Source organism: Halogeometricum pallidum JCM 14848 (assembly GCF_000337095.1).
GTDB lineage: Archaea > Halobacteriota > Halobacteria > Halobacteriales > Haloferacaceae > Halogeometricum > Halogeometricum pallidum.
The window spans coordinates 1-57,671 of the sequence record NZ_AOIV01000021.1 but is presented as its reverse complement, the minus strand read 5'-3'; the positions used below and the strand labels follow the sequence as shown (position 1 = coordinate 57,671).

General features: G+C 64.1%; 48 protein-coding genes and 3 pseudogenes (1 of these 51 running past the window's edge). 27 read left to right on the top strand and 24 right to left on the bottom strand.

The window, feature by feature from the left end; translation table 11 throughout:
• A protein-coding gene (locus tag C474_RS08435) for a HEPN domain-containing protein (protein ID WP_160166823.1) crosses the window boundary here: on the bottom strand, positions 1–2,081 show its 5' portion. Its footprint begins 64 nt before the window's first position; 2,081 of the gene's 2,145 nt are visible here — the first part of the coding sequence; its start codon is at positions 2,079–2,081; the stop codon falls past the left edge of the window.
• An 85-nt stretch (positions 2,082–2,166) separates the two neighbouring features.
• Here C474_RS08435 and C474_RS08430 point away from each other — a divergent pair, with 85 nt between their 5' ends.
• Positions 2,167–3,582, top strand: a complete 1,416-nt coding sequence (locus tag C474_RS08430; RefSeq protein ID WP_008385839.1) for a DUF58 domain-containing protein — start codon at positions 2,167–2,169, stop codon at positions 3,580–3,582.
• A gap of 215 nt (positions 3,583–3,797) precedes the next feature.
• On the opposite strand, the gene C474_RS08425 is transcribed toward C474_RS08430, so the two are convergent.
• Positions 3,798–5,033 carry an RNA-guided endonuclease TnpB family protein gene (locus tag C474_RS08425; RefSeq protein ID WP_008385837.1) on the bottom strand — a complete coding sequence of 412 codons (1,236 nt, stop codon included), beginning with the start codon at positions 5,031–5,033 and terminating at the stop codon, positions 3,798–3,800.
• Between the two features lie 54 nt (positions 5,034–5,087).
• Here C474_RS08425 and C474_RS22575 point away from each other — a divergent pair, with 54 nt between their 5' ends.
• The 3 genes from C474_RS22575 to C474_RS08415 all read left to right on the top strand — a co-directional run bounded on the left by C474_RS22575 (position 5,088) and on the right by C474_RS08415 (position 6,658).
• Positions 5,088–5,228 (top strand): hypothetical protein, encoded by a 141-nt coding sequence (locus C474_RS22575; RefSeq protein WP_008385835.1) that lies wholly within the window; start codon positions 5,088–5,090, stop codon positions 5,226–5,228.
• Between the two features lie 66 nt (positions 5,229–5,294).
• A complete protein-coding gene (locus C474_RS08420; protein WP_008385833.1) occupies positions 5,295–5,774 on the top strand; it encodes a hypothetical protein in 480 nt (159 codons plus the stop codon).
• A complete protein-coding gene (locus tag C474_RS08415) occupies positions 5,771–6,658 on the top strand; it encodes a hypothetical protein (protein ID WP_008385832.1) in 888 nt (295 codons plus the stop codon). Before C474_RS08420 ends, C474_RS08415 begins: the two co-directional genes overlap by 4 nt.
• A 138-nt stretch (positions 6,659–6,796) precedes the next feature.
• Here the strand turns inward: C474_RS08415 and C474_RS08410 are convergent, their stop codons facing one another.
• From C474_RS08410 to C474_RS08380, 7 genes are all read right to left on the bottom strand, one after another.
• Positions 6,797–7,765 (bottom strand): AAA family ATPase, encoded by a 969-nt coding sequence (locus tag C474_RS08410; RefSeq protein ID WP_008385831.1) that lies wholly within the window; start codon positions 7,763–7,765, stop codon positions 6,797–6,799.
• A 792-nt stretch (positions 7,766–8,557) separates the two neighbouring features.
• Positions 8,558–9,487, bottom strand: coding sequence for a DUF4350 domain-containing protein (locus C474_RS08405; RefSeq protein WP_008385829.1), 930 nt, complete (start codon positions 9,485–9,487; stop codon positions 8,558–8,560).
• Positions 9,488–9,763 (bottom strand): hypothetical protein, encoded by a 276-nt coding sequence (locus C474_RS08400; protein WP_008385827.1) that lies wholly within the window; start codon positions 9,761–9,763, stop codon positions 9,488–9,490.
• 490 nt (positions 9,764–10,253) lie between these two features.
• The gene (locus C474_RS08395; RefSeq protein ID WP_008385825.1) at positions 10,254–12,206 is read right to left on the bottom strand and encodes a hypothetical protein; all 1,953 of its coding nucleotides are present in this window, start codon (positions 12,204–12,206) and stop codon (positions 10,254–10,256) included.
• Positions 12,207–12,962: 756 nt separating this feature from the next.
• A complete protein-coding gene (locus tag C474_RS08390) occupies positions 12,963–14,120 on the bottom strand; it encodes a tyrosine-type recombinase/integrase (protein ID WP_008385823.1) in 1,158 nt (385 codons plus the stop codon).
• Positions 14,121–14,489: 369 nt separating this feature from the next.
• The gene (locus C474_RS08385; protein ID WP_049916848.1) at positions 14,490–15,422 is read right to left on the bottom strand and encodes a UDP-glucuronic acid decarboxylase family protein; all 933 of its coding nucleotides are present in this window, start codon (positions 15,420–15,422) and stop codon (positions 14,490–14,492) included.
• Between the two features lie 224 nt (positions 15,423–15,646).
• Positions 15,647–16,564 (bottom strand): glycosyltransferase family 2 protein, encoded by a 918-nt coding sequence (locus tag C474_RS08380; protein WP_083861983.1) that lies wholly within the window; start codon positions 16,562–16,564, stop codon positions 15,647–15,649.
• Positions 16,565–16,868: 304 nt separating this feature from the next.
• On the opposite strand from C474_RS08380, the gene C474_RS08375 reads away from it, so the two are divergent.
• The 4 genes from C474_RS08375 to C474_RS08360 all read left to right on the top strand — a co-directional run bounded on the left by C474_RS08375 (position 16,869) and on the right by C474_RS08360 (position 22,192).
• Positions 16,869–17,990, top strand: coding sequence for a glycosyltransferase family 4 protein (locus C474_RS08375; protein WP_008385818.1), 1,122 nt, complete (start codon positions 16,869–16,871; stop codon positions 17,988–17,990).
• A gap of 84 nt (positions 17,991–18,074) precedes the next feature.
• Positions 18,075–19,226, top strand: coding sequence for a glycosyltransferase family 4 protein (locus C474_RS08370; RefSeq protein ID WP_083861982.1), 1,152 nt, complete (start codon positions 18,075–18,077; stop codon positions 19,224–19,226).
• 49 nt (positions 19,227–19,275) lie between these two features.
• A complete protein-coding gene (locus C474_RS08365; protein WP_008385814.1) occupies positions 19,276–20,451 on the top strand; it encodes a glycosyltransferase family 4 protein in 1,176 nt (391 codons plus the stop codon).
• Positions 20,452–20,656: 205 nt separating this feature from the next.
• On the top strand, positions 20,657–22,192 hold the full coding sequence (locus C474_RS08360; protein ID WP_152421626.1) for a hypothetical protein: 1,536 nt from the start codon (positions 20,657–20,659) through the stop codon (positions 22,190–22,192).
• Positions 22,193–22,236: 44 nt separating this feature from the next.
• Here the strand turns inward: C474_RS08360 and C474_RS08355 are convergent, their stop codons facing one another.
• Positions 22,237–23,514 (bottom strand): right-handed parallel beta-helix repeat-containing protein, encoded by a 1,278-nt coding sequence (locus C474_RS08355; protein ID WP_152421625.1) that lies wholly within the window; start codon positions 23,512–23,514, stop codon positions 22,237–22,239.
• A gap of 581 nt (positions 23,515–24,095) precedes the next feature.
• On the opposite strand from C474_RS08355, the gene C474_RS08350 reads away from it, so the two are divergent.
• Positions 24,096–25,565, top strand: coding sequence for a flippase (locus C474_RS08350; protein ID WP_049916847.1), 1,470 nt, complete (start codon positions 24,096–24,098; stop codon positions 25,563–25,565).
• 77 nt (positions 25,566–25,642) lie between these two features.
• On the opposite strand, the gene C474_RS22570 is transcribed toward C474_RS08350, so the two are convergent.
• From C474_RS22570 to C474_RS23305, 3 genes are all read right to left on the bottom strand, one after another.
• Complete coding sequence (locus C474_RS22570; protein WP_008385808.1) at positions 25,643–26,863, bottom strand: carbohydrate-binding protein; 1,221 nt, start codon at positions 26,861–26,863, stop codon at positions 25,643–25,645.
• Positions 26,864–27,228: 365 nt separating this feature from the next.
• Positions 27,229–27,834, bottom strand: coding sequence for a nucleotidyltransferase family protein (locus tag C474_RS08340; protein ID WP_008385806.1), 606 nt, complete (start codon positions 27,832–27,834; stop codon positions 27,229–27,231).
• A 267-nt stretch (positions 27,835–28,101) separates the two neighbouring features.
• Positions 28,102–28,233: a hypothetical protein gene (locus tag C474_RS23305; protein ID WP_275039808.1), complete on the bottom strand. Its 132-nt coding sequence runs from the start codon at positions 28,231–28,233 to the stop codon at positions 28,102–28,104.
• 323 nt (positions 28,234–28,556) lie between these two features.
• On the opposite strand from C474_RS23305, the gene C474_RS08335 reads away from it, so the two are divergent.
• The 5 genes and pseudogenes from C474_RS08335 (at position 28,557) to C474_RS23070 (ending at position 30,840) form a co-directional block, all read left to right on the top strand.
• On the top strand, positions 28,557–29,075 hold the full coding sequence (locus C474_RS08335) for a DUF7342 family protein (protein WP_008385804.1): 519 nt from the start codon (positions 28,557–28,559) through the stop codon (positions 29,073–29,075).
• A complete protein-coding gene (locus C474_RS08330; protein ID WP_008385802.1) occupies positions 29,072–29,512 on the top strand; it encodes a hypothetical protein in 441 nt (146 codons plus the stop codon). The genes C474_RS08335 and C474_RS08330 overlap by 4 nt, the downstream gene beginning before the upstream one ends.
• 370 nt (positions 29,513–29,882) lie before the next feature.
• Positions 29,883–30,107 (top strand): NAD-dependent epimerase/dehydratase family protein, encoded by a 225-nt coding sequence (locus C474_RS23300; RefSeq protein WP_204366078.1) that lies wholly within the window; start codon positions 29,883–29,885, stop codon positions 30,105–30,107.
• A pseudogene (locus C474_RS23520) lies at positions 30,011–30,313 on the top strand (hypothetical protein); the annotation flags it as partial. The gene C474_RS23300 and the pseudogene C474_RS23520, both read left to right, overlap by 97 nt.
• Before the next feature lie 89 nt (positions 30,314–30,402).
• Positions 30,403–30,840 carry an NAD-dependent epimerase/dehydratase family protein gene (locus tag C474_RS23070; protein ID WP_239640404.1) on the top strand — a complete coding sequence of 146 codons (438 nt, stop codon included), beginning with the start codon at positions 30,403–30,405 and terminating at the stop codon, positions 30,838–30,840.
• A 376-nt stretch (positions 30,841–31,216) separates the two neighbouring features.
• On the opposite strand, the gene C474_RS08320 is transcribed toward C474_RS23070, so the two are convergent.
• From C474_RS08320 to C474_RS23295, 4 genes are all read right to left on the bottom strand, one after another.
• Complete coding sequence (locus C474_RS08320; RefSeq protein WP_008385800.1) at positions 31,217–32,245, bottom strand: 2-hydroxyacid dehydrogenase; 1,029 nt, start codon at positions 32,243–32,245, stop codon at positions 31,217–31,219.
• A gap of 4 nt (positions 32,246–32,249) precedes the next feature.
• Positions 32,250–33,758: an FGGY-family carbohydrate kinase gene (locus C474_RS08315; protein WP_008385799.1), complete on the bottom strand. Its 1,509-nt coding sequence runs from the start codon at positions 33,756–33,758 to the stop codon at positions 32,250–32,252.
• Entirely contained in the window at positions 33,755–34,759 is a 1,005-nt protein-coding gene (fba, locus tag C474_RS08310) for a class II fructose-bisphosphate aldolase (RefSeq protein WP_008385798.1), read from the bottom strand. The genes C474_RS08315 and fba overlap by 4 nt, the downstream gene beginning before the upstream one ends.
• Before the next feature lie 112 nt (positions 34,760–34,871).
• Positions 34,872–35,006, bottom strand: a complete 135-nt coding sequence (locus tag C474_RS23295) for a hypothetical protein (RefSeq protein WP_008385796.1) — start codon at positions 35,004–35,006, stop codon at positions 34,872–34,874.
• A gap of 53 nt (positions 35,007–35,059) precedes the next feature.
• On the opposite strand from C474_RS23295, the pseudogene C474_RS08305 reads away from it, so the two are divergent.
• The 7 genes and pseudogenes from C474_RS08305 (at position 35,060) to pdxA (ending at position 43,094) form a co-directional block, all read left to right on the top strand.
• Positions 35,060–36,343, top strand: a pseudogene (locus C474_RS08305) (RNA-guided endonuclease InsQ/TnpB family protein).
• Positions 36,344–36,514: 171 nt separating this feature from the next.
• On the top strand, positions 36,515–36,976 hold the full coding sequence (locus C474_RS08300; RefSeq protein WP_008385795.1) for a universal stress protein: 462 nt from the start codon (positions 36,515–36,517) through the stop codon (positions 36,974–36,976).
• 52 nt (positions 36,977–37,028) lie between these two features.
• Positions 37,029–38,390 carry a GntP family permease gene (locus tag C474_RS08295; protein WP_008385793.1) on the top strand — a complete coding sequence of 454 codons (1,362 nt, stop codon included), beginning with the start codon at positions 37,029–37,031 and terminating at the stop codon, positions 38,388–38,390.
• Between the two features lie 468 nt (positions 38,391–38,858).
• The gene (gene glpR, locus C474_RS08290) at positions 38,859–39,620 is read left to right on the top strand and encodes an HTH-type transcriptional regulator GlpR (protein WP_008385791.1); all 762 of its coding nucleotides are present in this window, start codon (positions 38,859–38,861) and stop codon (positions 39,618–39,620) included.
• A gap of 127 nt (positions 39,621–39,747) precedes the next feature.
• Positions 39,748–40,545: an IclR family transcriptional regulator gene (locus tag C474_RS08285; RefSeq protein ID WP_008385790.1), complete on the top strand. Its 798-nt coding sequence runs from the start codon at positions 39,748–39,750 to the stop codon at positions 40,543–40,545.
• A 292-nt stretch (positions 40,546–40,837) separates the two neighbouring features.
• Positions 40,838–42,100: a four-carbon acid sugar kinase family protein gene (locus C474_RS08280; protein WP_049916846.1), complete on the top strand. Its 1,263-nt coding sequence runs from the start codon at positions 40,838–40,840 to the stop codon at positions 42,098–42,100.
• Positions 42,093–43,094 (top strand): 4-hydroxythreonine-4-phosphate dehydrogenase PdxA, encoded by a 1,002-nt coding sequence (gene pdxA / locus C474_RS08275; protein ID WP_049916845.1) that lies wholly within the window; start codon positions 42,093–42,095, stop codon positions 43,092–43,094. The genes C474_RS08280 and pdxA overlap by 8 nt, the downstream gene beginning before the upstream one ends.
• 354 nt (positions 43,095–43,448) lie before the next feature.
• Here the strand turns inward: pdxA and C474_RS08270 are convergent, their stop codons facing one another.
• The 4 genes from C474_RS08270 to C474_RS08255 form a co-directional block, all read right to left on the bottom strand.
• On the bottom strand, positions 43,449–43,964 hold the full coding sequence (locus C474_RS08270) for a gamma carbonic anhydrase family protein (protein WP_008385785.1): 516 nt from the start codon (positions 43,962–43,964) through the stop codon (positions 43,449–43,451).
• 30 nt (positions 43,965–43,994) lie between these two features.
• Positions 43,995–45,332 carry a CoA-binding protein gene (locus tag C474_RS08265; RefSeq protein ID WP_008385783.1) on the bottom strand — a complete coding sequence of 446 codons (1,338 nt, stop codon included), beginning with the start codon at positions 45,330–45,332 and terminating at the stop codon, positions 43,995–43,997.
• Between the two features lie 63 nt (positions 45,333–45,395).
• Entirely contained in the window at positions 45,396–45,941 is a 546-nt protein-coding gene (locus C474_RS08260; RefSeq protein WP_008385781.1) for a hypothetical protein, read from the bottom strand.
• Between the two features lie 71 nt (positions 45,942–46,012).
• On the bottom strand, positions 46,013–49,177 hold the full coding sequence (locus tag C474_RS08255; RefSeq protein WP_008385778.1) for an FAD-binding and (Fe-S)-binding domain-containing protein: 3,165 nt from the start codon (positions 49,175–49,177) through the stop codon (positions 46,013–46,015).
• 225 nt (positions 49,178–49,402) lie between these two features.
• On the opposite strand from C474_RS08255, the gene C474_RS08250 reads away from it, so the two are divergent.
• Positions 49,403–49,795 (top strand): universal stress protein, encoded by a 393-nt coding sequence (locus tag C474_RS08250; protein ID WP_049916879.1) that lies wholly within the window; start codon positions 49,403–49,405, stop codon positions 49,793–49,795.
• A gap of 54 nt (positions 49,796–49,849) precedes the next feature.
• On the opposite strand, the gene C474_RS08245 is transcribed toward C474_RS08250, so the two are convergent.
• Positions 49,850–51,310, bottom strand: a complete 1,461-nt coding sequence (locus C474_RS08245; protein ID WP_008385775.1) for a YjiH family protein — start codon at positions 51,308–51,310, stop codon at positions 49,850–49,852.
• Positions 51,311–51,637: 327 nt separating this feature from the next.
• On the opposite strand from C474_RS08245, the gene C474_RS08240 reads away from it, so the two are divergent.
• Complete coding sequence (locus C474_RS08240) at positions 51,638–52,867, top strand: FAD-dependent monooxygenase (RefSeq protein WP_008385773.1); 1,230 nt, start codon at positions 51,638–51,640, stop codon at positions 52,865–52,867.
• A 99-nt stretch (positions 52,868–52,966) separates the two neighbouring features.
• Here C474_RS08240 and C474_RS08235 read toward each other — a convergent pair whose 3' ends face one another.
• Entirely contained in the window at positions 52,967–53,287 is a 321-nt protein-coding gene (locus C474_RS08235) for a hypothetical protein (RefSeq protein WP_008385772.1), read from the bottom strand.
• A gap of 149 nt (positions 53,288–53,436) precedes the next feature.
• Here C474_RS08235 and C474_RS08230 point away from each other — a divergent pair, with 149 nt between their 5' ends.
• A complete protein-coding gene (locus C474_RS08230) occupies positions 53,437–54,315 on the top strand; it encodes a fumarylacetoacetate hydrolase family protein (RefSeq protein ID WP_008385770.1) in 879 nt (292 codons plus the stop codon).
• 25 nt (positions 54,316–54,340) lie between these two features.
• Here C474_RS08230 and C474_RS08225 read toward each other — a convergent pair whose 3' ends face one another.
• Positions 54,341–54,850, bottom strand: coding sequence for an acyl-CoA thioesterase (locus tag C474_RS08225; protein ID WP_008385768.1), 510 nt, complete (start codon positions 54,848–54,850; stop codon positions 54,341–54,343).
• 737 nt (positions 54,851–55,587) lie between these two features.
• Between C474_RS08225 and C474_RS08220 the strand changes: the two genes are divergently transcribed.
• From C474_RS08220 to C474_RS23415, 3 genes and pseudogenes are all read left to right on the top strand, one after another.
• On the top strand, positions 55,588–56,148 hold the full coding sequence (locus C474_RS08220) for a hypothetical protein (protein WP_008385766.1): 561 nt from the start codon (positions 55,588–55,590) through the stop codon (positions 56,146–56,148).
• 84 nt (positions 56,149–56,232) lie between these two features.
• Positions 56,233–57,426 carry an MFS transporter gene (locus tag C474_RS08215; protein ID WP_008385764.1) on the top strand — a complete coding sequence of 398 codons (1,194 nt, stop codon included), beginning with the start codon at positions 56,233–56,235 and terminating at the stop codon, positions 57,424–57,426.
• 70 nt (positions 57,427–57,496) lie between these two features.
• Positions 57,497–57,671 (top strand): annotated as a pseudogene (locus C474_RS23415) (MaoC family dehydratase); the annotation flags it as partial.

Genomic DNA, 57,671 nt, shown 5'->3' with positions numbered 1-57,671 from the left:
GCCTCGTCGAGCGAGAGCTCCCGGTCGCTGTACACGGCTCGCTCGTACGCGTCGTTGAGCACGCGCAGCGCGTCCATCGGCACGGCGCCGGTCCGTTGACACGCTCGGAAGAACTCGCGGTGCGTCTTCGGCGTCTCGTCGAGCGACGGCGCGAGCGCCCGCTGGACGGACTGATAGGCTGCGAGGAGCGCCGCCTGCATCTGTCCTTGGGCGAGCAGTGCGACCGGCGACGGGATGGGCTCGGCGTCGTCGTCCTCAGTGGTACCGTCCGTTTCGGCTTCGTTTACCGATGCGGATCCGCTCGAACCCAGCCACCGCCGGACGGCGTACCACCCGGCCGCAAGGATGAGCACGGCCGCGGCGGCGCCGAACGCGATGCGCTCCGTCGACGGACCGTCTTGGCCGGTTGCGGGAGCGACGATCGAGCCGTCCGACCCGCCAACACCGCCGATTCCAGGAACGCCACTTCCGACCGAACCGACCCCGAAGACGGGATTGCCGGCTCCGCCCGCCCCGCCGCCGCGAGTCATGGTCGCCGACGCCGACTCCAGGTTCGTCTCCGACCCGTCGAATCGAACGGTGACGGTGGCGTCCTCGTGCAGTAGTCTGCTGTCGAACCGTACCTGATATCGACCGTCGTCGCCGGTCATCGTCTCCGTCACCACGTCACCGTCGACAGAGAGTGCGATCTGTCGGTCGGAGACGCCCGCGCCGTCGGCGGTAAGCCGTCCGCTCGCCACGACGGTCCCGCCGTCGGGCGTCAGCGTGAGCGTGAGGTTCGTCGGCGTCGCGGTGACGGTGACCGGTTCCGTTGCATTGACGACGACGGCGCTGTCGGCGCCGGAGGCGACGCGAAGGCGCTGTTCGCCGTCGGGGACGTCGACCGGGAGCGTCCGGTTCATCGAGAAGCGGCCGTCGGCGTCCGTCGCGCCATTGCCGACTGATTGCTGCCCGATCGTCGCGTTAACCGGGAGATTCGAGACGGGACGGTCGTCGACGACGACCTGTCCGGTGACTGCGACCGAGTCGTTGAAGCCGACTTCATCGGGCACCGACTCGAACTCAACACTCCCGTTGACCTGTTCGACCGCGATGGGAACGCTCGCGTTCGACCCGATGTACACCGAGGTGGTCTGCGGGAGGTACCGGACGGTGACCTGCGATGCGTCGACCGAGAGGCTGGCCGGGCGGTAGTCGAGTTCGAACCGCCCGTCAGCGTCGGTCTTGAGGGTGTACAGTCGCTCGCCGACGCGGAGCGTGATTGATCGGTCGGCGACCGGCGACTCGTCCCCCGCGAGCAGGCGGCCCTCGATCCGTAGCGGATCGACGAACGACGCCGTCTCTCCCGTCGCGTCGACCGTGAGCGTCGTCGCGCTCAGTTCGGCGTCTCGAATCTGCGCGGTCGAGGCCGCGGTGTCCCGCTGGACGGTTCGAATCCGCTCTCGAGCCCCGCTGAAGTCGATGGAGGTTCGATTACCCAACTGCGCGTACGTCTCGTCCAGTTCGGTCGACTGGCGGTCGATATCCTCACCGATGCGGACGAGTTCGCGGGCGAGTCGCCGCGCCTCTCCTTCGTTACCCGCCGATTTGGCTTCCTGGTAGGCCCGCTCGGTCTCGCGGTACTCGGCAAGTGAGTCCGAGAGGTTTCGCTGCGTCTCGCCCGCCCGCTCGAAGTCGTCTGCGGTCTCCTCCTCGCCGTTCTCGTCGGCGACGTCGGCGTATTTCCCCAGCGTGTCGACGTACTCCTCACCGAGCAGTCCCTTCGCGCGGTTGTACTGTCCCTCGCTGATCTGTACGCTGCTGTTTCCGAGCCGGTCGGCCAGCCGGGCGGTGAGTTGCGCTCTGAGCGCGTCCTCCGTGTTCTCGGACTCCGCCTCCTCGGGGTTGGCGTGCCGGACGCTGGTGTTGTTCGTCGCCGTGGTCGGCGTCGTCTGTTGTGCTCGGATGTCGGTACCGCCGCGTTCGATATCGGCGCTGCCGGCGTCGCTCGCACCGACGACCGGCGGGACGGCCGCAACCGCAGTCACGAGGGCGAGAACGGCGAGAGTGGTCCAGACGGACCGCGCCACGGAGACGTTCACAAAGAGTACCACCCGCTGGAGACGCATATTTCCTTCCGTCGGCGCGACCAGAATCTTCAAACATCGGTCCGACGATTATCTTTCAATGAGACTGACGCGACGGGGCTACGGCGTCGCCGCGGTCGCCGCGACGCTCCTCGTCGTCGGCGCGGCCGCCGAACGACCGCTCGCGCTCGTCGGGGCGGGAACGCTGTGCGCGTGGGTTCTAGTCGCACTGTTCCGCGCGGGGCGGCAGTTCGCGACGACCGATGACTCGCTCGCGCTCGCTATCACGGCCGACCGGCGGCGTATCCAGCCGAACCGCGAGACGGAGTTCCGCCTCTCGGTCGATAGTTCGGACGCGACTCACCCAATCGCGGTGCAGATCGAGTGGCCGGCCGGCGTCGACGGCGAATCGAAGACCGTCGCGATCGACCCGCAGTGGTCGGTGACCGAGGAGACGGTCGTCTGTACGGTCCCAGTCGCGGGGACGTACGACCTCCCGCGGCTGTCCTGTGCGTACCGCAGCGCCGACGGCCTCTTCTCGCAGGACGTCGCGCGCGAGGAGTCCATCGAACTCACCGTCACCGCACCCTCCCCCGACGATATCCACATCGGCGCGGGCGGCGACCCGCTCGTCGGGACGTACGGCGAGCACACGAGCGGTCAGAGCGGGACGGGAACGAACTTCATCGACATCCGGCGGTACGTCCCCGGCGACTCGGTGAGCCGTATCGACTGGAACGCGACGGCGCGGTTCCGCGAGCCGTACGTCCGCGAGTTCGAGAACGAGACGATACAGCAGACCCGTCTGTTCGTCGACAACCGCGCCTGTATGTGGGAGGGCCCACAAGGGCGAACGAAAGCCGACTACCTCCGGGAAGCCCTCCTCGGCGTCCTGACGCAGGTCGAGGAGGCGAACGACCCCGTCGGCCTCACCGTCATCGACGACGACGGTCTCCGGACGGACCTCGACTATGCAGACTCAACGCTGCAGTATCGCGACTGTCGGCGCACCCTCGCAGGGCTCTCGAAACCCGCAGGCAGCGTCGCCTCCGAGTCGCTGACCACCGTCGGCCCCGAGACGGCGCAGCGGACCGCGGGACTGCTCGCTGCCCGCACCGACGCGTTCGCGCAAACGCTCCGCCCGTACTTCCAGACGCCGGAGAGCTACGTGCTCCGCCTCGAATCCAAACCGCTGTTCGAGACTATCCGACGGAAGGCGGTCGTCGAGAAGCTCCGCGGCTGGTCGGTGCTCTGCACGGACGACACCCACCCCCAAGAGACGCGCGAAGCGGTGAAGCAACTGGTCGAGAACGGCGGGCGCGTGACGGTGTTTCTCGCGCCGAGCGCGCTGTTCGAGTCCGAGTCGACCGACGACACGCTCCGCGCGTACGACCGCTTGGTGGACTTCGAGTCGTTCCGTAAGTCGATCGACGTCATCCCGAACGTCCGAGCCTACGAGGTCGCCCCGAGTACGCGACTGAACGCGGTGCTCGACGCGGGACAGCGACGACGCTGAGCCGCACGAGACCCGAACAACTAATATTCTCATCTACGACTACACACGACAGACGAGTGACATCCGTCCCGCCGTGAACGGCGGGGCTTCCCACACGGTGGGAATCCGTTAGGCAGGTTTCAGTCCGAATACGCCGAGAGCGTCATCTGCGAGGATGTCTCGCTCGTCTCCCGGTGGACTGTGGCGGTGTCACGACCGCTCCCGTCCTGTGGNTTTCAGTCCGAATACGCCGAGAGCGTCATCTGCGAGGATGTCTCGCTCGTCTCCCGGTGGACTGTGGCGGTGTCACGACCGCTCCCGTCCTGTGGTGAGTCATCGCCTGCCGGTTTCCAAGGCAGGCTCTCTCCCCACGGGTTAGCGCGACCGGCGATGTTCGCCGCCGCGTTAATATCCGCTTGAAACTCCGTTACGTGGCAGTCGTCGTGCGGACACACGAACTCCGCTTGTTGATTCCGGCGACCGAGACGCCCACAGGCGTGGCACGTTTGGGAGGTGTACGCTGCGTTGACGTACTCGACGCGGATGCCTGCCTCGGTCGCTTTGTCTTTGATTCGACCCTGTAGCCGGGCGAACGCCCATGCGTGAAGCCGCCGGTTCATGAACTTGCCATAGTCCAACCGTTCGCGGATGTACGACAAGTCTTCAAGAACGATTACCGGCTTCTCGAAGGAACAGGCGTACTCGACGGCTTGCCGAGACGCTTTCTCGACAATATTCGTGAGCCCGTTCTGGTAGTGGTCGAATCGTTCGTCCGCGCGCCACTCGGCGGCGTCTCGTGATTGTAGCCGCCGGAGCGTCGTGAACATCTCTTTGTGGAGGTGTCGCGCTCGACTGCCGCTGACGAGCATCGGTTTCCGTGGTACGTCGCATTTGAGGGCACAGCCCGTTATCAACGCGCTCTCACCTACGTCGAAACCGATGTACGTCGGGTCGTCCGGGTCGGTCGGTTCTTCGATCGAGTATTCGACGGTGACGTGCAACTCCCACGACGTGCGGTGTCGCTGTAGCCGCAACTCGCCTGCCTTCGCGTCTTCGGAAAGCAGGTCGAACCACTGCGATTCCTGTTCGGGGTTGATACGGAGTGGAATCCAGAAGTTCGTCCCGCGTCCGGGCTGCGGGGCCTGCCACACGAAGCCATGTTCGCGCTCATCGGAGTAGTCGAACTTCGCGGCCCGATTGACGAGTCGGACCGGGTGCTCGTCGTCTAACTCCTCGGCGTTGTACGTGTCGCGGAGTTTCGGGACATAGGATTTGAGCGCGTCTTTGGCTTGGTACGGCAGGTCGTAGGGCGTCACAACGTCGTTGACTGCAGACATTGTGTTGGCCCTGTTGTCGAAGGCGTCGTGGAGTGCGGTTCGGTAGGTGTCCAAGAGTCGCTGGAGGCGGTGCTCTTTGCCCGTAGTGGGCGCGGCGAGCGTAGCCTGTAGCGTCTTCGTCACCGTCTCGGACACAGTATTGGGTAGCCGACCGACACACATAAACATAACTCTGGTGTAACGCTGGACATGAAGTACGTCAAGATAGATTTTGAGGACGAATGCCAGTACGAGAGCCTGAAAGAGACGAAAAAGCGTCACGGACTAACGTGGAAGGGGATGCTGCTCCACGCACAACGAGAGTTGGATTCCGGCCCGACCACCGAGTAGCGGTTGGTCAGCACCATGTCGCATTCACTCCCGGCCTGAAGGCCGGGATTCCCTGCTTGAATTAAGATGGCAACCGCCCAGCCCACCACCTCCTCTGACTCCCGGTTCGGGTCCGTCTCTCTCGTCGCAGGAACGGTACTCGTCGCCGCATCGCTGTGGCTGCTCGGCGGCGGCCTCACCGGCGTCATCGTCGGCGTCGCCGTCGGTTTCGCCGCCGCCGCCAGCGCGAGTTACTACGGCGTCGGTCTCGCCCACCTCGCCGCCCTCTTGACGACGTCGTCCCCGGGCCTCGTGGGCGTGGTGTTCCTCGAACTCGCCTCGGTCACCTACCTCTCTGCGGAGCTAGCGCCGGCATCGAGACGCCGCGATGCGGGGCTGCTCGCCGGACTGTCCGGCGTCGCCCTCGCGGCCGTGACGGCGCTCGCGACGGTGTACGACGCAGCCGCCGCCGCGGCGGCGCTCGTCTTCGCAACGGCGCTCGTCGGCTACGCGCTCTATCGCTACGGGCTGTGGAAACTGGGCGTCCTCTCGGAGGATCCGGCGTGAGTCGAAACGAATCGGGGAGCGCCCGAATTACCGATTCGGACGACGAGCCCGTACGCGATGGAAATCCCGAAAACGGCGCTCCCTCGACGGACTCCGACCAAGCGGCCCAGGCGGAACGAGAGCGACTGCGAGAGGAGAACGAGCGTCTCCGCGCGCGCTACGACAACTCGCGCCGCAGCGGGCAGGAACGAACCGCGGTCGGATTGGCCGTCGTCGGCCTGTTCGCCGGCGCGTTCGCCGTCGTCGCCCCGATGGTTCGGGAACCGCTTCTCGGTATCGCGGCCATCGGGTTGTTCTCGGCCGTCGTGACGTGGTATCTCACCCCCGAGCAGTTCATCCCCATAGACGTCGGGCGGTCCACGTTCGCCCCCCTCTCGCGAAACGAGGCGGCGCTCGTCGACCAACTCGGCCTCTCCGGCGAGCGTCTCTACCTCGAAACCGCCGACGGGTCGTTCCGACTGTTCGTCCCGCAGACCGCAGACAGCCGACCGCCCCGTGATTCGACGTTCGAGCATCCGCTGGTCGTCTCGGAGACCGCCGCGGACTCGGGAGTGGCGTTCGAGCCCAGCGGCGTGATGCTGTACCGCGAGCACGCCGCCACGCGGTCGGGGGAGCCCGATTCGGTCGCGGACGTGGTCGTCGAGGCCGGCGAGTCGCTCCGGGAGAACTTCGAGTTGCTCCTCTCGGTCGACGCCGAGGTGGACGCGGAGAACGCCCGCGCCACCATCGACGTCGACACCCCGGCGTACGGCGGTCTCGACGCCTTCGACCATCCGGTCGTGTCGATGTTCGGCGTCGCCCTCGCCGCCTACCTGGACGAACCGGTGCGCACCGAGGTATCGGAACTGGAATCGGGTCTGTGGTCGATCACCTACCGCTGGTGACACTTACTCCTCGGTAACCGCGATTCGACGCCGGTCGGGTTCAAAATCGACTCAATCGACCGAACCGATTCTCGAGTTATCTCGATAGGACAGTAATCCAACTATTTTCGATACCGAACGGAGGGTGTGACCCGGTCGTCACTCCGGCGAGGAGGCGGGTGACTTCGCTTCGGGGGTGTCGACCTCTTCGAGAATCTCCTCGATGATCTCGTCGACGTCTCGGTCGCTCAGTTGGGCGTCGGAGCTCAGCACGAGGCGGTGGGTCAACGCCGGACCGACGAGCGTCAGGACGTCGTCGGGGAGGACGTAGTTGCGTCCGTGGATGGCCGCGCGCGCCTTCGAGGCGGTGAGGAGCGACAGCGACGCACGCGTCGACGCCCCGTGTTCGATGTCCGGCGAGTTCCGCGTCGCCGTGACGATATCGAGGAGGAACTCGCGGACGGCGTCGGAGACGAACACCTTCGTGACGGCCTCGCGAGCCTCGATCAAGTCGTCCACGTCGACGACCCGTTCGACGGTTTCGGGACCGAGGCCGGGATTGTCGTGGAAGCGGTTGAGGAACTCGCGTTCGTCCTCGCGTTCGAGGAGGTCCATCTTGTACTTCAGTTGGAAGCGGTCGCGCTGGGCCTCCGGCAGTTCGTAGGTCCCCTCCATCTCGATGGGGTTCTGCGTCGCGACGACCATGAAGGGGTCCGCGAGCGTCAGCGTCTGCCCCCCGATGGTGACGTGTCGTTCCTGCATCGCCTCGAGGAGAGCGCTCTGGGCCTTCGGCGTCCCGCGATTGATCTCGTCGGCGACCACCAGGTTCGCGAACACGGGGCCGCGGTGAATCTCGAACTCGCCGCGTTGCTCGCGGTACACCTCCGTGCCGGTGATGTCGGCGGGGAGGATGTCGGGCGTCATCTGGATGCGGCGGAAGTCCAGACCCGACACGCGAGCGAACAGGTTCGCGGTCGTCGTCTTCGCCGTCCCCGGCACCCCTTCGATGAGGAGGTGCCCCTTCGTGAGAAGCGAGATCGTGAGACCTTCCACGACGTCGCGGTTCCCGATCAGGACGTTCCCGATCTCCGATTGGATGGCGTCGTAGAGGGCGGCTGGATTGCTCATGCTGTGTTCGACTATCTCCCGTGACACTTAAAATACGCCTCATATAATCGAGAGCAGCACCCCGCTCTGAGTCGTGAGACTGGGCGTTAACTGCAGCCATCTCTGGCGGCTGTACATGTTTTCGTTAGCCTTGCTGAACCCTCAAACGACGATAGGTTCCGATAGACGTGTCTGAATACAATGCGCAAATCGGTCGCCGACACAGTACCCACTCTGAGAGAATCGAATCACTCAGAACAGCGGGTATACGTACGCTTTGTAGCTTGGATGGTGATGCTCTACTCCGACTCGGGTAGGGGGCTTGCTTCTGGTGGCTCATAGTCAACGCTTCGGATCGTATGTCCTGTTTCCTCAAAATGGGCTGTTGCCTGCTTGTTAGTCTCGTGTAGTGATTGCCCGTCTTTACCACCAGTCGACCAATCGCATTCTTCACATTCCATCATCATAGTTTACAAATATTCTAGAGTGCACATAACATTGATGGAGAGAAAGCCGTTATTCCCTCTTTCAGTACGCACATCCATACCGAACAGCGGTCTCACAATCAAAAGATGCGAAACGAACCGCAATTGTGTGCTGAACGCACTCTCTGTATTCAGGACGTCACTCCGACCAGACTCCGAGGAGTTCAACAGAGTCGTCTGAAGATATCTCTCTTAGTCGAGTTCTCCTGTTCACGTGCAAAAGTGGTGGTCTGTGCCATCGGCTCCTCCGGGAGTCGTGCGATGGAAACGGTAGTTCACCGACCGCCTGCACGGCAGAATACAGTTGAGCAGTACCGAAGAAAAGAGATTATTCATCCGACCGTCGGGACCAACTTGGCCTGCCCTCTCGCGCGAGCACCCCGGCGAGGAAGAGACCGACCAGTCCGACGCCGACTTGCACGAGCGGCGAGCCGCGAAGGAGGATGAGCGCCGACCGTATCGGCGGCTGTGAGTCCGCGTGCGAGTAGTCCAAGACGACGGTGTCGTGCCCGCTCACCAACTGCTCGGTGAACGCGCGGTTGTCGGCGCGGTCCTGCATCGCGTTGATGAACACGCTCGGGTCGCTGACGGTGACGACTCGCCCCTCGCCGACGTTTTCGGCGACGACCACGGGGTACGACCGGAACGGTTCGTCGTCGTTGGGTTGACCGTCGTCGTTGACGTCGAGATAGGAGTACTCCGAGGTGGAAACGAGCGTGGTGGCGTTCGACTCGTTCGGCACCTCGACCACGGTACCGTGATTGAGCATCACCGCGTTGACGCCCGTCGCCGAGAACTGCTCTGAGACGTTCGTCGCCGTCGGCATCGCCGTCGTCGGGCCGTGATAGCGCATATCCCGTACCAGACGCCCGTCGAAGCGCGCGTCGGCGCCGACGCCCGCGAGCAGTTCGTCGCCTCGCGGTGTGAAGTCCTCCGCGACGACGAGCGTTCCGCCCGCTTGGACGAACTGTCGCATGCGGCCGAGTTCGGCGTCGGTGTACGTTTCGCTCGGCGCGATGACGAACGCGACCGTCTCGTTCGGGTCCTGTTCGTCGTACGCCGTCGTCTCCAGCGCGACGGTGGGTTCCGCACCGACCGTCTCCGCCGCCGCTCGAACGGACGACGCCCCGTCCCACTGGCCGTTGAACGCGCCGAACGCCGAGGTGGACGTTGCGCCGGCGACGACCAGCGTCAGCAGACAGACGGCGACGAGGGCGGCCAACAGCGCTCGCGGCGACAGGAAGTCGTCGAGTCGCATCTAGAGGCCTCCCCCGGGGAGGATTGCGAGGATGCGCTGTACGACCACGTACGCGAACCCGATCAGACCGAGCAGGATGAGCCACTTGAGCCGCCGGCGCCAGCGTGGACTCACGCCGAACGGCGCGGTGAGTTCGACGACGACGAGAAAGCCGATGAGCGAGACGACAAACAGCAACTCGAGGGAGAACGCACCGAGCACTGTCAACAGGAGGAACGTCGCCAGCATCCACGCGAGGTGGGCGTGCACGAACCGCTCTCGCCGAGTCGAGACCATCTATCCGTAACTACACGGCCGGCTATACGTAGCTTTCGGGGACGATTTCGATTGGCCGATCACTCGGTGAGAATATAGATTCTGAGAATCAGGTTTGCGAAGAAATGAAATATAATCATGAGAAAACTGTACAGTTTCTAAAAATTCTAAAAAGTGTGACGATTTTATTCTAATAGACATACAAAACAAGAATGTAAATAAAAATACTCGGGCGCATCTAATAACACATATTATATATTCGTCTACCTGACCTCTTTCGGAGATAGGTAGCAAACTGGTCCGTCTACGTCTGCTCTCGAGCGCCACGTCTGATATTTAAATTTGAGAACTACCAAGTGCTCGGCATCTGTTCGTCTCTGTGTGACTGGGTACCCATGGACAAAAGGATGACCAACTTCCACGCCGGTTCCTTGGAGCGTCCCATCCTCCTCACGAGAGAGACGATGCCGACGAATGGCACCGTCCTCAAAAGAGGAGGAGAGAACGCTCCTCAGTCCGCTTGCATCGTCCCGCCGGTTGGAAGCGCCTCGACGGCCTGTTCGACCGCGGCGAGACGCGACTCCAGTTCGTCGATTCGCGCTTCCTTGCGTTCGGTCTCGGCTTCGAGGTCGTCGATACGTTCGTCTTTCCGATCGAGCGTCGATTCGAGCGCCGCGATTCGGTCGGCGTCCGACCGGGCCGCGGACGCGTCCTCGTTCGGCGCACCGTCGACGCTGGCGTTGACGAACGCATCGACCGACTCCTCGTCTTCGGATGCGGACGTGAGCGCCCGTCCGACTACGGGAGCAGCAGGGGTACCGTCGGCGACACGAGCACGGCCGTCCGCCGCGTCGGTCGCGACGAGGAGGTCGCCCGCATCCACCGTTTCGGCGACGTCGACGGGGACCTGTCCGAGCATCGCGACCGCGACGCGGTCCTCGGTGTCCTCGGCGTTGTTACCGAGAACGATGGGTCGGTCGGTGACGACGAACGCGGTGTCGGCGTCCGCGGTCGTCCGCGTTATCTCGCCGCCGCGGAGTCCGACCACCTCGCCGGGTGCAAACGTCGCATCGGGATCGGCCTTCGGGAAGTACTCGCCGAAGTCGCCGCCGGCGCCGGTGTAGGTGACGCCGCCGGAGCCGTTGCCCTCGATAGTGCCGATGGCGTCGTCGCGTCCGTTCAGGAACGTGACGAAGTCGTTGTCCGGGCCGGGCATCTCGGTGTTCACCTTCAGTGCGAGCACGTCCGCGGACGCGTCCTGACTCTCGTTCTCGACGTACGCGATACTACTCGCGGGGTCGCGAGCCGATCCAGCCGCTGCACCCCGTACGTCCAGCACGTCGGCCTCGGGAGCCTCGTGACCCAGTCCGACACCACCGGCGGCGTCCACGAGGAACTGGTGCGCACCAGTGGACCCGAACGCCGCGTCCTCGCCGTCGGACCAGACGAACGCGCCACGGTGGGCCGCCGCGGCACGGCGACCCGCGGCGAGGCTGTACTCACCGGCGGCAACATTCGAACGTCCGCCAGGAACGGTCGCACAATCGTTCTCGGCGACGTTCGCACGTCCGCCGCCGACAGTCGAGTACGGCGCGCTGGTCTCGTCCTCGTTGTCGCTGCCGGCGACGTTGTCCGCGCCGCCGGCCACCGTCGCGAACTCGTCGAACGCGCGGTTGCCCTCGGTACTGTCGCTCGGGGGTTCGAGGAACATCGTTCCCAGCACCCCGCCGACTGACACCAGTACGTCCGTCGACCCGCCGCCGCCCACTGTCGCGCCGAGCGCGCTCGTCTCGTTCAGGAATCCGCCGCTGACGGTGGACGCCTTCCCCACAGCCTCGTTTTGCAACCCGCCGCCGACAACTGACCCGCCTCCGAACGCGCTGTTCTCGCGTCCGGCGCCGACGGTGGCGGTGTTACCGGCCTCGTTCCCCATCCCGCCGAGTACCGCAGCCGCCGGGTCGCCCGCCTCGTTGCTCGTCCCGCCGGCGATGACGGTCCACGCATCCGTCGCCTCGTTCCCCGTTCCGCCGCCGACGAACGCACCGGGGAGCAGCTTGGTCAAACTGCCCGCTCGGTTCGCTGCACCCCCGCAGACCGCGGTGTGGAGGGCTGTTGCACGATTCCCCCGGTCGCCCTCTTCGCCGCCACCGCCGCCGACGAACGAGTACTCCCCGGACGCCTCGTTGTGCCGTCCACCCGTAATCGCGGCCATCGTCGCGTTCTCCGGAATCGTGTTGTCCCGGCCGCCGGCGATGACCTGCGTCGCCTGGGGGGCGGTGTTGTCGACGCCCGAGAGTACCTCCGCGGACGCCCGTCCCGTACCGAGGTAGCCGAGCAACCCGGCAGCGCCGAGCGCCGTCAGCGCACCTCGCCGTGTGACAGCCGTCGAGGTCCCGGATTCCGCATCGTTCGAGGAGTTCTGCGCCTCTCGTCCGTCGTCGTCAGTCTCCGTATTCTCTGTCATGGCGTACCGCCACCCGTCGCCCGCCGAGTGACAGTCCGAGCGTCTTCACGACGGACGATAGTTGTCAGCATGTGATCAGCACGAACAGTATCACCTGTAGACGAACGAATAGAGACGTGATTTTGCCGACCAGTTTCTATATTTAACGGCTCGACTCACGAATTTCCTCCGTGTTTCCACGGTCGGACCGACTGAAATCGAGTAGTAGATGCTACCGAGTTCACACTCGAACGCACCCGTAGCTGGCCGGTTTCGATAGCAAGACAGTACCCTTCCGCCTCGAATCCGGCGGCGGCGTAAATCACGACGTATAGAAAGATCGATTCGCAGTCTGATTTCGACGGCCTTTGGAGTTGTAACCCGTCTTAGAACGTGGAGAATACTTAGCGATGCGAGATATCGACTTATCGGGACCAGTTTGAGAACTCCATCGCGCGAACAGCCAGTATCGAACTCGAAAGTAGCTGAACGGGTCGAATCAACACGTCTCTGAGACGGAGCCGAAAACAGATTCGAGGCGTTACGAGCCGTATTATCCGACCTCGTATACTTACAAACATAGAATTGTAATGATGCACCGACGAAACCGAGTTACGACCGTCTCGGGGCGATAAAGACGGTGAACGAGGAGTCGATGCTCGGAGCGGGGAACTATCGTATTCGCGCGGTCGAGCGCTCTCCGCTCCTTCGCGCCAACCCATCTCGCGTAACGAACTGCAACCGAGCGGCCCCGTCCACGCGTTCGCGACCCGCAGACTACTCTTCGTCTAGCACGTCGCCGACTCGCTCGCCCAACTCCTCGGCTTCGATGTAGGAGTACGATTCCCGCGTGACGCGGAGCGACCGGTGCCGGAGTACGTCCTGTGCCAACCCGCGGTCTTTGCGGTAGAGTTCGTCGCCCAGTCCCCGGCGCGCGCCGTGTGGCAACGGCGGTTTCCCGTCGACGGCTACGTCCGCGGCCTCAGCGATTCGTTCGAGGACACGTCGCACCCCTTCGGTCGTGACGGCCGGCGGTGCGATATCGTGCTCGCGCAGCACGTCGTCCACGTCGGTGTCTTCGAGGAGCGCGTTCGCTTCCGCCTCGCCCAGCGCATCGCGCGCCGCGGCGTACTTCGACGGCGCGTGGTTCGTCGGAAAGACGGGCCACTCGCCGGAAGGCGGTCGTTGGACCGCTCGCCACCGCCGGAGCGCCTCCCGCGCCTGCTTTGGAACGGAGACGTCCTCCCACTCCTGGGCTTTCCCCCACACGCGAAATGTCCACGCGTCCGTATCGAGGCGCCCCCAGGTGAGGCCCTGTCGGCCCTGCCGGTCATCCCCGCTCACCCTGAACACCTCCGCGCCGCGCACGCCCGTGTACGCGAGGACGTGTACGAGCGCACGGTCCCGGACCGCCTGCTGTGCGTCCAACCCCGCGCGTTCGATCGCTTCGTAGGCGGTATCGTCCGCATACCGGACGAGTTGCCGGCGGACGTCGCGCGACCAGAACTGCTGCGTGTGGTCCTCGTCGTCTCGCGGCAGCGGTTCGCGCGCCCGGTTTGACAGCGCCGGGTTGCGTGCGAGGTCGCCGTCGCGAACGCAGAAGCCGAGAAATCCCGAGATGACGTTGAAGTACGTCTGCGCGGAGGACGCGGAGATGCCACCCGCATCGACGCGCTGGGCGAGTCGGTCCGCGTACCGACGAAGGAGCCGTTCGCCCTCCTCGTCGAACGATTCGAAGGAATCCTTTCCGCGGCGGCGAAGCCACGTCTCGAACTGCGAGAGGACGGATTCGGCCGTCGAACGGTACTGGCCGCTCTCGCCGCCGGCGCGGAGATAGCGGTCGATCGCCGCGGCGAGTTCGCTATCGGCGTCGCCGGCGGCGGACGCTGACACCGTTTCGTCCCGGTCCGTTTCCGGGGGGTCTGATGCGGGCATCGCTTGCGTTCCCCTACGGGAGTGCGGCGCTTAAAACGAGGCGGAGATCCGGCTCGAAGGTGTTATACTATTCATATGTCCTCAGCGGCAGTAGTTAAGGTTTCTCGCAGTGTGTTTAATGGTGCCATACACGAACGGACCGCATCGGGCGCTATTCGCCATTGTGAGAGAATAATCGGTCTCTGAAGTGGCCCGAAACGTCGCCTGGCGCTCTCTACTCCTCGCCGAGAGGGTGTCTCGATACCGACGGTCCGATTCGAGGATCGAACCACTCGAACTGACAGTTGTTGACGGTGCTTAACCGGCAACCGATGAAAACAATGAACCAATACTCCGGCGCGTACCCCCCGAAGACGGGAGAGTTCCGGGTTACACGTGTTGGGCGAAGTACTCGATCGAACGCTCCAGCCCGTCGGTAAGGGGGACCTCCGGCTCCCACTGCAGTTCCTCTTTCGCCTTCGTGATGTCGGGCCGTCGAACCTGCGGGTCTTGCGGCGGGAGCGGTTCGTGCGTGACGCCGCTCTGGCTTCCGGTGAGGTCGATGATCGTCTCCGCCAGTTCGTTCACCGTTCGCTCGTCCGGGTTGCCGAGGTTGACCGGCGTCTGCAGGTCCGAGTCGATGAGCGCCAACAAGCCGTCGATGAGGTCGGAGACGTAGCAGAAACTCCGGGTCTGGGTCCCGTCGCCGTACACGGTCAGATCCTCGTTCGCCAGTGCCTGCCGGACGAACGTGGGAATGACGCGCCCGTCGTCGATACGCATCCGTGGACCGTACGTGTTGAAGATGCGTACCACGCGAACGTCGAGGTCGTGCTGCTCACGATAGGACCGCACGAGCGACTCGCCGTACCGCTTCGACTCGTCGTAACACGATCGGGGACCATACGGGTCGACGTTTCCCCGGTAACTCTCCGGTTGCGGGTTCACCTCCGGGTCGCCGTACACTTCGCTCGTCGACGTGAACAGGTACTTCGCGTCCTTCGCTTTGGCCAACCCGAGGGTCTTGTGGGTCCCGAGGGCACCGACCTTCAGCGTCTTGATCGGATTCCGGCGGTAGAAGATGGGCGAGGCGAGACTCGCGAGGTGACACACCCAATCTAACTCCCCGGCGACGTGGATGTACTCGGTCACGTCGTGTTCGTAGAACGAAAACCGGTCGTGGTAGAAGATATCCTCGAGGTTGGAGTTCTGTCCGGACACCTGATTGTCCATCGCGATGACCTCGTGACCGTCTTCGAGCAAAGATTCACACAGGTGAGAGCCGAGGAACCCCGCACCGCCCGTGACCAGTACTCTACTCATGACTGTGCTCCCAACGGCGATGTTCTACCGTCGCTTTCATCTCGCCGCCGACGTCGGGGTCCGACCCCTCCAACAGGTCGAATCTCTCCGGTCGTGTCGCCAGCCTCACCGGTTTCGTCGTCTCCATGTGTGCGTTCTATTACTTGACGTTCACTTGAACATTCCTACAACTGTATGGATACTTACCAGTTTCAGTCGGACGAATCGAATATCGATTGATATCGTTACGCGGTGAGCAGACCGTGGAGTCGTTGGGCGGGCGAGTACGTGTACTTTCCACCGCTGAGCGCCATCAATCGGATGATCGACGTCTTCGAGTGAGTGAGTCGCAGCGCCGTCGTGTAGTGCTTCCGTGCCGCGCGGTAGTCACCGACCGTGATAGCTTTCGATCCCAACGCCTGCTCCAACACCCCGTAGAACGGTTCTTTGACGCCGTACGTCTCTGCAAGATACCCGTGTTTCTGCTTCATGAGTGGCACGTCCACGTCGCGCGCGCCCTCGTAATCTAGGCTGATCTGCGCGTCGTGGTGGTGTCGCGTCACCAACGCGTCGTGCACGCCCGCGAACTCCGCGACGGTTGACGCCCGGATGTAGAACTCCCAGTCGTCTAGGTTCGTGAGCCTCCTATCGAAACCGTCCACTTCGTCGAAGATATCCGCCCGAACCATCACCGTCGAGGTGGACTTGATCGGGTTACCCGTGAGTAAGTCCTTCGTGATCTGTCCTTCCACCTCCGGTATCTCGACACTGAGTGTCTCCCCATCGGCGACTTGCCGCACGCCGGTGTAGATGACAGCCGCCCCCGACTCTCGGGCTCGTTCGACCTGCCGTTTGATCTTCTCCGGGTGCCACTCGTCGTCGTCGTCTAAGAACGCGATGTACTCGCCGCTCGCCGCACCGATACCCGTGTTCCGTGCGGCCATCGTCCCCTGATTTTCGGCGTGGCGTCGGATGATAATGTCGTCCGTCGCCACCTCCGAGCGGGCGAGAACGTCGGCGACGGACTCTTCGGAGCAGTCATCAACGACGATGTGTTCGATGTCGGCGTAGGTCTGCGCTTTGACCGATTTCACCGCGTCGACGACCCGAGCCGGTCGATTGTACGAGGGAGTTACCACAGACACTGCTGGCGAGCGACCCATACGTCTCGTCAGGCAATAGAAATATATTAATCTACTGTTGACTTATAGGAGAGATAGAGGAGATACAGACAGCTATGGCTGAGAAACCGCCGCTTTCAGTGTTCGCAAGACGCCGACGTGTGAGTGAATCAGGGTACAACGCATCCCTTCGCTTCGATATCCCGCGTACTGATTCTCTTTTTGGAATCAGTGCTCGTCCACGGTCGATAGAGAATGAGACCAGCCGGTACTGCTTTACGTTACGACAGAATCATTATAAGGTGAACCCGTATATCTCAAACAGAGATATTTCAAACAGAATAATATGAAAGTTGCATTCATCTCACCGCGCTACTACCCGAACGTCGCGGGTGGCGGCGAGGTGAGTTTAAAGCTCCTCGCGGAGGGCTTGAACGAACACGACTCGATCGAGAAGGTGAGCGTGTTCTGTTTCGACGGGTTGTCGCTCGATACGATCAACGGGGTGGCCGTCCATCGATTGGGGAACTCCTTCGAGTTGCCGGAGTACTCGAACCCGGTCTGTTACTCGAGACTCAAGGACGTGCTCTCACACTACGACTTGGTGCACTCGTACAACATGGAGTACCATCCCGCGGCGGGAGCCCTCGCGGACCACCTCTCTATTCCCGCAGTGGCCACCCTGAACTCCTATACGTATCTCCCGAAGCGGAAGATGGGGATGGAGACCACGACGAAGGAACTCCTCTACGAGAAGGTGTTCCTCCCGTTCACGGGACGGATTCTGATCAAGTACATCGAGAAGATAGACAAGTTCATCACGCTGTCCGAAGCCTCGAAGCAGATTTACGACTCCCAGCGCGATTCCTATCGGGATATCACCGTGATTCCGAACCTGATAGACACGGAGCTATCGACGTACAACGACTACTCACCTGACGGGGAGGTGACGATACTCTACGTCGGATCGCTGAAGAAGATCAAAGGCGTGCGATATCTCATCGAGGCGCTCACACACCTTCCATCCCGTTTCCGACTGCGGATCGTCGGCGACGGTCCGGAGATGGACAACCTCGTTCGGTTGGCCACCGATCGAAACCTCACCTCGCGAATCGACTTCGTCGGGTCCATTCCCTACGGACTCATCGACGAACAGTACGAACGGGCAGATATCTTCGCCCACCCGGGCGTGTGGGTCGAACCGTTCGGTCGGACCGTCGTCGAGGCGATTCAATCCGGGTTGCCCGTCGTCGCGACGGACCTCGGCGGGCCCTCGGAGATCGTTTCGGTTCCCGAACTGCTCTGTGAACCCCGAGACCCATCGGGTCTGGCGACATCGATTCAGTGGGCGAGCGAGCATCACGACGTCGTCGACGAACTGCAGCGAACGGTCGAATCGCGGTACGCACCGTCGGTCGTCGTCCCCAAAGTCGCCGACCTGTATGCGAATGCGTGCGCGGGTCGATGAGCGATTCTCTTCTATCGGTCCCTCTCCTGTCGGAAATCGATATACAAAACATCTAAGAGAGCCCAATTTAAAGTTATACGACATATGGCTCCGGACACAGCGCCTCCTCGCGTTTTGCACAGCGGGTACCATCCCGAAGTAGGAGGCGGGTACACCGACCTCCTGCTCCGGGTCGACGGACGGCGGCAGGCGATCGGCGTCGGAAACAACCCCGTAATGTTCGTCGATTCGCCCCGATGTTCAGAACGCGCTCGGATCGAACTCGATGACGCGGTATCGAACTGTCGGGTGCTCGGACCGGGCAGCGTCTCCTACACCGACCTCGCGCTGGCGCCGCTGACGGCCTCGGCCGGCATTCGGCGGATGGCTAACTTCGCGGCCGAACATCGAGTCGACGTTCTCCACGCCAACACGTTCCGCGCCGGTCTCGTCTGCGCCGTCCTCTCGCTGCTCGCCGACTACGAGTTCGTAATGCACGTCCACCATCCGGCTCTGTCGGTGCAGAATCCCAGGCTCAGGCGGTTCATATTCGGGGCGGCCGACGAGATCATCCACGTCTCCGACTACACGCGCCGACTGTTCGACGGCGACGGTAACAGCCATCGCATCATTCGGAGCCCCATCGACATCGAAAAACTGGAGAACACGCTGACGGACCCCGAACGACTGCGAACGGAGTTCGACGTCGGGGATGACCTCGTCGTCTCGCTGGTCGCGCGGATGGCACCCAACAAGGGACACCGGAACTTCCTGCGGGCCGCCGAATCGATAGCGGAGGACCACCCGGACGTCACCTTCCTGGTCGTGGGCGGCGGCGGCGACAGCTATCGGCAAGAGTTGAGAGAGGAGTTCGACGTAGAGGGTGGTAACGTCGTCTTCACCGGGTTCGTCGAGAGCATCGAATCGCTCTACGAACTCACGGATATCGTCGCCGTGCCCTCGCGCGACGACAACTTACCGAAGGTGATACAGGAAGCGCTCGTCTTCGACTGCGCCGTCGTCGCCTCCGACACCGGAGGTATTCCCGAACTCGTCGCCGACGGCGAGACGGGACTGTTAGTCCCCGAACTCGACGACGGGACCGCGCTCGCAGACGCCATCGAGAGGCTGGTGAACGACTCAGAACTACGCGAGCGACTCCGGGATGCGGGGTACGAGCGTCTCCGCGCCGAGTTCGATACGCCCGTTGTGGTGGAGGATTTCGAGGCGTTGTACGCCGAGATACTGTCGTCGTGATGTGGTCAAACCGGAACGTTCTTTTCGTTGGTCGTTCATCTTTGCTTCAATGCGCGTCTTGGTGGTCACCAGTACGAACAACGGGGGAATACTGCGCCACGCGACGCAAGTGTCCGACAAGATGGCGACCAAAACGGACAACTGCCGGATACTGCTTCCGAGCGACGGCGACTTCGAGACGGACAGTCTCCGTTCGACCGTCCGCTTCGTCCCGTCCGGTCTCCTCTCCGACACCGAGAGCGGTAGTCCACTGCTCTTGGTGTGGCAGTTCTGCGTCTACTTCGTTTACATGCTCTTTCACGTGCGGTCGTCACGTCCGGACGTGGTCTACTGCGCCGAGTGGTTCCCGTGTGCGGTGATATCCAAGGTCCTGGAACCGTTCTTCTCGCATCGCACGGCCGTCGTCGCACACGGCGCCGAAGTGGTGTTCCTCGAGGACGACAGCAAGTACAAGCGACTGATGAAGCCGGTTCAGCGACGGGTGCTCAACGCGTCGCTCGTGTTCGCGGTGAGCGAGTACACCGCAGACCAACTGCGCGACAACGGCGTTCGAGACATCACTCTCTGTTACAACGGCATCGACTTGGCCCACCGCGAGTCCGAGAACTCGGTGCAGGTAGACGACGAGAACGAGCCGGTGAGAACCGCACTCTCGGAGGCGGCCGCCCATCCGACGCTTCTGACCGTCTCTCGGCTCCAGCGGTACAAGGGACAAGACAAGGTGATCGAATGTCTCCCCCAACTCGCCGAGGAGTTTCCGGACCTGCGCTACGTCGTCGTCGGAAAGGGTGAGGACATGGAGTATATGAAGTCGGTCGCCGACGAACACGGCGTCTCAGACCGCGTCATCTTCACCGGGTTCGTCGCGGACGAACTGGTGACGCGGCTGTACGAACTGGCCGATATCTACGTGATGCCGACTCGAATACACACCAAGGGACTGGAGGGCTTCGGCATCTCTTTCCTGGAGGCGTACGCGACGAAAACGCCGGTCATCGGTCCGACCGTCGGCGGGCCGCGGTCGGCGGTCATCGACGGCGAGACGGGGCTGCTGGTGAACCCCGACAACACCGACGAAATCGAAGCTGCGATCAGAGATTTGCTGTCCGACGAAAAAAAGCGCGCTCGACTCGGCGACCGAGGGTACGAAGAGCTCCACGGACGATTCAGTTGGGACGCCGTCTCCGACCTCCTGTTAGATCGATTTACCGCCCATGCTCGATAGAAACAACGCCGACGTCGTCCTCTCCGGACTCGTCCTCTGTGTCGGCGCCGCCCTGCTTGTTTTGGGCGATGGAATCAAAATTCTCACCGTCGGAGTCAGTCTCGTTCTCATTAACGCGCTCTATATCCTAATCCGGCGCTCTGCGGCCAAAGAGCTGACTGGTACAGACAGAATCGAATATCTGAGCCTATCTGTCGACCCGCGAGTGATATATATCTGTTACGCGCTCGTGTTCTCGGCCGCGGTGCTTCGTTCTCCGCTCGTCGTCGGTACCAACTCGTATCTGTACGCGGCGCTGGTGACCGGGTTGGCGGTGCTGTTGGTGCTCTCGACGCTCTCCTCGGAGGTCCCGAGAGTGCCGCTGTTGCTTATGATAATCGCCACCGCGGTGCTGATTCGAGGGGCAATTCACTTCCAGTTCGAGACGCCGCCGGGAATCGACGCCGTCATCACGCACTATCCGGCGATTCTGATGACGTTCGAGTCACACAGCATCCAATCGCCCAGTTACTACGAGGTGTTTTTCACATCGCAACTCCGGGCGGCCCTCGGAATGTTCGTCCTCGGCGTGACGCCGAGAGACGCGGTGTATCTCACGCTGTTCTTACCGGAGGCCATCAGCGTGCTGTTCGTCTATCTCGTCGGGCGACAGTTCTCGAAACCGCTCGCGGGCGTTTCCTCGCTGTTCGTCGGCGTCGTCGCGTTCCACATCCCATACGGCGCCTACCGCATCCCGCAGTCAACGTCTATCACTCTGCTCCCTCTTCTCCTGTATCTGGTCTTCTTCTCGGAGCGGAACTGGCGGCGGTACGTCGTCCTGTTCGTGCTCTTCTTGGCGTTCTTCTTGACGCACAACGTCTCCCCGTGGATTCTGTTCGGATTCGCCGCCGTGTGGGCCGTTATCGAGTTCGTTCTGGGTCGATTCTCCTTCGACAGTCATCTCAAGAATTTCCCGATGTACCTCCTGTTCTCCTTTTCGGCGATCAAACTCTGGTACATCGTGGTCTCCGAGTACACCTACAACGTGGGACGGGTGGTCAACGTCATCTCGTTCCTCTTCGGCGCGTCCTCGTTCGGCGGTGTGCCGACCGTCTCGCGGTCGGGCGGGCCGGGCGAGTTCATCTTTCTGCTGTTCGCCTCGACGTATCTGGTCGTGGGGTGCGTCCTCGCGTTCGTGGTGTTATTCGGGGTCCACGAACTCTTGGTGGGTCGGGCCGAGAAGACTCGTTCCGCGTGGCTGTTCGCTATCGGCCTCATCTGGGGACTGTTCGGAGCCACCCTGCTGTTCGGCCCGAACGTCGGGATAGAACGGGCCTCCGGAGCGCTCGCGGTCATCATCGCACCCGTTATCGTGGTGTTCGTCAAGCACATCTACGGGAGTTCCGGGCGGTGGCGCAACGTCGCCGTCATCCTCGTGATATTCTCACTGGTGACGTTCACGAGCGTCATCCACCCGCGGGCGAACGTCGGCGACACATTCCGGACGGAGCAGGTCGCACTCACCACGGAGGAAGTCTCCGGCTTGCGGTTTTCGGAGACCTACGCGCGTGAGTACTCCACCGACGACTACACCGGAAGCTTCCGCTGGTACGTCGGCGACAACGGTCGGTTGCGAACCGAAGGCGGCGGCGAGTGGCAGTTAGACCGCATCCGGGTAGCCAATGCTACCGCGGTCCCACAGGACGTCATCTACGACTCCGCCGGGTCGAAAGTGCGGAGCAACCGCTCGTCGGTGGATTAAATATAAAAAATCAGTAGAGTTTCGATAGCGTCGATTATCGTCGATTACGACCCGTCGAGGGTCCCGAACTGCTTGTTCTGGACGTCCATGTGGATATCCACGCCGCGGTCGATGTTGGTGGAGGCGTTGTGCATTCCGAGGACGCCCGTCTGTGTGCCGCTGTCTCGGATGCGGATGTCGTCGCCCTGCGCGCCGGTCACGTAGTAGTTCTCGATTTTGAACTCGCGGTTGTTCGAGTCGAGGTAGATGCCGTGTCCCCCGGAGTTCCACGAGATGCAGTTTTGAATCAGGGCGCCGCGCGTGTTCGTCAGGTGGAAACTGTGACTCCCCTGCCCTTCGCCGCGGCAGCCGAGGAATATCGGACAGTAGCCGTTCTGGACGCGGAAGTTGACGCCGTCCACGCACGGTTCTCCCTCGACGCCGATGTAGCGTTTGTGGATGCCACCGGACATGTCGTGGATGAAATCCCCGCGAATGCGCGAGGTCATCGACTGGATGTTGAAGAACGTCCGGGAGGCGTTGCCGGCCCCCGACTCGTCCGGTGAGTAGATGGCGTGGTCGCCCGTTCCGTTGATGTAGATGGTGTGGTACATCCCGTCGTAGATATCGTTGTTGTCCGGCCCGTGGCAGATCTCGTGAATCGCGTGTCGGCCGGCGTTCTCCAGGTAGATGTTCTGGAACGCGTAGTGGCTGATCTGTTCGTTTTCGACGGTGAGTTCGATGAGATCCTGCCCGGAGCTACCGTCGCCCCGGAGCCCGAAGTTACCGTGGATGCCGCGGTCCGCGCCATCGAGTCTGAACGCGGCGTCCGACCCGGTGTATCGCGGTCGCGTCGCCCACATTCCGGAGCCCTGCAGCGAGACGTAGTCGGCTCTCAGGTGAATCGTCGTCGAGAAATCCTCGTCGGTCGGCGGCATGACGACCTTCCCGTATCCGGGGCCCGACGCGATAGCGGCGAAGGCGGCGTTGACGGTGTCGCCGAGGTCGGAGTACTCGCTCACCGGGAACGGCTCCACGTAGTTACCGCCGGACCCGTACGCGTACACGATAGAGCGGTCGGTCAGACGCTGCGATCCAGTCGTGAGCGAATCGACTCGACGGTCGACGAGCACCCACTCGCTCCCGTCACCGAGGTACACCGCACCCGAATCGGTCGCCTCGAACTTCGCTCCCGCTTTCGGTTCATACTCGCCCCTGTTCGCGTCCGCGTCTCGAACGCCGACGTCCGTGTCGAGGTTCTCGAAATTGCTGTTCAGAGGCAGGTGCCAGTCGGTCGTCCCCTTCGCCGGTTGATGGTAGCTGTGGTTGTGCGTGTTCGGCATAGTGTTCTCCGTGTTTGCGACTTCGTCCGTATCGTGACGTCGTTGCAGTCGGCTCTCCCCCTCCCCCTCACCGCGGAGTTCGAGATTCCGAACGGCGTCTCGACCAGTTCGCAGACTGTCCGGTCGCCGTCTCTGCGGCAACCGGCCAGTCACACAGTACGAAAAGAGCCTGGAGTACATTAATGTATCGATTAAAGTAATATCCAGATAAAATATTATTCCTCGAAGATCGAATGTTCTCCCGGTGGAATTAGTCGTCCGCGTCCGGCGTGACTCTACGTCTAGCCGCCGTTATCGGGAGTTGAGTGCAGAATCGAGGTTTGTTCTCTGCCGGAGCAGACTGCCGTTCAGCAGCCGTCTGCGTTGACAGTACTCGGATATCTACTGGAATCTGACATGAACGGCGGCGCTGCGAGACCGTCCGCGGTTCTCGGCTTCCCCTATTCAGCACTGATCCGACGGGGGCGTATTCGACGACCAGGACGCCGGTGTCGGTCGAAATCTCTCCGTCCGTTGTCGAAACGCTCTTGAGAACCGATGCAGATAGCCGTACGTTATCTACGGAATCTGAACTCACGCTAATGGTCCAAAAAAACAGTTTCTTGAAGTCGTCTGTCGTGATGGTCGTCGGTCGAGTGGCGATACTGGCGTTCGGACTGCTGTTCTCTCCGCTTCTCGTCCGAGTCCTGTCGAAAGAGGAGTACGGCATCTTCGCGGCGGTCATCGCCATCTTCAGCATCATGGAACTCGTCTCGAACGCCGGGCTCTTCGATTCGGTCCGCAAGCATATGGCGTCGTCGTCCGACGGACGCGACCAGACGGACATCGTCTACGCGAGCTATCTCTTGGGGTTGGTGTACGGGGTGCTCTCGTTGGTTCTCATCGTCGCCGTCGCCGTCTCGTTTCTCTCCGGGCAGCGCTCCGAACTACTCATCATCTTGGGCGTCGCGATGATCGGGAACAACATCTATCGAATCTCGCGGTCGGCGTTTCACGGGCGACAGCAGGAACAGTACGCGATATTCTTCAACGTCCTGCAGAACGCCGTGTACTTCGTCGCGGGACTGGGATTAGGCCTCTTCTTCGGCGTCTTCGGCGTCATCGTCGGAAACGTACTGTCTTTCTACGCGGCCGCCATCGTCGGGACCGTCTACGTCAATCGGCACTTCGAGAAGGTCTCACTACAGTTCGACCGGGTGAAGCACCGATTCCGGCCGCTCGCGACGTACGGCGCCACGCAGATGGTCGGGGGTGTGGCCGTCGTCATCCTCTATAAGGTCGACATCCTCCTCATCAACTACTTTCTCGGTGCGACCGAGACGGCGAGTTACCAGGCAGCCATCATCCCCGCGGAGTTCGTCTGGTTCATCCCGAGCGCGGTTCAGACCGTCGTCCTACAGAACGTGGCGACCCACTGGTCGAACGACGACGTCAAACAGATCGACCGCAATCTCACCGCGGCGGTGAAGTGGTCCGCACTCTTCTTGATCCTCGTCTGCGTCGGCCTGTTCGGTCTGGCGGAGCCGTTCATCACCCTCTATTACGGCGAGAACTACCTGGACAGCGTCGCCCCGCTCCAGATCCTACTCCTCGGCACGTTCTTCTTCGGAGTCGCGCGCATCTTCATTCCGGCGCTGCAGGCGACCGGGTGGATACGATACACCGAGTCGCTGCACGTGATCGTGTTAGTGCTGAACGTCGCGCTCAACGTAGTGATGATCCCGATGTACGGTATCACGGGCGCCGCGGTGGCCACCTCGGCGTCGTACTCGCTGGTGCTGTTCGGCGGACTCGTTATCTGGCACCGATCGGCGATGAGTTTCCGCTCGCGGAGCTTCCCGCTCCGGGCGGGTGCCACGGCCGCTCTCTTCGTAGCGGGCTACGTACCGTTGGTGTCGTGGATTCAGCTCCCCCCGCTTCCGAAACTCCTCGTCTGTCCGCCGCTCGGACTCGTGCTGTTCTTGCTGGCGGCGACTATCACCGGGGCGCTCACGAGAGAAGATTACCGGTTGGTCTGGTCGAAAGTACGCGGCGCCATCGATTCGAGGTAGCCGTCCGAACGGTCGGACGGCGGCGCTGGCTGGTTGCTCTCCAAAAATGGGCGAATCGATACGGTGGATAGACCGCGCTACGGCGTTCCGCCGAACCCCAGTTCTCCGTACGATTGGTCGCCGTACTCCGAGTCCCCCCCGGCGATGGGCGTCGTCGGTGTCGGCGTCGGCGTGGCCGTCGTCGGCGCCGGGGTCGTCGTCTCTTCGGGCGTCGGGGTCAACGTCGAGGACTCCTCCGGTTCACCCGTACCGGAGGGCTCGAAATCCGCGTCGGCCGTGACGACGAACCGGTCGAGTTTCGCTCCGTCCTCCCGCGGAGCCACCGCGAACGAGTGGGTTCCGGCGCCGAGAGACACTGTCAGCGGTTGCTCCCAGTGCCAGCCGCCGATGTCGGCGTGCCACTCCCGGGCCTCTCCGCCGTTCACGACGAGATAGAAGGAGTTGCCGTTCGACTTCGCGCCGATACGGCCCCAGACGTAGTACTCGCCGCTCTCGGGAACGGTGAACTCGTACCGTGCCCGACCTGCCTCGGGAAGTCCGCCGTAGTTGTTCCGTCCCTCGTCGGCGGTCGTGATGTACTCGCCGCCGGACGCTCCCTCGTCCGTTCGGATCTCGAAGGGAGCGAAGTTGTTCCCGTTCGCCGCGGACTCGGCTTCGATCCAGGTCTCCGAAGCCGGTTCAGGCGCTGGCGTCGGCGTCGGCGTTTCGGTTGGTGTGGGCGTTGGGGTCGGTGACGGAGTCGGCGTCGGCGTTTCGGTTGGTGTGGGCGTCGGGGTCGGTGACGGAGTCGGAGTGGGCGTTTCGGTAGGCGTCGGAGTCGGAGTGGGCGTACTGCTGGTCGTCCCGGACGCCACCGTGAACGAGTAGTCGCCGTCGCCCTCTTCGATATCGACGATCTGAGCGAAGTACGTGTCGGGTCCATCGGCCTTCGCGTACACCGACACCGGGTCGTCGCTCCCGACGTACAGTTGGTTCAGAAACATACCCTCGGAGTCTACGAGTACGACCGCGGTCACTCCCTCGGCGTTCGACCGGGTGAAGTCGACGGAGAACTCCCCCGAGTCGGTGATATCGAACGCGAACCAGTCGAGTCCGTTCGCTTCGAGCGTCGCCGAGAGAGACGTATCGACCGGAACGACCGTCGCATCGGCCCTCGTCTCGTTCGGTTCCGAGTCGACGGACGCCGCCGAGACGGCGCCTTGAACGGAGAGCAGTGCCGGACCCCCGTACCCGAAGCTCGCGACGGACGCGGATGCGCTCTGCTCACCGGAAATCGCTTGTCCGGCGCATCCGGCCATCAAGCCAGCTGCGACTCCGGAAAGCCGTAGGAACGACCGACGGCCGACCCCCGAGCCACCGAACGAATCTTCCGGTAGCTCCTCCCCCACATTACTATCCCTTTTTCCTGACATACAGGAACAAGAATACTTCTTTCGGATAAGAGATTGTCTACTATACTACTAGCATGTCAGATAGGGTGATACTATAGGGTCTGGGATCGACATCTTTTGCCTGCCGTTTTTCTAGTTAGTTTAAAATAGTGGAACCGACAAATCAAGCTCGATCGAGAGAATGCTTACAGCGCTACATTTGTAACGTGTTTATACTGGCATGCAGTCGTGGACTGAGAGAGCGTCCGGTCGGTATCCGTACTAAGAACTACTCACTCGGCGTCGTTCGCGTACGTCCGGAGGTCGGCCTCCGAGTCGATATCGCGGAGTACTCCCGGATCATCCACGTCGACGAAACGGGTTCCGTCGTGTTCCATCACGAGTTCGCGCCCTCCGCGGTCGCCGTCGACGTCCGCCAGCGCATCGAAGTGCCGACGGTCGAACAGGACGGGGTTGCCGCGCTTGCCGTCGTAGCGCGGAGCGACGATGCTTCCGTCACCGGCGCGATACGCCGCCAGCAACCGGTCCACCGTCCCCGGACGGACGAACGGCATATCGCCGAGCAGGAAGACGGCGGCCTCCCATCCGGCCTCGCGGGCGAATTCGACGCCGGTGCGGACGGACGTACTCTGTCCCTGGGAGTACGCCTCGTTGTACCTGGTGGGGAGGTCGAACGAACTCACTGCGTCGACGACGGCTTCCGATTCGTGACCCACGACCACGGCCACTTCGTCGAGCGCCGAGTCGACGGCAGTGTTCGCGGTGTGAGAGACGAGAGGGGTACCCCTCAGCGGTTCGAGAAGCTTGTTCGCCTCCCCGAAGCGCGTGCTCCGACCGGCCGCGAGGACGACGCCACCGATGGGGTCCGTGTCGCTCATGTTTCAGCGTTCGTCGCGGAGACTACTGGCTCTTTTGCCGGACGGCATCATGCATCGTCGCCCCGGTTCGGTAGATTTCGGGTGCTGAAGGGTGAACTCCGGTTGAGGCATTTCCTCCGACGAGCAGACAGCGTCGACCCCGACATATCCACTTGGCTTTAGTGACCTAAAACAAAGTAAATTAGTAGGTCCGCTCAACGTCCGTTTTCGGCAGGTACCAACCTGTTCAGGGTCGTTAGGGAGACTCATATATGAAATAGTGCTATATCAAATACTCATTGCCCAAGGCAGTGGTGCATTTCCTCTCCTCCCGGCATCGCGGTAGACCCAGAGAGCCACGTATACCAGCGTGAGCATCAACAGTACGAATCCGAAGAACGATACTGGATTGGAGACCATGGAGGGCAGCACCAATACTCACCCAAACAATATTATCTATTGCAAATTCGCAGTCAGACCGCGGTACGCACCCCAACTTATCGGATTTTTTCCTGGGGTTGACGAGTGCGGTCACCGACTCTTCGACGAGAATGTGTTTCCAGCTTCGCTATGAAACCGTATGCATTGAGAATCCCAATCTCAACTCCGGGGGCTAACCTTAGGCATCTCACCACGCACCCAACTCTCCTCAGGAATGTCGACCAGTCTACCCAGGATACACCGTATTCGATATAATTTGAACCACCTCAAATTATTTCTGTATTGAGGGTGTAGACGGAGTCATGAACGACGAACCGGCTCGAAGCTGGACCGACGACTTGTCGGCGGCCGAGCGCGTCGAAGCAGTCGCACTCACCGTCAGTGAACCTCGAACGGCCAACTGGATCGCCGCAGAGGCTGAGGTTGCTCACGAGACGGCGGCGAAGTACCTCAAACGCCTCACGGACGACGGCAAACTGAACGCGGATGCACGCGGCCAGCAGACGACATACGAGCCTGACCCGGTCGGTCAGTACCTCATTGAGGTGCGCGAGCTCTACGAAGAACACTCACCTGACGAACTCGCCGCGAGTCTCGAAGCGATGAACGAGCAGATTCGAACGTGGAAGAGAGAGTACGATGTCGAGACTCCCAACGAACTCCGTGCGAGCCTCGGGAGGATAGATGACGTCGCAGACGAGCGCGAACGTCGTCAGGCGGCCCGCGAGTGGGATCACCTTGAGACCCGCCGTCGTCTCGTCGAAGACGCGCTCCGGCTCTACGACCGCTTCCCCGGTGAGCGGCCTTCCGCTTCCGCATGAATCCAGGAGCGGAAAATCCGGCTCTCTATCGGACGCTCAAGGACGTACTCGAACGACAAGCAGAGGTCATCTCCGTCTGGTTCGAACCAGACGCAATCCAGAAACGGTATCTCGCCGCGGAGATCGACCCACAGCGAGTTGTTCCGCCGACCGGACCTGAGTCACCACAGCTCGAGGTCCATTGGAAACTGACGCCGCCCCACGACGAATTCAGAATCGACTACGCCGATCCGAATCTGGAGTTCCATTGCGGCTGGCACCAAGACGAGGATCACAACGATCTCGGCGCGGCGCACTTTCAGTACCAGACGGCTTCGATGGAGACCCCACACTACGAAGAGGCCGTGTTTGAAGCAGCGTCTCCGCCCAAACTCGTCTGGGAGTGCTGTGATGATCTCTTCAGGACCGTGATCCCCGACTATACAGCAGAGCTCTAATTCACGTCTCGGTGTAGGGAGACGTAGCTCTACTACCCCTTGGGAGGTTCATTTTGAACAGTATCAGACACGCCGTATGCATTGGGATCGCCAGTCTCAACTACTGCCCATTGAGAGGAGTTTATGTTACGGAGGGTAAAGAGCGACTGTGATTCGTGGATTCTATCGGGTTAGGTAGGAAAAAGGCGTTGCGTACGGGTCTGTTCCGAATCTTAAGTTAACAGACCAATCAATTCTGCTGGATCGCAATCGTCGGAACAGGGTCGCTGCCGCGCACGTTGACCAATTCGGTGGATGCACCGTTTATCATAACGGTCGAATCAGTCCGGTAACCGAATTCTTTTCGCGAGGACTGGCGATAACACGATCTATGCGAGTCACTGTTATCGGAGCGACCGGGCACGTCGGTACCTACCTGGTGCCGCGACTGGTGCGGGCCGGCCACGAAGTCGTCGCAGTCAGTCGGGGAGAGCGGGACCCCTATCGGGACGACGGCGCGTGGGCCGACGTCGAGTCGGTCGAACTCGACCGCGAAGCCGCCGAGGAACGCGGCGAGTTCGGCGAGGCGATCGTCNGGACGCCGTCATCGACCTGATCTGCTTCGAACCGGAGAGCGCCGAAGCGCTCGTCTCATCGCTGCGCGGGGAGGTCCAACATCTGTTGCACTGCGGGACGGTCTGGGTCCACGGACCGAGCGACGTCGTCCCCACGACCGAGGACGCCCCCCGCACGCGCCGACCGCTCGGCGAGTACGGGCGAAAGAAAGCCGAAATCGAGGCATACCTGCTCGATGAGGCGCGGCGAAACGACTTCCCGGCGACCGTCCTCCACCCCGGACACATCGTAGGTCCCNGGAGCCCCTCAATCCGGCGGGCAACTTCGACACCGAGGTGTTCTCGCGACTCGCGCGGGGTGACGAAGTCGCGCTCCCCAACTTCGGGCTCGAAACCGTCCATCACGTCCACGCCGACGACGTGGCACAGGGCTTCCAGCGTGCGCTCGAAAATTGGTCGGCGTCCGTCGGCGAGAGCTTCCACGTCGTCTCGCCGCGGGCGCTCACTCTCCGCGGCTACGCCGAGGCCGTCGCCGGGTGGTTCGGACGAGACGCCGACCTCACGTACCTACCGTTCAACGAGTGGGCCGACCGCCCCGAATACGACGACACGGACGTCGAGGCGACCGAGGAACACATCCGCTACAGCCCGAACGCGAGTATCGAGAAAGCCCGCGAGCGACTCGGATACGAACCACGGTACACCTCGCTCGAAGCGGTCCGCGAAGCGGTCGAGGCGCTGGTCGAGGCCGGCGAAATCGACTCGAACGAGTAGCGCATCCGTATCGGAGGGTTCAGACGGAGCGGTACGGCCCGACGCGAACCCACCGATAGCGGATATTCGAGTCCCGATACCGTCAGGCGCGTCAGCGACGTTCGGAGATAAAAACGTCCTCCCAATAGTATCCCGATATCGTCGATTCCAAATCCGCATTAGTGCACTGTACTCTCACACGAGCTAATCCGGAGATGAGTAATCGAAACGCGCGGTGATGCGGCGTCCTATCTGTCGTGGGTGGCGTCGAGTCGGGTGCAGGCGGTAGCGAATGGCAAGACGGAGAAAGCGGTCAACTCACCATCCGATACTCGACGGTGTAGCCGCCGAGGGCCGCCGAAGCGCAGTAGGTCGTGTGCCGCGTCACGGTCGGCCGCTACTGGACGACGTGCGCCGGCGTCTCGTCGTCGAGGTACGCTTCGAGCTGCGAGGCGATGATGCGGGGGCCGCCGAGGACCGCGTCGCGAGTCGACCCGGCGACGTGCGGAGTCAGGACGACGCCGTCGAGGTCGAACAGGGGGTGACCCTCCGGGATCGGTTCCTCCTCGAAGACGTCCAGCGCTGCGCCGGCGATACGCCCCTCGGAGACGGCGTCCACGAGCGCGTCGGTGTCGACGAGGCCGCCGCGCGCGGTGTTGACGAGGTAGCCCTCGTCGTTCATCCCCTCGAACTCCTCGCGTCCGATCATCCCCTCGGTGTCTTCCGAGAGGCGGACGTGGAGGGTGACGGCGTCGGATTCGGCGAGCAGGGTTTCGAGGTCCGTCGGTTCGGGACCGACCTCGCGAATCTCCTCGTCGTCGACGAACGGGTCGTAGACGAGGAGTTCGGGGTCGAACCCGGCGAGTCGGCGGGCCACGCCGCGGCCGATGTGGCCGAATCCGACGATACCGATAGTCGTCGTCCTGACGTCCGGCGGCAGCAGGTCCGGATCGAACACCTGGTTCCACTCGCCGCCCGAGAGTTCGGCGTGGTTGAACGGAATCTCGCGGAGTCGAGAGAGCAGCATCGAAACCGCGTAGTCCGCGACTGCGTCGCGGTTTCGCCCCGGCGCGTGGAGGACGGTCACGTCGTTGTCCGCGGCCGCCTCGAGGTCGACGTTCTCCGTGCCGCCGCGGGCCGCGGCGACGATAGAGAGGTCGGCGCTCTCGATGAGTTCGCGGGACACCGGAGCTTTGTGGACGACGAGCACGTCGGCGTTGTCGAGGTTCGCGGCGATGGCGTCCGCGTCGTAGCTCCCCGGGCCGCGCGACTCCATGTCCATCGTGACGCTGCGGAACTCGGCCGGCGACGAGTCGCCCATCCAGTCCATGCGTTCGAAGCTCACCCCGCGACTCTCCAACGTCCCGAGGGCTTCGTGCATGTACTCGCTCGGCTGCTGCGGGTCGCCGCAAAGTAACACCTTCATCGGCTCACCGTTCCTGTGCTAGCGACTTGAGCGTTTCCCACGGCGGTTCCATCGCGTCGGCTACCTGCGCGAACGCGTCGGAAACCGCCCGGTAGCGCTCCTCCGTCTCGGGGTCGGGGTCGTAGCGAACGGCGGTTCCGACGGCGCGGTCCACCGCCGCCTCGACGGTCGGGTAGACGCCGGCGGCGACGCCGCCGCAGAGCGCCGCGCCGAGCGCCCCCGTCTCGCGTTCGGTCGGCACCGTCACCGGCAGCGTCGAGACGTCGGCGAACATCTGCGCCCACGCCTCGCTCTGCGCCCCGCCGCCGGTCAGCCGAATCGCGTCCACGTCCGCCGTGATGGACCGCAGCGCGCCCGTCTGGCTGATAGCGATACCCTCGTAGACCGCACGGAGCATGTGCGCCTTGGTGTGTTCGAGACGGAGTCCGTAGAACCCGCCCGAACTGTTCGGGTGGTCGGTCGACCCCTTGAGGAACGGGTGGAACACCAGCCCGTCGGCGCCGGGGGACACACCCGACACCGCCTCCTCGTAGACGACGTACGGCGAGACGCCGCGCTCCTCGGCCTCCCGCCGCCAGTCGGCCCCGCAGTTCTCGACGAACCACTCGACGGAGGCCGCGCCGGACCGAAGACCCTCGTACCGGAGCCACCGGTTCAGGTACCGTCGCGGCAGGCCCGACTCGCCGTCTTCGGGCGCGTCGAGAACGGCGACGCTCTGCCCCCAAGTGCCGAGGATGAGCAGTCCGTCGCCGGGTTCGACGACGCCCGCGCCCAGCGTGCAGGCGGCGACGTCGTGGAGTCCCGCGGCGACCGGGGTACCCTCCGGGAGCCCGGTTCGCGCCGCGGCCGCGGCGGTCACCGTTCCGCAGGGTTCGGTGCTCGGGACGACCGGCGGAAGCGCGTCGAACGCGTCCTCGATATCGAGCATGGAGAACACCCGCTCGTCGTACTCGGGCGTCGGCCCGTAGAACACGCTCGCCTCCGAGGGGTCCGTGGAGCGCTCGCCCGTGAGTCGGTGGGTGAGCACGTCCTTGGAGAACAGCACCGTCTCCAGTCGGTCGTACGTGTCTCGGTCGTGCTCGCGGAGCCACACGAGGAGGCTCAGCGGATCGGCGCCGAACGGCTCCCACCCGAGTCGACCGGCGACCGTCTCGAGGACGTCCGAGCGAGCCGTCGCGAGCGTATCGAGCGCGCGGCTGTCGGTGGATTTGATGCCGCAGACCGGCGCTCCGTCGGCGTCCAGTCCGTAGAGTCCGTGGCCGTGGCCGGCGACGCCGACCCCGGCGACGGCGTCGGTCGGAACGGCGTCTCGCTCGGTGACCGCGGCGGTCGCTTCGCAGACGACGTCCCACAGTCGGTCGTGGTCCTGTTCGTCGCGCCCGGGCGCCGTCTCGACTGTCGGCGTCGCCCGCGACGCGCTCGCGAGTTCCCCGCCGGCGCCGTCGAACGCCGTCACCGTGACGTTCGTGAGTCCGGCGTCGACGCCGACGAGCACGTTCTCGGGCCCGTTCATTGGCCGGGGTGTATCGTCTCGCCGGCGCTCCCGGTCAGTTCGCAGAGGTCCCCCATCACCGAGGCGATGCGGTCGCGGACGGCCCCCGACACGGCGTGCGGGTGGAAGAACGTCTTGTCCGGTTCCCAGTCGCTGTCGGCGAAGAATCCGGCTCGGTCGTTCTCGACGCCGGCGGGCGGTCGAACCGCGTCGACGTGTTCGTGATAGAAGTCCGCGGTCGTGCGCGCGAACTCGTACTGGTACCGGGTGTTCTTGTTGAACTTGCAGACCCCGGCGTCGAGCAGTTCCGCGATTCGCTCGTCCGGGAGCCCCGAGGCGCCGTGGACGACCAGCGGCGTCTCGTGACCGGCGTCGCGGAGGGCGCCGTCGATGTCGGCGGCGAGGTCGGGTCGGACGTCCAGGTCGCGGCCGGAAGCGACGCCGTGTTGCGTGCCGATGGACACGGCGAGCAGGTCGCAGCCGGTCCGGTCGACGAACTCGACGGCGTCCGCCGGGTCAGTGTAGAACGCCTCGTCGCCGGGGGTCTCGGTGGTCCCCTCGACGCCCGCGATGCGCCCGAGTTCGGCCTCGACGAGGACGTCGTCGCCGACTCGGTCGACGGCCTCGGCCGTCAGTTCGACGTTCCGCTCGAACGGCTCCGCCGACGCGTCGACCATCACCGAGTCGGGGACGCCGGAGTCGACCGCGGCCTCCAGGAAGCCGAAGCTATCGGGGAGGTGGACGTGGTCGACGTTGCAGAACGCTTCGACGCCGTGACGCTCGGCGAGCGTACCGAGACAAGCGCCGAAGACGTCGAGACCGACCGCGGGGTCGCCGTCGCCGAAGAAGGCCGCCTCCTCTCTGCCGAGTTGCACGACCAGATCCGAGTCGACGCTCGCGCTCCCCCGCAGGAGTCCGACGAGGACGTCGAAGTGAGTCACGTTGCTCGCGAAGAAGCCGTAGCTCCCCGCCCTGGCGCGCTCGTAGCACTCAGCCAGCGTGGCAGTTGTGTTGTGCGGCATACCGGCCGTACGACGCCGGCCGGGATTATAGTTACTACCTGAATCAAGGAGAGAGTCCCGCCGTTCACGGCGGGCGTGAATCCGACAACTGCGGAACAACCGCCGACGACACTCAGTCCGGGGTATCCAAGTCGTCGGCCGCGTGGATTAACATCCCGCGCCACGTCAGGCCGTGTTCGTTTTTCACGCGCTTGATGCGCTCGTACTGTTCGTCGTCAGGGACTTCGATGTTCACGTGGTTCGACACACAGTCTACGATAATCCGTAGGATTATGTTAGTTCCGCTCGAATCAGTAGTTGATGAAGCGGACCAACTCGTTCGACGTGGTTCCTCAGTCCGAGGAGGACGAGGAGTTGCTTCGACGCCTGTTGGACGCTTCTGCCGCACTCTGGAACGAAATCAACTACGAGCGCCGCGAGAACTTCGCCGACCCAGACGGAGACGTGTGGGACATCAGCGAGTATCGCGGACGCTACGGCGGCACGCTCGGGGCGTCAACCGTTCAGCAAATCGAACGGAAGAACCGCGAAGCGTGGCGGTCGTTCTTCGCACTCCAACAGAAGGGCGAAGCCAACGGCAAGCCCGGATACTGGGGCAACGAGCAGAAGGGCCGCGAACTTCGGACGTAGATTCGGAACACGTCGTACACTGTCGAGTGGGGCGAATACTCCCGGCTCGAAATCCTCGTCGGCCAAGACCTGAAAGACGAGTACGGGCTTGGATACCAAGAGCGCCTCCGACTCGAAGTCCGGGGCGACCCCAACTGGAAAGAGTACGACAAGCAGGCCCGGTTAGAGTTGTTCTGGGACGAGAATGCACAGACATTCAGGGCCTTTCAGCCAGTCACAATCGACAATTCTCGACTGGCACACCCACTGGCGGACGAAACCGCCGCGCTGGATATCGGTGCGAACAATCTCGTCGCCTGCACGACCACGACCGGCACGCAACTGCTGTACGAGGGGCGCGACCTGTTCGAGCGGTTCCGCGAGACCACTCACGAGATAGCGCGCCTCCAGTCGAAACTCCGCGAGGGTCGGTACTCCTCGAATCGGATTCGGCACCTGTACCGGCAACGGACGAAACGCCGCGACCACGCCCAAGACGCACTCGCCCGCGACCTCATCGAACGGTTGCACAGCGAGGGCGTTTCGACGGTGTACGTCGGGGCGCTCGGCGACGTGCTGGAAACGTCGTGGTCGGTCGAAGCGAACGCCAAGACACACAACTTCTGGGCGTTCGGACGGTTCGTGAAACGTCTCGCGTGTACGGCCGAAGAGTACGGCATGGCCGTAGAGGCGCGCACCGAGGCGTGGACCTCTCAAGAGTGCCCCCGATGCGGTTCAACGACGGATACAGTCCGGCATCAGGACACGCTGACGTGTTCGTGCGGGTTCGAGGGACACGCGGACCTCACGGCTTCGCGGACGTTCCTGTTGCGGCAACTCGACGACACACAACTCAGGCTGATGGCACAGCCCGTGCGATTCGAGTGGGACGACCACGATTGGTCGGAGACATCACACTCTCACCGTCCCAAAGAAGTGCGCACAAACCCGCAAGTTGCCTCCGTGGGTCGGTAGACGATACCCCCAGCGCGAGGAAACCCCGGCGTTCACGCCGGGGAGGATGTCATTCACACCCCCGTCACCGGGTCGCGCGGTGGCCGTATCGGAGCGCAGTCTCAGGGAATCGGTCGAACGAAGGTCGAAACGTACCAAGTCTTTATGCTCCGTACGGTGCCTAGAGGAGGTATGTACGAGACAATACTCGTTCCGGTGGACGAAAGCGAACTGTCGAAGCGGGTCGTCGAACAGGCGCTCACGATCGCCGAGCGGTTCGATAGCACGGTGCACGCGATGCACGTCGTCGACGACCGAGGGGCGAGTCACCTCTCGAAGTCGGTGAACGAACTCGCTCAGGACGCGGACGAACGGCGGGAGATAGACGAACGGAGAGAAGAGGCGGGCAACGAACTCACCGAACGCGTCGCAGCGCAGGCCGACGAACGCGGGATACCGGTCGAACAGGTCGTTCTCGTCGGCGACCCGGCGGAGGCGATCACCGACTACGCGGCCGAGGAGGACGTCGACCTCATCGTCCTCGGCGCGAAGGGACGGAGCGCGGTCGGGAAATTCCTGCTCGGCGACGTCGCCGGGAAAGTCGCGCGGCACGCACGCACGCAGGTGCTGTTGGTGCGGTCCGACGAAGCCTGAGAACGGATACAACAAATATTATAATGGTTTAGTTCGTCGGCCGATTCGAGACATGGTATTGTCGAATCCGCTCATCCCGCTGGCGATAGGGGTACTGCTGGTCGTGTTCTTACTCGTGTATCTGAACCTCCCGCCGTTCGTGGGATTGATCATCGCCGCGTTGGGCGTCGCCGTCATTTCGGCGGGCGTTCCGATAAACGAGGTTCCGGCTCAGGTGGCACAGGCGTTCGGAGAGACGCTCATCGGCGTCGGTATCCCCATCCTGATGGCCGCGATAATCGGCAAAACGCTCATGGAGAGCGGGGCGGCGGCTCGCATCGTCCGCGCCGCGCTGTCGGTCACCGGACAGGAACGGTCGGAGTACGCCATCCTCTCGAGCAGCTATCTGCTCTCGGTCCCGGTGTTCTTCGACAACGTGTTCTACCTGCTCGCCCCGCTCGGTCGAGCGATGAAGCAACGGACCGGCGTGAAGTTCTCCCTCTACATGACGGCGCTCTGCGCGGGCGCCCTCGCGACGCACACGCTGGTGCCGCCGACCCCCGGTCCGCTCGCCGTCGCGAACTCCCTGAACGTGAATCTGGGACTCGCCATCCTCGTCGGCGGAGCGGTCGCGCTCCCGACGTCGCTGCTCGGCGGAATCGTCTACGGGAAAGCGCTGAACAACCGCGAGGAGTTCCCGCTCCGCGAGTCGATGGGAGTGTCGTCCGAGGAGATCGACGAGGAGATGGCCGCCTCGGGGACGGGTCCGGGACTCGTCGAATCGCTGACTCCCATCGTCCTTCCGCTCGTCCTCATCGGGTCGAACACCATCGCGGCCGCGCTGTACGCGGAGGGGACGACGATTCGTACCGCCACGGCGTTCGTGGGCGACGCGACGCTCGCGCTGACGGCCGCCGCGATGTTCTCGACGTACACCTACTACCGTCTGGAAGTTCAGGACCTCGACGTGCTCAACGAGGAGTTGACGGGTGCGATCAAGAGCGGCGGGAACATTATCGCGATCACCGCCGCCGGCGGCGCGTTCGGCGCGATGCTCAACACGACCGGCGTCGGCGAGTACGTCGCGGGTATCGTCACCGGTCTCGGCTTCTCGCTGCTCGTCGCGGGATGGCTCATCGCCGCCCTAATGCGCGTCGCTCAGGGTTCCGCCACCGTCGCGCTGCTGACGGGTGCGGAAATCATGGCACCGCTCACGGGCGATCTCTCCGTTAGCGCGGTCTACCTGATGCTGGCCATCGGTGCCGGCGGCATGATCGCCCCCTGGTTCAACGACAGCGGCTTCTGGATCGTCTCGGAGGTCGGCGGGCTGACGCAGACCGAGACGTTCAAGACTTACTCCGCGAGCGCGACCATCATGTCGGTCACGGGCCTGCTGCTGATTCTCCTCCTCTCCTCCGTCGTCCCCCTCACGTAATCCGTACCGGCGACGAGCGGTCGTCGCCTTCGCGCCGTCCCTCACGTTTCTGCTCGGGCGGTGGACGGGGAAGATTCGGGTCGACGATGGTCGAGCGGGGGTGCGTCCTCTTCGTGCCTTCCGATCCGGTCTCCGCTCGATAACACCCGTCGGTTCAGTTTTGCTCGCGTCACGATATATTCTACCAGTATCAGGCAAAATCAAGGGGCGAGAAAAATAGAAATTCCGGTCGGAATCGGAAGCGAGGTCGCACCGACGGGGCGCACGCTCCCGTCCGCTCTAGTCTGAACCCTCGAACGCCGCGGCAGTTACACGCGTACTGTTGTAACGAACGCGAGCGGGGCGGATCTCTGCAGAAGTGGGTTTAATTCGCACTGATTCTGCGTGGAAACGTGCACGGGCGGGGAAGCGAACGGCGGTCGTACTCGGGTCGCAAAGATATATCTCCGGCGAGTCCGACCCTCTCGCATGCTCCCGAAACGACGACGACAGAAGATCCTCGACCTGATCAACGATCGAAACGGCTGTTCGGTGGACGAGTTAGCCGACGAACTCGGCGTCTCCGGCGCGACGATTCGACGGGACCTCGGCGACCTCGAAGAGCGGAGCCTCGTCGAGCGGACGCACGGGGGCGCGACGCCGCCCGTGAGTCACGGAAAACCGTACGAGACGCGGAAGGTGTACAACGTCGACCAAAAGCGGTCCATCGCCGAACGGGCGGTCGAAGAGGTGCGCGAAAAGCAGGTCGTCTCCTTCGACAGCGGTTCGACGCTAATCGAAATCGCGAAGCGAGTCCCGGTGGAGGCGTCGATGACGCCGATCACTCGGATGCCCTCCGTCGCGCACGAACTGGCCGAAGTCGGACACGAGGTGTATCTCACCGGCGGGACGTACCGGACGGAGAGCCACTCGTGCGTGGGGCCGTGGGCGGACGAGCGCGTCCAACAGATGAACGCGGACTTGCTGTTTCTCGGAACCGACGGCGTCGACGAAGCGGGACTCACGGCCCGGGCGATGGAGCAGAGTCAGACCAAGCGCGCGCTGATCGACAACGCGGAGCGCGTCGTACTGGTCGCCGACCACTCGAAGTTCGGCGATAGCCACGCGTTTCAGTTCGCCTCCCACTCGTCGGTCGACCTGCTCGTCACAGACGGAGCCGTTCCCTCCGCGGTCCGAGACGGACTCGACTCCGCCGGGGTAGAAATCGTCGAACATACCTACCGGGATTGACCGACGCCCTTCTCGGGGGGGTCGGCGACGGGACGCCGACGGTCGACGGGGCTCACAGTCGGTGAGAGCTTAGTCGTTTAGTTATAGTAAACAGGTTTATCTCTCGGAGGCCGCTAACGCGCACATCATGGAGAAAGCGAACAATCCGGTCAAGGCGGTGGAGACGACCGTTCGGATCGTAGAGGCGCTCAAACGGCTGGACGGTGCGACGGTAACGGAACTCGCCGACCACCTCGACCTCACGAAGGGAACCGCCCACAACCACGTGAGCACGCTCGAACAGCACCGATTCGTCGTCAAAGAGGAGGGGCGATACGAATTGAGCCTTCGGTTTCTCATCTTCGGCGAGTACGTGCGGAACGAGGATATACTCTATCAGGTCGGCGAACCCGAGATCAGAGAACTGGTCGAGGAGACGGGCGAAATCGTCCACCTCTCGACCGAACAACACGGTCTGAGCATGAAGCTCTGTAAACTCCTCGGCGAAGATGCGGTCGGGGAGCGGTTCCACGCCGTCAAGCTTCAGCGTCCCGACTACCTTCACTACACGGCCACGGGCAAGGCCATCCTCGCCTTTCTCCCGCGGTCCAGGGTGGAGCGTATCGTCGACGAGTACGGCCTCGCCGAACTGACCGACAACACCATCACCGACCGCGCCGCCCTGTTCGACGAGCTCGAGGCGACACGGGAACGCGGATACTCGCTCAACGACCAGGAGGAAGTCGAAGGCATCCGCGCCGTCGGTGCGCCGGTGCGCGACGGAACCGGGCGCGTTCTCGGTGCCGTGAGCGTCTCCGGGCCGGTCAGCCGCATGCGGGAAGAACGATTCCGCGACGCTCTCCCGGAGAAGGTGACGAACACGACCAGCGTGATAGAGGCCAACATCAACCTGACCGAGAGCATCGATCGGTCCGGCGTCGAGTGAGCCGTCGCGTTTAGTATCACCAAACGCAGAATCCTCCGACCGTACCCGTGCATCTCACCGACGATTCGGCGGTTCCGAGGCGGTGTGAACGGGTCCCGGCCCTTCGACGGACGAGACGCTCGAACGAACGGGCGGCGACCGACTGTACGTTACACCCCTAACTCTGTAATTCCCAACCGGGAGCCGGTCAACTGTCGTTTAGTGTCGCTAAACGGTCTGAGCGATCCGTCGGTCGGTCGTTCCGACCGGATCGTCACAAACGTTTATGCCCGAGAGCGGTGAGTGAACGACCATGCACTCCGTGATAGTCGTCGCCGACGACCTCACCGGCGCGATGGACACGTCGCAGGGGTTCGCGGCCCGCGGCTACGAGACGGCCGTCGTCGCCGACCCAGAGGCCGAGATGGACGCGGTAGAGGAAGAGACAACGGTGCTCGGCGTCAACACCGACACCCGCTACGACGATGAGGACGACGCGGCGAACACCGTCTCGGACGCGGTCGGGGCCGCTTCGGCGCGGACCGTCTACAAGAAGGTTGACTCGACGCTGCGCGGCAACTTCGCCGCGGAGGTGGACGCCGCACTCGACGCGGCGGGGTCGGAGTTGGCGCTCGTCGCGCCCGCGTTCCCCTCCATCGGCCGGACGACGGAGGACGGCGTCCACTACGTCGACGGGACGCCGGTCGCGGAGACCGAGTACGGCGACGACGAGAAGGGACCCGCCTCCTCGTCGATACGCGACCTGTTCGCGTCGGTCGACCGACCGGTCGAGATAGTGTCGCACGCGGCGCTCGGTTCGGGGGACGGCGGAATCGCGGCCGCGGTCGAGCGATACGACCGGGCGCCGGTCGTCGTCTGCGACGCCGTCGAGGACGAGCACTTGGCGAACATCGCGGCGGCGGCGGACGACTTCGACGCGCTGTACGTCGGGAGCGGCGGTCTCGCCGAACACGTTCGGGTCCGCGGTGCGGATCCCGGAGCACGGTCCCGGTCGCCGCCCCCGTGTTCGACCGGAGCGGCGTTCGGCGTCGTCGGGAGCGTCAGCGCGACGACGCTCGCGCAACTCGAACACGTACCCGAGGAGGCGGTCGTCCCCGTCGACGGACCGGCCCTGGTCGCGGGCGAGGAACCGGACGCCGCCGTCGAACGGGCCCTCCGTCGGTTGCGCGAGGGTCGTCCCGCGGTCCTGACCGCGGCGACCGACGACGAAGCCGTCGAGCGCACGCACGCCGCCGGACGGGAGGCGGGCCTCCCGTCCGCGGCGGTCCGCGACCGGGTGGCGAACGGTCTCGCGTCCGCCGCGACGGCCGTTCTCGACGAGGAGGTTCCCTCGGGACTGCTTCTGACCGGCGGCGATATCGCGGTGGCGGTGATTCGGGGTCTCGACGCGACGACCGTTCGGCTGACCGGCGAGGAAGTCGAAGCGGGCATCCCCGTCGGGACGTTCGTCGACGGGAGAACCGCCGGGGTACCGTTGGTCACGAAGGCCGGCGGGTTCGGCTCCGAAGAGGCAATCGTTAATTGTCTGGCCGTGTTCTCAGGGGACGATGCGTAGTCACGAGCCCCTGATCGGTATCACGATGGGCGACCCCGGCGGCGTCGGGCCCGAGGTGATCGTCAAGGCGTATCCGGAACTGTGCGAGATCGCTCGACCCCTCGTCATCGGCGACGCGGACGTCATCGCGGCCGCGGTCGACGTCTGCGACGCGGACCTCGCGGTCGAAGCCGTCGAGTCCGTCGCGGACGCGACGTTCGACCGCGGTCGGATTCCCGTTTTGGACCTCGGTCTGATCGACGAACTCGTTCGCGGCGAGGTCCGAGAGGCGTACGGCGCCGCGAGCCTGAAGTACGTCGAACGGGCCATCGAACTCGCGGTGGCGGGGGAGATAGACGCCATCACGACCGCGCCCATCAACAAGCAGTCGACCAAACTCGCGGGCAGCGACTACGCCGGTCACACCGGGATGCTCGCCGATTACACCGACACGGAGAACTACTCGATGATGCTCGTCGAGGACGATCTCCGGGTGACGCACGTGAGCACGCACGTCCCGCTTCGGGAGGCCTGCGACCTGGTGACCACCGAGAGCGTCCTGGAGACGATTCGCCTCACGGACGAGGCGCTTCGTGACCTCGGCGTCGACTCGCCGTCGGTCGGGGTCGCGGGGTTGAACCCGCACGCCAGCGACGGCGGACTGCTCGGCGACGAGGACGACGCGGAGATTCGACCGGCGGTCGAACGCGCCCGCGAGGAGGACATCGACGCGGTGGGTCCCGAATCGCCGGACACCGTCTACGTCCGCGCCGCCCGCGGCGAGTTCGACTGCGTCGTCTCCATGTACCACGACCAGGGGCACATCCCCATCAAAATGCTCGGGTTCGCCGGCGGCGACGCCGTCTCCGGCGTCAACGTTACCATCGGCCTCCCCATCGTGCGAACGAGCGTCGACCACGGCACCGCCTTCGACATCGCCGGACAAGGTATCGCCTCCGAGCGCAGCCTCATCGACGCCGTCAGGGTGGCCGTCGACATGGCAATCGATGACTGAGAACATCGAACGGTCGACTTCCGGTTTCCTGGCCTGAGAGAGTTCGACACCCGTGTTAGCTAAAGTAAGACTTCATTTGCACGAGCGGCTCTCAGATACACCAAACTGATTTTATATAGGTTGGAACGTTTTCGCACGAGGCGAATGTACTTCGACTGTATCGACCCGTAAAATCCACATCGGAATGTATAGATCTATAACTCGGTGATGTGGTTCTGTCTCGAGGCAGAGTTACATCATCTTCAAATATATCGGCTTATCGAACGCTACCAGGGTCGGTTTGGGAGATTCGAGTTCGATAGCGTCGTATCCGTAAGCAGGAACGCTCGTTTCGGATTCGCTTCCGAGCGGTCGCTACCGAGTCGAACCGGCTCCCTCCACGTCGTCTCGCCGGAACCGCTGACCGAGTTCGGCGTAGTGGCGGTGCGTCTCTCCGATCTGTTCGATCTGTTCGTCCGTCAACGGGCGCGTTTCGGCGGGGACGCCGTAGGCCATGTGGCCCTCGGGAATCCGCTGGTCCTGCCGGACGACGGCGTTGGCGGCGACGATGGCGTTCGACTCCACGACGGCGCCGCCCATCACCGAACTACCCATGCCGACCAGCGAGTGGTCGGCCACCTCGGCGAAGTCGACGACGGCGCCGTGACCGACGGTCACCTCATCGCCCAGCGTCGCCCCGTGGAGCATCGTGAACTCCTGCACGTTCGTTTCGCGTCCGACCTCGACGGGCCCCTCGTCGCCCCGCATGCAGACGAACGGCCAGACGCTCGCCTTCGCGTCGATATCGACGTCGCCGACGAGGTACGCCATCTCCGAGACGAACGCGCTGTCTTCGATTACGGGCGCGGCGCCCGCGAACTCGTGTCGCATGGTGACGGGTCTCGCGCCGACGACTAAAGCCTACTCCTCGTCCGGAATCGACTCGATGAGCGCGGCGACCGCTTGCGCGCCGCGTTCGGGCGTGTCGAACGTCGGGATACCCGCCGCCTCCATCTGTCGCCGTTCGTCCTCGAAGGCGTGGGCGGGACCGGCCACGGTGAACAGGACGGGTTTGTCCACCTCCTCGGCGAGCGTCGCCAGTTCCTCGACGGGGTATCCCAGCGAGTCCTCGTATATCTCGTACACCGAGACGATGTCGACGTTGTCGTCGCGGGCGACGATGTCGACGACCCGTCCGAACTCCGGCATCGGACGGCCGGTGTCCACCGGGTTCTCCTCGTAGGTGATGCCGGGGAGCACCTCGTCCAGTCGCTCCCGCGTCTCGGCCGTCAACTCCGGGAAGTTCGCGCCGACGCCGTCGAGGTGGTCGGCGACGATGATTCCCGGCCCCGCCTGCGCCGTCACGAGGCCGACGTTCGGGCCGTCCGGCGTCGGCGAGTCGGCCAGCGCCCGCCCGGCGTCGACGAGTGCCGTCGTCGAGTCGACGGACACGACGCCGGCGCGGTCGAACGCCTCCTCGTAGAGTTCGTTCTTCTGGGCGGGCGCCGCGGTGTGCGCCCGCACGAACTCCGACACCTCGTTCTCGCCGACTTTGAACGCCGCGACGGGCGTGTCGGCCTCTCGACAGGCCTCGAACAGTTCCTCGGCGTCGTCGGTTCCCTCCACGTGCAGGACTATCGAATCGGTCTTCGGGTCGGCGTCGAGTTCCGGAATCACGTCGGAGAACTCGGTGTTCACGCGGTTACCGAGGCCGAACATCGCCGAGATGCCGTAGCCCTCTCGCGTGAGGTGAAACGACGCCGTGATGGCGACGCCGGCGCTCTGCGCGACGATACCGACGTTACCGGCGCCCACGTCGCGGATTCGTGGGACGAACGACCCGTACAGGTTCCGGTGGGGAAGGGCGTACCCCGCCGTGTTCGGTCCGAGCACCGTGATGTCGTACTCGGCGGCGACGTCCGCGACGGCGTCCTGCAGTTCGCGCCCCTCGCCGCCCATCTCGGCGAACCCGCCGGCGAAGATGACGGCGGCGCCGATACCCGCCTCGCCGCACTCTTCGAGCACCTCCGGTTGTAGGTGTCGCGGGACGCAGAGGAGGGCCACGTCGGCGTCCGCCTCGGCGACGGAGTCGACGAACTCGTAGCCGTAGACGGTGCCGGAACTCGACGGGTTCACGGGGTACACCTCCGTGTCGGCCGCCTCAACGTTGGACATCGCGTCGTTCCCGAGTTTACCGGGCGTCGCCGACGCGCCGACGACGGCGATACCCTCCGGTTCGAAGAAATCGGACAGGCTCATGCGGAGACGTACCCGGTCGTTCCCAATAAACGCTCCTGTCTCTCGACGCTCTCGCCGGTGCCGTCACTCGCCGTGTTCAAGGTACCGCCGCCCCTCCTCGGTCTCCGCGAGGATGTCGTCGAAGATGGCCGCTTCGGTTCGAAATTTGTGGACGCTGTGGAGCATCGTGTTGTGGAACTCGCCGATCAGGTCGCCGTGGGTCTTGAAGAACTCGTGAACCCACCGCTCCATCCGGTCGTCACTCCGAAACTGGATGACGACGTGCCAGTGGTAGTTGCTGTCGGCGGTGAAGAACATGAGGACGTGCGGATCTTCGACCAACGCCTCGTAGCAGTCGCGCCAGTGCTCGTCGAACTCGGGGAAGTTGAACGCGATGCGGAACAGGTAGTGGCGGAACAGTTCGCGGTTCGGGAGGACGATTTCGCGGAACACCTCCTCGTCGGCCATCGCGCGGAGAATCTCGTTGACGCGGTTGTGCGACAGCGAGATGCCGTACTCGATTTCGAGTATCCGGCTGAGTTCGCGGGTCGACACCGTCGGGTAGTCCACCCGCGCCTTGAGAATCGCGATGTCGCGCGGGGAGACGTCGAGCGAGTCGTCGTCGGTCATGCTCCCCCGTTCACCGACTCGTCACAAAAAGCCTCGGCAGCGGTGGCGGCGACGACGGCGTCTGTCCGCCGTCAGTCGAACCGGTCGGGGAGCGCCTGCGCCAGCAGTTCCGCCGGCGTCGGCGGTCCCTCGCGGTCCCCATCGGTACCGGCGAGCGAACTGTCGGCGGGGACGGGGTCGACTCGGCTGTCGCCCAACTGCGTCCGACAGGACGTCCCCGGCGCCGTGACGACGCGGGCGTCGCTCTCCTCGATTTGCTCGACGAGGATGTCCGCGATGGAGCGACTCAGCGAGTAGTGCTCGGCCTCGTAGCCGAACGTGCCCGCCATCCCGCAGCATCCCGAGTCGAGGGGGTCCACCTCGTATCCCGCCCGTCGAAGGGCGCCGACGGCGTGGTGGTCCTTCTTCTCGGCCTTCTGGTGGCAGTGGCCGTGGTAGGCGACCGACTCCGCCGGCGCTGCCCACTCGACATCGTCGACGAGACGGAACGTATCGAGGTACTCACAGAGGCCGTAGGCGTTCGCCGCCACCGTCTCGACGGCCGCCTCCGAACTCAGGTCGAGCGCGTCCGACTGGAACATCACCGCGTCGGAGGGTTCGGCGAGGACCACGTCCCAGCCCTCGCGGACGTAGGGTGCAAGCGCCGCCGCGTTGGCCTCCACCCGGTCTCGGGCGCGGTCGACGAATCCCTTCGACAGCGCCGGCCGGCCGCTGTCGGTCCTGTCCGCCACGTCGACGGCGACGCCCGCGGCTTCGAGGACGCGGACCGCCGCCTTCCCCACCTCGGGGTGCGCGTAGTTCGTGTACGTGTCCGCGAAGAGGACGGCCTTTCGCTCGTCGTCGGAGCCGACGCCGCCCCCGCCGCGCGCCGTCCGCGCCTCAGCCGCGCGTTCTCGGGAGTCGAACGGGCCGCCGCGCTCCTCGAACCACGCGGTCAGCGTCTCCCGCCGGAACTCCGGGAGGTCCCGTTCGCGGGCGATGCCGACCAGTTCCTCCCCGAGTCGGTCCGCACCGGGCAGCGACTGCGCGAGGTTCGAGACGGGAGCGAGTGCGCTCCCGACCGACGCCAGCGTGTCGAACTCGGCGAACAGCCTGTCGCGGAGGCTCGCGCCGTGTTTCTGATGTCGCTCGTGCATCACCTCGGTCTTCAGTTTCGCCACGTCGACGCCGCTGGGGCAGTCGTTCTTGCAGCCCTTACAGCCGATACAGAGGTCGAGCACCTCCTCGGCGAACTCGTCGTCGGTCGGGTCGTCCGGCAGGTCGCCGCTGACGGCCTGCCGGAGCAGGTTCGCGCGCCCGCGCGTTGACGTTATCTCCTCGTCGGCGGCGCGGTAGGTGGGACACATCACTCCGCCCGTCGTCTCCTGAGAGCCGCGGCAGCCGCCGCAGCCGTGACAGAGTTCGACCATCCCCTGCATGCCGTTCTCGTTCTCCCAGTTCAGCGACGGCTCGAACCCGAGGTCGTAGTCGTACTCGTCGTCGTACCGGAGGTGCTCCAGCATGTCGTGGTCGCCGCAGACGTTCCCCGGGTTCAGGAGCCAGTCGGGGTCGAACGCCGTCTTGAGGTCCCGGAACGTCTCCCAGAGGTTCTCGCCGTACAGCTTCCGGTTCCACTGCGTCCGCGCCCGCCCGTCGCCGTGTTCACCCGACACCGACCCGCCGAACTCGACGACCATGTCGGTCACCGCGTCGGCGATGGCCTCCATGTCCTCTCTGTCGCGCCCCCCCTTCGTGTTCACGAGGGGGCGGACGTGGAGGACGCCCGGCCCGGCGTGCGCGTAGAACGCCGCGTCCACGTCGCGACCCAGTTCGGAGAGCAGCGACTGGAAGCGCTCGACGAACTCGGGGAGGTGTTCGGGCGGGATGGCGCAGTCCTCGATGAAGCTGATGTGCTTCTCGTCGGAGGTGCGCGAGAGCAGAATCGGGAGCCCCGCCTTCCGGAGCGTCCAGAACATCTTCCGGTCGCCCTCGTCGTGAGCCTCCAGTCCGGCGAAGGCGAACGTCTCGTCGGTCGCGGGTCGCTCGTCCGCATCGGGCGCGGGAACCTCCGTCTCGGCGCCCGGCGCCCGGTCCGCGAGGAGGCCGGCGGTCAGTTCCCGCCCCTCCTCGCCGTCCTCGGCGTAGAACTCCACGAGCAGTCCGGCCTCGGCCCCGTCGGGGACGAGCGACGCCGCCTCCTCGAACTCCGCCCGGTCGCGGGCGAGTCCGAGGAGGACGTCGTCGACGAGTTCGACCGCCGCGGGGTCGTGTTCGAGGACGTGCTGGACGTCGGTGACGGCGTCGAGGACGCTCTCGTAGAACAGCAGCGAGACGGCCTTCGTCTCCGGGACGGGTTCGAGCGACACCTCTGCCTCGGTGACCGTCGCCAGCGTCCCCTCGCTGCCCGCGAGCAGACGGGCGAGGTTGACCGTCCCGGACTCGGCCTCCTCGACCAGCACGTCGAGGTTGTAACCCGAGACGTTGCGCTTCAGGTCCGGGAAGCGCTCGCGGACCTCGTCGGCCTCCTCGTCCAGAACCCGGACGACTTCGGCGTGCACGCGTTCGAGGAGCGACCCCTCGGGGTCGGCCGAGGCGCGGAGGTCCTCGACGGACACCTCGCCGAACGTCTCGACGGAGCCGTCGGCCAGGACGACTTCGCACTCCTCGACGTAGGCGTCGGTCTTGCCGTAGACCAGCGAGTGCGCGCCCGTGGAGTTGTTGCCGATGGCGCCGCCTATCGCGCTCCGGTCGCCCGCCGCCGGGTCGGGGGCGAACTTCAGTCCGTGCGGTTCCAGTTCGGCGTTCAGGTCGCCGAGCACCGTCCCGGCCTCGACGCGGGCGCGGCGTTCGTCGGCGTCGACGTCGACGACGCCGTCCATGTAGCGCGTGAAGTCGAGGACGACGGCCTCGTTGACCGCCTGCCCCGCGAGACTCGTCCCGCCGCCGCGCGGGAGAACCGGAATCTCCCGCTCGGCGCAGTACGCCGTCACGGCCGCCACGTCGTCGGTCGAGGTGGGGAAGACGACGCCGACGGGCGTCATCTCGTAGGCGCTTGCGTCCGTCGCGTACATCTGCCGCGTGTACGTGTCGAAGCGCACGTCGCCGTCGACGCGCCCCTCGATGTCGTCGACCAGTTCCGGTCGGGCCACCTCCTCGGAGGTGAACTCGTACGTCGCCCGCGGGTCCTCCCGCCCATCGACGGTGTCGGCTCTGGCGTCGGCCGCCTCGTCGGGCGTCGCGTTCGGATTCGTCGTCATCGGCGTCGGAACACCTCGCTGTCGGCACCGCCGCTATTTCGGCACCGGCCGCCGACCGCCGTCGTTCCGGGCTCGACTCCACCGCCGTGCGTGCGAACCACGACCATATCGTGTGCTGGTTCCGCTGCACCGGCCATAAGTATTGTCTCACGCGGTGCCGCCCCGCGGGAGTCGGGGCCAACGACTATGCCGGTCGGAGCCGTCGCGTCCGAACGCATCCGAGTCATGACGACGATACTGCTCTGCGCCGACACCGACGTCGAACGGGTCGCGGACCAAGTCGAATCGCTGACGACGCTGCCGCTCGACCCCGACCGGGTCCGCGTCGTCGTCTACCACGTCTTCCGCGCCGACGGGGAGGGAGCTGACGCGGGGAAACTCAAATCCGTCGCTCGAGCGGTCGAGGCGCTCGAAGCGGCGGGATTCGAGGTGGCGGTCGAACAGTCGAACGGCGACGCCGTCCGGGAGATTCTCGACGCCGCCGAGGCGTTCGACGCGGACCTGCTCAGCCTCGCCGGCCGGCGGAAGTCCCCGGCCGGGAAGGCGCTGTTCGGGAGCGTCGCACAGCAGGTGTCGCTCCGGTCCGACCGACCGGTGCTGTTCTGCTCGCCCGACTGAGATGACGGGAGGCGGGCAGGTGCGACGGGACGTGCGGCGTCGCGGGTCGGCCGCTCACAGCAGACCGAGGGACACCGCGCCGTGGATGAGCGCCGCCGTAATCGGGATGAGGAGGAGCGTCCGCATCACGAACAGCACGAACAGGTCGCGAAACCGGATAGGGATGTCGTCGAACATGTCGACCATCATCGGCGCCGAGGCGGCGAAGAAGATGGCCTGCGAACTCACCACGATGACGACGAACACGCGCGTGATGAAGTCCGCACCGACGGCGAACGTCGCGCCGATGAACATCTCCGCGCCGCCGAGGATGATCGAGGTGGCCGCCATCTGCGCGTCGGGGATGCCGAGCGCCGAGAGGACGGGGACCAGCGGCGTCCCCAGAATCTCGAACACCGGCGTGTAGACGTTGAGCACCATTGCCACCATCGCGATGGAGAGGATGGTCCCGAGAATCATGCCGTTCAGCTTCAGCCCGTCGACCAGTCCCTCGAACGAGGCGCGCGGAATCGAGACGCCCTCCTCGGCGGTCCTGATGGCCTCGTTGAACGCGAATCGGACGTAGTCGAGGACCGTTCCGCTGAACTCCGGTTCCGGGTCGGGTTCGGCGACGTACTCGTCCGGCACCGACGACAGCGGCGGCACCCGGACGAGGACGACGGCGACGGCGACGACGGCGATGAGATAGAGGAAGACGACGACGGGGAAGACGTGGAGGATTTCGAGGACGGCGGCGATGGCGCCGACGGTGCCGAGGTTTCCGGTGGCGAAGCAGGTGCAGATGACGAACACCTCGCGCTTGTCGTAACCGCCGCGGTCGAACACGTTCCGCGTGAGGTAGTAGCCGATACTGAACGACCCGAGCCACGAGGCGGCGCCGTCGAGCGCCGAGCGACCGGGGAGGTCGAACGCCGGCTTCATCACGGGTTGCGCCAGCGTCCCGACGAACTGGAGGCCGCCGAGTTCGGCGAGGAGGTTGACGAAGACGGCGCCGATGGGGATGACGAGCGCGACGGTCAGGAGGAGTCCGCCCCAGACGATACCGGAGGTGTCCCCGTTGAACAGCCACTCCGGGCCGACGCCGAGAAGGATGGGAACCGCGAGGACGACGCCCGCGACGCGGAAGAACCAGAACAGGTTCGAGGTGCGCCAGTAGTCGAGGTCAGTGCGAGCGACGAGGCCTCCGTTCCCGTCCAGATAGCCGTGGTGGTTCGCCATCGAGAGCGTCGTCAACACCGCGCCCGCGGCGATGAGCCCGAACGTGAAGTACTCCAGAAGCGTCGGGAACGCCCCCTGTATGAGCCCGACGAGCACGTCGAGGGGAATCGTCGTCTGCCCGTTCCACTGGACCGGAAAGAGGAAGAAAAACGACCCGGTGACGAACGCGAGGAGGAATTTCAACAGCGGACCCCGTTTTTGGGTTATCAACCCCACGTCGTCGATCGACTTCTGGGCGGGGTCGGCGTCCTCCCCTGGCGTGTGCTCGTCATTCTCCCACGCAGTGCTGCCGAACATATTCCACCCGTAACGACCGTTAATAATAAACCCGTCGGCTTAGCGTAGCGGGCCCTCTCCACGACCGTTATAGATTACAACTGTCGATAGAGGGTCCTCTGAGAGAACCATCGTCTATGAAATAGATATTTTCTCCGTGTTTTGTAATATATTTGCCGATTCGTTCGAAAACGGGGGCCGAACCGGGTTCGTAGGATGAACATCTAAACATCACACCCATACGACTGTAACATCGCGGCGACACCGACTGAGTCCTCGCGACCGGTCGGAGCGAGAGACGGTATCGTGACCACAACGATTATGTTAGTTTGTCTCCCAATTTCCGTTATGAGCGGCGAAACGACGGACGATTCCGTACTGATAGCCGGTGCGGGGCCGGTCGGGATGACCACCGCGCTAGCACTGCACGCGCGAGGAGTCGACGCCACCATCCTCGAAGCCGAGTCGGAGGACCGCGACCGCTCGGGGAGTCGCGCCATCTACGTGCACGGCTCGACGCTCCGGACGCTCGAACGGGTGAGCCCCGGACTCGGCGCGGACCTCGTCGAGGAGGGGGTAGTGTGGCCGACGCGGCGCACCTGCTGGCGCGGTAAGGAGGTGTTCTCGCGAACGTACGACTCGCCCGGCGGTCACGGGGAGATACCGCACTTCACCAGCGTCCCGCAGGTGCGCACGGAGGAGTACATGCACGAGGCCCTCGACGAGGCCGGCATCGACATCCACTGGGACGCCGGGGTCGAGACGGTCGAATCGACCGCCGAGGGCGTCCGCGTCGAGACGGCCGACGGCCGCGAGTGGGAGACTCCCTACCTCGTCGGCGCCGACGGCGGCGGGTCGACCGTTCGCTCGGAGATCGGCGCGAACTTCGAGGGCGACCAGTCGGAGAACTCCTTCATCGTCGCCGACGTCGACGAGATAGAAGAGGACCCCCGCCCCTTGGAACGACTGTTCCACTACGACGACCCCTCGGTCGGCGGGCGGAACGTCCTCCTCGTACCGTTCTCGGGTGGGTGGCGCCTCGACATCCAGTGTCTCGGCGACGATGACGCCGAAGAACTGAGCAGCGACGGCCAGATGCGCGAGTTCGTGCGCACGGTGATGGGCGAACGCTACGTCGACAACATCACCTGGGTCTCCACCTACAAGTTCCTGCAGGTGATGGCGGACACCTTCGTCGACGAACACCGCCGCGTCCTGCTGGCCGGCGAGGCCGCGCACCTCCTCGCGCCGTTCGGCGCGCGGGGGATGAACTCGGGCATCGCGGACGCCGACGAGGCCGCCTCGGCCGTCGCCGTCGCCCTGCGCTCCCGGACCGACGGCGTCGCGCGCGACGAGGTCGAACTGTACGGCGCCCGCCGCGAGAAGGCGGCGAAGTACAACTTAGAGGCGGCGGGGCAGGCGCTCGAGTACCTGCAGGGGGAAGACCCCGAGACGGTCCTCCGCAAGGAGGCCGCCGCGGCGATAGCCGACTACTTCGAACCGGCCGGCGAGTACCTCGACGACGCGCCGTACGGTCCGCACGGCGCCCCGCCCATCGTCACCACCGGCAACTACTGAATCGGCAACCCAGCGGTCGATTCGTTTCCCACTGTTCGTTTTTGTATCCGTTCGTCGAAAGAGAGCGCCGCGTTCGCGAACGCGATTTCGGTCGGCCGACTACAGGTCCAGTTTCTTCGCCACCCAGTGGTCGCGGGCGGCGAGGACCATCTCCTCGTCGTCCGCGAACGCCGTCGTCTCGGCGATGAACTCGTCCCACGCGCCGGTCGGTACCTGGTCGAGTTCCGCGGGCGAGGAGGCCTTCGAGGGGCTAGCCGCGACCATCTCCTCGAAACTGTCGAACTCGGTGTACTCGGCCATGAACGCCTCGTCGAACACGTCTTCGATGGGAATCTCCGAACCGATGTCGTGGACGGCCGACGCCTCGGGCACGTCGTCGGCCGACGCCACCGTCGACTCCAAGTCGCTATCGAGTACCATACCCGATGCAGTGCGCCGACCGTAATAAAATCTCCTTCGGCACCGCAGCGAACCCGCACCGAATCCGCGCGGCCGTCTCGGAGCGTTTCGTCCGCGACCGTCCGCGGAGACCACCATCTTTTATTAGGATATCGACCGCAGGTCTGCCCATGCGCTTCGTTAGATACGACGACGGACAGTTGGGTCTGCTCACCGACGACGGCACCGGCGTCATCGACCTCGGCGACCGCCTCGGCCTCGACGGCCGCGAACCGCTCCTCGACTACATGGAGGGGGACTACGACGCCGAACAGTACGCCGACGAGGAGGCCGACCACGCCGTCGAGGACGTGGACCTGCTGTCGCCCGTCGACCGACCGGGGAAGGTCATCGCCGCGCCGCTGAACTACGAGAACCACATCGAGGAGGCGTTGTCGGACCGCGACATCACCACCGACGAGTGGTTCTCCATCAAGGACAAGGGCTACTTCCTGAAGGCGCCCTCCAGCGTCGTCGGGCCGGACCACGGCATCGAACTGCCGTTCTCGGACCGCCGGACCGACCACGAGATCGAACTCGCGTTCGTGATGGAAGAGGAGGCGAAGGACGTCGACGCCGAGGACGCCTGGGACCATATCTTCGGGTACACCATCCTCTTGGACATCTCGCTGCGTGGCGACCAGGACCGCTCGAACCGCAAGTCCTACGACACGTTCACCGTCGTCGGCCCGTGCGTCACGACGGCCGACGATATCGACGACCCCCAGGACCTGCAGATGGAACTCCAACTCAACGGCGAGCGACGCCAGTACGAGAACACGGGCGATATGGTGTACACCTGCGCGGACGTCGTCCAGTACGCCTCGCTCGGCGCGACGCTGGAGGCGGGGGATATCATCACGACGGGGACGCCCGAGGGGGTCAGCGAACTCTCCGACGGCGACAGCATCGAGGCGACCATCGAGGACGTCGGCGAAATGACCGTCGACGTGACGGAACGGGACGTCAGCTACGAGGACGCGAACGTCCAGAAGGGCGGCCAAGAGTAGTCCGGTTCGGCCGACCGGGCGGCGCTCAGTCGTCGCCGTCCGAGTCGTCCGCGTACTCCGTCATCGCCGCACGGAGGTCGTCGGGGAGTGCCATCGATCCCTCGTCGTTCGACCCGGCGCAGACGCGCTGTTCGTAGCCCGTGAACGCCACCTCACCGTCGACGCGCGCGACGTACTCGAACCGGACGCTGCGGTTCCCGAGGTCCGGAATCAGTTCGACCGTCACCTCGTCGCCGGCCTCCACGGGACGCTCGAACTCGAAGTTCATCTCCACGAGCGGCAGTCCGTAGCCGTGCTCCTCGGTTATCTCCCAGTAGGGAAAGCCGATTTCCTGCATGAACATGTCGGACGTCTCGTGGACCGCGTCGACGATGCGCGGGTAGTGTGCGATACCGAACGGGTCGGCGTCGGAGAACCGCACGGTCCAGACGCGTTCGTACGTCACGCTCGGACCTCCGGTCGCGTCGCGCGGGTCGCTCTCGACGGCGGCCAGGCGGTTGTCGTTCGAGTCACGGGACTCCCCTTTTTCCGGCACGCAAAAGAGTGTTTCTCTCGATTCTCGCCGCCTTCGAGCCGGCCGGTCGTTCGCCGACATCGAACGGTATCTTCGCGCGCAGCGCGAACTGCGGTCACGAGCCAGTTCGACGAATTCGAGCGTTTCATCGGGTGGTTCCGGCGTAAATTCGACTCCGCTCGCGGAACGAATCCGACAATCGGGCGTCGACTGTTCGCGGTTATCGAACAGAGTTGGACCAAGGCCCCGGGTCGGGTGCCGGCGGAGTCCGCCTCCGAATCGAAGTGATGGGGAGACGTCGAGACGGTTCCGGGCGATTCGATGGGTGGGGAGGCGAGGACCAGAGACACCGTCCCCCGCCCGATCCGTTACATATCTAGTTGTGTAAAATCGGCCGAACGCGAACCGAGCGAGCGCCCGAATATTCGCTGAGAGCGAACGCGGGCGAGACGGGGTGTGACGAACGCCCGCTTGATGCCGCCCAAGGTTCGCGACGAGTTCGAGCGGTGGAAATCCTCTGTCGGAGGGGAGTGAGGGACGTTCCGAACCGCGTTTGCCGGTCGAATGAGGCGAGTAGCGAGGTATCCATCAAAGGAGAGTTTAGTCGGAGACATTTGATCCTGTATATTCGAGTAAAGGAGTTGAGCATCGCATATATACATCTATACGCGCAAATGTAGTCGTTTGTTTGGACACAGTGGCGACCGGCGCGGACGCATTTCGACGCCGTTTTCCGGCGCTGTCCGAAGGTGTACCCGATGGAATTCGAGACAGACCGCCGCCGGTTCCTGGAACTCGCCGGGACTGGCACCGCCCTCTCGCTCGCCGGTTGTAGCGCACTCCAAGACGACGCCGCCTCGCAGACGACGACCACCGGAGCGGGCGAGAGCAGCGAGAGCAGCGAGGGGTCCCGACGGGTGGCCGTCACCCTCCAGCCCGACCAACAGAAGCTCCAGCAACGCCAACAGGAGATTCAGTCCGAACTCTCCTCCGGGAACGTCTCCCGGTCGGAGGCCCAACAGCAGTACCAGACGGCCCAACGGGAACTGCTCACCCAGGCCGTTGAGTCCTTCCGCCAGCGCGCCGACTCGACTTCGAACCTCAAAGCCGTCGGCGCAGTCGAGCGGTTCGGTATCGTCCTCGTGGCCGGGTCGCCGGCCGCCCTCATCGACTCGCTATCGCTCAGCATGGTGAACGCGCTGCTTCCGCAGAAGACGTTCCAGCGGGCGAAGTCGCAGGCCCAGCAGGGAACCGGGACCGGAACCGGGGCGGAGAACGCGACTGCGGTCGAAGGGTCGACGGAGACGCCCTCCAACTGACCGTTCTCGGACCGGAGGCGACCGACCGCTCCCACCTCACCGCCTTCGATTAGTTTTACTGAACCCCGCTCGCACCGGGGAACGATGAGACGCCGCCTCGGTGCGTTGGACACGCTGTTGCTGACCGCGGCCATCTGGTTCTTGGCGAAGTTCGTCCGCTACGCGTTCCCTCCGCTGTTTCCCGAGTTTCAGGCGACCTACGGCGTCTCCAACGGCACCATCGGGCTGGCGTACACGGCGATGATGCTCGTCTACGCCGTCATGCAGTTCCCGTCGGGCGTCCTCGCGGATAGGGTCGGGTCGCCGCGCGTCATCGCCGGCGGCGTCGCCACCGCCGCCCTCGGCGTCTTCGCGCTCTCGCGTCCCGTCTCGTTCCCGCTTCTCGTCGGAGGGATGATGCTCGTCGGCCTCGGCACCGGCGTCCACAAGACCGTCGCCGTTCGCTTTCTCTCGTCGGTCTACCCCGAGCGGAAGGGCCGCGCGCTGGGGGTCCTCGACACGTTCGGCGCCCTCGGAGGGGTCGTCGCGCCCGCGGCCGTCGTCGCCGTCGCCGGCAGATACGGGTGGAGGACGCTGTTCTTCGCAAGCGGCGTCGTCGCGCTCCTCCTCGGCGGCGCGTTCCTCGTCCGGACGTCGTCTGCTGAGGCGGCCGACGGGGGAGACGACGACGCGAGCGGCAACGGCGGTATCGATGACGACGGCGCGTCGTTCGACGACTACCTCGCGCTGTGCGCCGACCGACGGTTCGGGGCGTTCGTCCTCGTCACCGTCGCGTTCTCTTTCACCTACAACGGCGTCGTCGCCTTCCTCCCGCTGTATCTGACTACCTCGACGGCGACGAACTCGACGCTCGCGAACGGGCTCTACAGCGCCCTCTTCGCCGTGAGCTTCGTCCAACTGCTCACGGGCGACCTGAGCGACCGCGTCGGCTCGCTCCGAGTCATCGTCGGGACGCTGGCGCTGGCACTCGCCGGACTCGTCGGCCTTCTGGTCGGGTCGACGACGCTGGCTCTCGGCGCGTCGGTGGTCGCCTTCGGACTCGGCTCGCACGGCTTCCGCCCGGTCAGAGGCTCCTTTCTCGTCGAGTTGGTGCCCGACTCGCTCGCCGGCGGCGGCCTCGGCGCGGTCCGAACGGTGCTGATGGGGGCCGGCGCCGTCGCCCCCGCCGTCGTCGGCGTCGTCTCGGAGCGGGCGTCGTTCGAGGCGGCGTTCGCGCTCCTCGCCGCCTCGCTGTTGGTCGCCGTCGCCGCCTCGGCGGGACTGCTCGCGACCCAGTGACGGGCGCGTTCGGGGCCGACGGCGGCACGGACGAAGCTATTTCCGCCGTTCGACCGAACCGTCTGCCGTCATGGGAGACGACGATTCCGGGTCGAACGCCGATACCGGTCGACGCCTCGTCGAGGGGTGGCAGGGCCGCTACTTCGAGGACTTTCGGGTCGGCGACGTGTACAAACACCCCTACGGACGGACGGTGACGGAGACGGACAACGTCTGGTTCACGAACCTGACGATGAACGTCAACC

Bases quoted from the DNA above. Each gene is read 5' to 3' on its own strand.
- C474_RS08375 (WP_008385818.1), top strand. From the start codon at position 16,869: ATGAAAGTTGCATTCATCTCACCGCGCTACTACCCGAACGTCGCGGGT.
- C474_RS08260 (WP_008385781.1), bottom strand. From the start codon at position 45,941: ATGACCGACGACGACTCGCTCGACGTCTCCCCGCGCGACATCGCGATT.
- C474_RS08230 (WP_008385770.1), top strand. From the start codon at position 53,437: ATGCGCTTCGTTAGATACGACGACGGACAGTTGGGTCTGCTCACCGAC.
- C474_RS08255 (WP_008385778.1), bottom strand. From the start codon at position 49,177: ATGACGACGAATCCGAACGCGACGCCCGACGAGGCGGCCGACGCCAGA.
- C474_RS08215 (WP_008385764.1), top strand. From the start codon at position 56,233: ATGAGACGCCGCCTCGGTGCGTTGGACACGCTGTTGCTGACCGCGGCC.
- C474_RS08285 (WP_008385790.1), top strand. From the start codon at position 39,748: ATGGAGAAAGCGAACAATCCGGTCAAGGCGGTGGAGACGACCGTTCGG.
- C474_RS08400 (WP_008385827.1), bottom strand. From the start codon at position 9,763: ATGGTCTCGACTCGGCGAGAGCGGTTCGTGCACGCCCACCTCGCGTGG.
- C474_RS22575 (WP_008385835.1), top strand. From the start codon at position 5,088: ATGAAGTACGTCAAGATAGATTTTGAGGACGAATGCCAGTACGAGAGC.
- C474_RS08335 (WP_008385804.1), top strand. From the start codon at position 28,557: ATGAACGACGAACCGGCTCGAAGCTGGACCGACGACTTGTCGGCGGCC.
- C474_RS08330 (WP_008385802.1), top strand. From the start codon at position 29,072: ATGAATCCAGGAGCGGAAAATCCGGCTCTCTATCGGACGCTCAAGGAC.
- C474_RS22570 (WP_008385808.1), bottom strand. From the start codon at position 26,863: ATGGCCGGATGCGCCGGACAAGCGATTTCCGGTGAGCAGAGCGCATCC.
- C474_RS08405 (WP_008385829.1), bottom strand. From the start codon at position 9,487: ATGCGACTCGACGACTTCCTGTCGCCGCGAGCGCTGTTGGCCGCCCTC.
- C474_RS08320 (WP_008385800.1), bottom strand. From the start codon at position 32,245: ATGAAGGTGTTACTTTGCGGCGACCCGCAGCAGCCGAGCGAGTACATG.
- C474_RS08265 (WP_008385783.1), bottom strand. From the start codon at position 45,332: ATGAGCCTGTCCGATTTCTTCGAACCGGAGGGTATCGCCGTCGTCGGC.
- C474_RS08240 (WP_008385773.1), top strand. From the start codon at position 51,638: ATGAGCGGCGAAACGACGGACGATTCCGTACTGATAGCCGGTGCGGGG.
- C474_RS08235 (WP_008385772.1), bottom strand. From the start codon at position 53,287: ATGGTACTCGATAGCGACTTGGAGTCGACGGTGGCGTCGGCCGACGAC.
- C474_RS08350 (WP_049916847.1), top strand. From the start codon at position 24,096: ATGGTCCAAAAAAACAGTTTCTTGAAGTCGTCTGTCGTGATGGTCGTC.
- C474_RS08430 (WP_008385839.1), top strand. From the start codon at position 2,167: ATGAGACTGACGCGACGGGGCTACGGCGTCGCCGCGGTCGCCGCGACG.
- C474_RS23305 (WP_275039808.1), bottom strand. From the start codon at position 28,233: ATGGTCTCCAATCCAGTATCGTTCTTCGGATTCGTACTGTTGATGCTC.
- C474_RS08295 (WP_008385793.1), top strand. From the start codon at position 37,029: ATGGTATTGTCGAATCCGCTCATCCCGCTGGCGATAGGGGTACTGCTG.
- C474_RS08390 (WP_008385823.1), bottom strand. From the start codon at position 14,120: ATGCCCGCATCAGACCCCCCGGAAACGGACCGGGACGAAACGGTGTCA.
- C474_RS08355 (WP_152421625.1), bottom strand. From the start codon at position 23,514: ATGCCGAACACGCACAACCACAGCTACCATCAACCGGCGAAGGGGACG.
- C474_RS08420 (WP_008385833.1), top strand. From the start codon at position 5,295: ATGGCAACCGCCCAGCCCACCACCTCCTCTGACTCCCGGTTCGGGTCC.
- C474_RS08385 (WP_049916848.1), bottom strand. From the start codon at position 15,422: ATGAGTAGAGTACTGGTCACGGGCGGTGCGGGGTTCCTCGGCTCTCAC.
- C474_RS08300 (WP_008385795.1), top strand. From the start codon at position 36,515: ATGTACGAGACAATACTCGTTCCGGTGGACGAAAGCGAACTGTCGAAG.
- glpR (WP_008385791.1), top strand. From the start codon at position 38,859: ATGCTCCCGAAACGACGACGACAGAAGATCCTCGACCTGATCAACGAT.
- C474_RS08250 (WP_049916879.1), top strand. From the start codon at position 49,403: ATGACGACGATACTGCTCTGCGCCGACACCGACGTCGAACGGGTCGCG.
- C474_RS08340 (WP_008385806.1), bottom strand. From the start codon at position 27,834: ATGAGCGACACGGACCCCATCGGTGGCGTCGTCCTCGCGGCCGGTCGG.
- C474_RS08410 (WP_008385831.1), bottom strand. From the start codon at position 7,765: ATGAGCAATCCAGCCGCCCTCTACGACGCCATCCAATCGGAGATCGGG.
- C474_RS08270 (WP_008385785.1), bottom strand. From the start codon at position 43,964: ATGCGACACGAGTTCGCGGGCGCCGCGCCCGTAATCGAAGACAGCGCG.
- pdxA (WP_049916845.1), top strand. From the start codon at position 42,093: ATGCGTAGTCACGAGCCCCTGATCGGTATCACGATGGGCGACCCCGGC.
- C474_RS08365 (WP_008385814.1), top strand. From the start codon at position 19,276: ATGCGCGTCTTGGTGGTCACCAGTACGAACAACGGGGGAATACTGCGC.
- C474_RS08395 (WP_008385825.1), bottom strand. From the start codon at position 12,206: ATGACAGAGAATACGGAGACTGACGACGACGGACGAGAGGCGCAGAAC.
- C474_RS08370 (WP_083861982.1), top strand. From the start codon at position 18,075: ATGGCTCCGGACACAGCGCCTCCTCGCGTTTTGCACAGCGGGTACCAT.
- C474_RS08245 (WP_008385775.1), bottom strand. From the start codon at position 51,310: ATGTTCGGCAGCACTGCGTGGGAGAATGACGAGCACACGCCAGGGGAG.
- C474_RS08280 (WP_049916846.1), top strand. From the start codon at position 40,838: ATGCACTCCGTGATAGTCGTCGCCGACGACCTCACCGGCGCGATGGAC.
- fba (WP_008385798.1), bottom strand. From the start codon at position 34,759: ATGCCGCACAACACAACTGCCACGCTGGCTGAGTGCTACGAGCGCGCC.
- C474_RS08380 (WP_083861983.1), bottom strand. From the start codon at position 16,564: ATGGGTCGCTCGCCAGCAGTGTCTGTGGTAACTCCCTCGTACAATCGA.
- C474_RS08220 (WP_008385766.1), top strand. From the start codon at position 55,588: ATGGAATTCGAGACAGACCGCCGCCGGTTCCTGGAACTCGCCGGGACT.
- C474_RS08315 (WP_008385799.1), bottom strand. From the start codon at position 33,758: ATGAACGGGCCCGAGAACGTGCTCGTCGGCGTCGACGCCGGACTCACG.